The sequence below is a fragment of the Burkholderia stabilis genome (genome assembly GCF_001742165.1).
Taxonomy (GTDB): Bacteria; Pseudomonadota; Gammaproteobacteria; order Burkholderiales; family Burkholderiaceae; genus Burkholderia; species Burkholderia stabilis.
In genome coordinates this window covers 2374620-2430449 of record NZ_CP016442.1, presented here as the reverse complement: position 1 = coordinate 2430449, position 55830 = coordinate 2374620, and the positions used below count along the sequence as shown (strand labels likewise).

The following is a 55830-nucleotide window of genomic DNA, read 5'->3' as shown; positions in this document are numbered from 1 at the left end:
GACGGTCGACCAGGCGAAGGTACTCGGCGTGACACTGCCCGACCCCGACCTGAAATGGAACGAAGCGCGCGGCCATCACGACTACGGCACGATCGACTGGGACGAATTCTGGCGCGTGGTCAACGGCGACGGCCCGTGCAACAAGGAACGTCTCGCGACCCGCGTGAAAGCGCACGCGGATGGCGCCTGGGTGCGCGAAGCCGCGCTCGCGCACGAAGCGAAGCGCCGGGCCCGCGCCGAACAGCACGCCGCCTGAGCGGCAACCCTCGAATTCAGGAATCAGGAGAAAGTGATGAACAAGGAATGGCCGATCTGGGAAGTGTTCGTGCGCAGCAAGCAGGGCCTCGACCACAAGCATTGCGGCAGCCTGCACGCCGCCGACGCGACGATGGCGCTGCGCATGGCGCGCGACGTCTACACGCGCCGCCAGGAAGGCGTGAGCATCTGGGTGGTGCCGTCATCGGCGATCACCGCGTCGGACCCGAACGAGAAGGCCGAGCTGTTCGAACCGGCGGGCGACAAGATCTACCGCCACCCGACGTTCTACACGCTGCCCGACGAAGTCAACCACATGTAACGCCCGCGCCATGACGATCACGCCCGAACACCTCTCCTACGTGCTGCGCCTCGCGGACAACGCGCTGATCCTCGGTCAGCGCAACGCCGAATGGTGCGGCCACGGCCCGATCCTCGAGGAAGACATCGCGCTCACCAACATGAGCCTCGACCTCATCGGCCAGTCGCGCATGCTGTATTCGCACGCGGCCGAACTCGAGCGCCAGCTCACCGGCGCGACGAAGACCGAGGACGACTACGCGTACTTCCGCACCGAGCGCGAGTTCGCGAACTTCACGCTCGCCGAGCTGCCGCACTACGGCCCAATCGCCGGCACCGCGCACGCCGACAAGGACTACGCGGTGACGATCGTGCGCAACTTCCTCTACGCGGCGCTGATGCTGCACGTGTGGAGCGCGCTGGAAACGTCGACCGACCCGCAGCTCGCCGCGATCGCCGCGAAATCGGTGAAGGAAACCCGCTATCACGTGCAGCACGCACGCGAGTGGCTCGTTCGTCTCGGCGACGGCACCGACGAATCGCACCGCCGCGCGCAGGACGCGCTCGACTACCTGACGCCGTACACGAGCGAATTCTTCGCGGCCGATGCGATCGACGACGCGATCGCCGCACCGGGCATCGGCCCGGCGCCCGCCGCGATCGAAGCCGCATGGCGCGCGGACGTGGACGATGCGCTCGCGGAAGCGACGCTCACGCTGCCGGCGCCCGTCCAGCACGTGACGACCGGCAAGCAGGGCGAGCACTCGGAGCACATGGGCTACCTGCTCGCGGAAATGCAGAGCCTCGCGCGCCAGCACCCCGGCGCAAGCTGGTAACCGGCCGACGCCACGGAGCCCGACGATGTCCGTCCAGACCGCCGCCCCCGCCAACTCCGCGCCCGCCGTGCGCCACGACGACCCGCTGCTCGCCCGCGCATGGGACGTGCTCGAAGCCGTGCCCGACCCGGAGATTCCGGTCGTGTCGATCCGCGAGCTCGGCATCCTGCGCGACGTCCGCCGCGCGGACGACGGCCTGCTCGAAGTCGTGATCACGCCGACCTACTCGGGTTGCCCGGCGATGTCGCAGATCGCCGAGGACGTCGCCGCGGCGCTGCAGGCCGCCGGCCTCCCGCCGCATCGGATCGAGACGGTGCTCGCGCCCGCGTGGACGACCAACTGGATCACGCAGGAAGCGCGCGACAAGCTGCGCGCCTACGGCATCGCGCCGCCGGTCGGCCAGTGCGGCAGCGCCGCGCCGCGGGAGAACGTCGTGCGTTTCATGCCCCGGCCGGTTGCAGCACCCGCGTGCCCGCGCTGCGGCTCCGCCCGCACCGAACGTCTCGCGCAATTCGCGTCCACGGCCTGCAAGGCGTTGTATCGCTGCGTCGACTGCCGCGAACCCTTCGACTACTTCAAACCTTACTGATCATGGCGACCCCGCAATTTCATCCGCTGCGTATCCGCGACGTGCGGCCCGAGACCGCCGACGCCGTCACCGTCTCCTTCGACGTGCCGCCCGAGCTGCGCGACGCGTACCGCTTCACGCAGGGCCAGTTCGTCACGCTGAAGACCCACATCGACGGCGAGGAGACGCGCCGCTCGTATTCGATCTGCGTCGGCACGACGGACTACGACCGCGACGGCGAACTGCGCATCGGCATCAAGCGCGTGCGCGGCGGCCGCTTCTCGAACTTCGCGTTCGACTCGCTGAAGCCGGGCCACACGATCGACGTGATGACGCCGGACGGCCGCTTCTTCACGCACCTGAACGCCGATCACGGCAAGCAGTACGTCGCGTTTTCCGGCGGCTCGGGGATCACGCCCGTGCTCGCGATCGTGAAGACGACGCTCGAACTCGAACCGCGCAGCACGTTCACGCTGATCTACGGCAACCGCAGCGTCGACGCGATCATGTTCGCGGAGGAGCTGGAGGACCTGAAGAACCGCTACATGAACCGCTTCGTCCTCTATCACGTGCTGTCGGACGACCTGCAGGACGTCGAGCTGTTCAACGGCGTGCTCGACCAGGAGAAATGCGCGGAATTCCTCGACACGCTGACGCCGGCCGACGCGATCGACGAGGCGTTCATCTGCGGCCCCGCGCCGATGATGGACGCGGCCGAAGCCGCACTGAAAGCGGGCGGCGTGCCGCAGGCGAAGGTGCATGTCGAGCGCTTCGGCACGCCGCTGCCGCAGGCCGGCGCGCCCGTCGTCGAGATCACCGACCAGACGCCGGCCGCCGACCTGGAAATCGTGCTCGACGGCAAGAAGCGCAAGCTGCGCCTGCCGTACGAAGGCGTCAGCCTGCTCGACGTCGGCCTGCGCGCGGGCCTCGCGCTGCCTTACGCATGCAAGGGCGGCGTGTGCTGCACGTGCCGCGCGAAGGTGATCGAGGGTGAAGTGCGGATGGAGAAGAACTACACGCTCGAGGAACACGAAGTGAAGGACGGTTTCGTGCTCACGTGCCAGTGCCACCCGATCAGCGACAAAGTCGTCGTGAGCTTCGACGAACGTTGAGCGGCATCGCGTCGCGGCGCCGGACGGTTTCTCGCCGTCACACATCTCGCTTACACTAGGGGCCGCCGGCCGGCTGGACATCGCAACGTCCGCCCGGCCGGCGGTTTTCTTTTGTTGACGACAGGCCGATGAGTACCATTCATGTGATTCAGGGCGGCACCGCCGCCGCGTCGCTGCGCGAGGCACTCGCGCAAGCCGGGCGCGACGAGCGCGTCGTCGGATTGCTCGACGATCTCGGCGTCGGGCCGCTCAAGGGCGCCGACGAGACGCCCGACACGCGCGCCGCCTTCTGGCAGCGCGTGCTCGGCGACCAGATCCCCGACTGGAACGCGGAAATCGGCGACGAGTTCGCGCGCCTCGACCAGCTCGCGATGGATACCGGCCAGGTGGTCGTGTGGCATGCGCCGAGCGTCGGCGACAAGCTGCTGCTGCGCCGCGTCGCCTACCACCTGCGCAACGTCCCGCAGCGCCTGAACGAGGTGCGGCTGTCGGCCGCCGACCTCGACACCGCGCAGCGGGCGTCGCTGTCGCGCACCGACCAGGCGTGCTCGACCGGGATGTTCTCGCCTGCCGAGCTGGCGCGCAAACGACCGGTAGCCGCGCCGATCTCGGTGCTGCGCATCGGCCGCCTCGCGCTCGAATGGCAGGAGGCGAAGCACCATAACGCCGAACTTCGCTACTGGGTCAGCAACACGATCAAGAGCGGCCACTACGCCGATCTCGACGCGCTGATCGTCTCTCGCGCCGCAACCGACTGGCTGCCTGCACGGCGCCTCGTCGGCAGCATCATGGCCGACGCCGACCGCGGCGGGCTGTTCGTCAGCGACTCGATCGCCTGGTGGCGCTGCCGCGAGCTCGCGGCAGCCGGCCGGCTCGAGGTGCAGGACGACGCGCCCGCCGCCCTCTCTTCCACGCAGGTGCGCGCGGCCCGCACGGCAGCCACGCACCGCTAATCTTCCGCATTCGACCATGGCCCGTACCCGAGCGCCCGACCACGAATCCCAGCGCGAGCAGATCCTCGATCTCGCCGCCGAGAAATTCGCGCAGACGAGCTACCCGAGCACGTCGATGTCCGATCTCGCGACCGCGAGCGGCACGTCGAAGGCACGTCTCTATCACTATTACGAGAGCAAGGAAGCGATCCTGTTCGACCTGCTCGACCGCTACACGAAACGGCTGATGCTGATCATCGCCGAGGTCGAGGGGGCGAGCCAGCGGCGCGGCCTCAGCGAGCGCGACGCGTTTGCCGAACTCGTGCGCGCGTTCCTCGCCGAATACGAGACGTCGCACAGCCGCCACGTCGCGCTGCTCAACGACGTGAAGTATCTCGAGGACGCGCAGCGGGAAATCGTGCTCGACCGCCAGCGGGACATCGTCGCGGCATTCGCGCGGCAGCTGGCGCGCGCGTACCCGGACCGCATCTCGAAGGAAAACCAGACATCGGTGACGATGATGGTGTTCGGGATGATCAACTGGACGTTCACGTGGCTGAAGCCGGGCGGCCGCCTCGGTTACCGCGACTTCGCCGAACAGGTGATCGACCTGATCGAGCGCGGGCTGACGCCGGCCTGATTGCCGCGCAGCAGCAAACGTTGCGCGACGGGCACACTGCGACCGCCTGCCACGCGTTTCATATGATGAATTTTAAATCACTTAAAAATCAAATAGATAGTGTTTTAACTAAGCGGATTTAGAATTCACCCTCAAGATGAGATACGGGTTTTCCCCAATCCGACGGGCCACACTCGGGTAAAATGCTGTTGCGTTGCACAACCCGCTGTACGGTCACATTGAGGAACCCACGATGAACACGCAATTCAACGGCCCTGCCGCAGTCGTCGGCACCGCCGGTAATGCGCCGGTTCTCGTCAGGGAACTGGCTTCCAAAGACCGTGAGCAAATGCTCACCCACTTTCTCTCGCTCGACGAAGAGGACCGCCTGCTGCGCTTCGGCCAGATGGTGCCCGACCACGTGATCGAGAACTATGTCCGCACGATCGACTTCGGTCGCGATACCGTGTTCGGCGTGTTCGACCACGACCTCGAACTGATCGGCGTCGGCCACCTGGCCTACCTGCCGGCCGAGGGCGACAAGCGCACGGCCGAATTCGGCGTGTCGGTGCTCGAAAGCGCGCGCGGCCGCGGCGTCGGCTCGAAGCTGTTCGAGCGCGCGGCGATCCGCAGCCGCAACACGCACGTGACGATGCTGTACATGCATTGCCTGTCGCGCAATGCGACGATGATGCACATCGCGAAGAAGTCCGGCATGCGGATCGAGTATGCGTACGGCGAAGCCGATGCGTACCTGTCGCTGCCGCCGGCCGACCACTCGACGATCATCGCCGAGATGATGCAGGAACAGGCTGCCGTGTTCGACTATGCGATGAAGCGCCAGGCGCGCCGCACGACGAAGTTCATCGAATCGCTGATGCCCGCCGCCCTGACGGCGTAACGTCGGCCAGCCGGGCCGCGCCTGCAGCGCGCCCGGCCTCTCCTCCTCCCCTTCCTTGCCCGGCGCGCTAGCGCACCGAACGAATCGGCAACGCCGTCGTTTCCTTGAAGCATTCGAGCGAAAAGCTCGTCTTCACGTCGATCACCGACGGGTGGTGCAGCAAATGCTCCTGCACGAAGCGGGAAAAATGCGCCATGTCTTCGACCTGCACGCGCAGCAGGTAATCCATGTCTCCCGTCATCGCGTGGCACGCGACCACTTCCGGCCAGGTCTGCACGGCTGCACGAAACAGGTCCGCATGGGTCGCACCCGCGCGCGCGGACCTCTCGTCGGCCCGCACCGGCGCCAGGCCGCCGCGCTTCTCGAGCCGCACGCTCACGTACGCGAGCAGATCGAGCCCGAGCTTCTGCGGATTCAGCAGCGCGACATAGCCGGTGATCACGCCGATCTCCTCGAGCCGACGGATCCGCCGCAGGCACGGGCTCGGCGACAGGTTCACGCGCTCGGCGATCTCCTGGTTCGACAGGCGCCCGTTCTCCTGAAGAATCGCGAGAATCCGCCGGTCGATGGCATCCAGTTCGGCTTGCGCCATTTTCTGCCCTCCATTGATTATTTAAAGACGGGAAATTGCGCCATCGTAGGCACGGGCGATTAATTTCGCAAGTTTACGCTCGCGACTGCCCGCTACACTCTGTCGCACGTACCGATCACGTTGCGCACACCGACACGTGCGCGACCGTCGACATCGAACCAGGCCGGGCATGCGCGCATCGCGCCGGCCGATCGCCCCGCACAGGAGACACGACATGCAGATCCCCAACTGGGACAACCCCGTCGGCACCGACGGCTTCGAATTCATCGAATACACGGCACCGGACCCGAAAGCGCTCGGACAACTGTTCGAACGGATGGGTTTCACCGCGATCGCGCGTCACCGCCACAAGGACGTGACGGTCTACCGTCAGGGCGACATCAACTTCATCATCAACGCCGAACCGGATTCGTTCGCGCAACGCTTCGCGCGCCTGCACGGCCCGTCGATCTGCGCGATCGCGTTCCGCGTGCAGGACGCCGCGAAGGCGTACAAGCACGCGCTCGAGCTCGGCGCCTGGGGCTTCGACAACAAGACGGGCCCGATGGAGCTGAACATCCCGGCGATCAAGGGCATCGGCGATTCGCTGATCTATTTCGTCGACCGCTGGCGCGGCAAGAACGGCGCGCAGCCGGGCTCGATCGGCAACATCAGCATCTACGACGTCGATTTCGAGCCGATCGAAGGCGCGAACCCGAACCCGGCCGGCCACGGCCTCACCTACATCGACCACCTGACGCACAACGTGCATCGCGGCCGCATGCAGGAATGGGCCGAGTTCTACGAACGCCTGTTCAACTTCCGCGAAGTCCGCTACTTCGACATCGAAGGCAAGGTGACGGGCGTGAAGTCGAAGGCGATGACGTCGCCGTGCGGCAAGATCCGAATCCCGATCAACGAGGAAGGCTCGGACACCGCCGGCCAGATCCAGGAATACCTCGACGCGTATCACGGCGAAGGCATCCAGCACATCGCGCTCGGCACGAACGACATCTACGGCGCGGTCGACGGCCTGCGCGGCAAGGAAGTGAAGCTGCTCGACACGATCGACACGTATTACGAACTGGTCGACCGCCGCGTGCCGGACCACGGCGAATCGCTGGACGAACTGAAGAAGCGCAAGATCCTGATCGACGGCGCGCGCGACGACCTGCTGCTGCAGATCTTCACCGAGAACCAGATCGGGCCGATCTTCTTCGAGATCATTCAGCGCAAGGGCAACCAGGGCTTCGGCGAAGGCAACTTCAAGGCGCTGTTCGAGTCGATCGAGCTCGACCAGATCCGCCGCGGCGTCGTGCAGGACAAGGCCTGACGCAGCCGGCGCGGCCGCCCGGGGCAAGCGGGCCGGCCGCATGATCCGGCGGCACAAAGAAAAAGGGCGGGAATCCTTCGATTCCCGCCCTTTTTGCGTTCCGGCGCGGCCCTCCGGCCGCGCGACCGGATCAACGTGCGTTCGCCTTCGACTCGATGGCGCGCTCGGCCGACGGCTGAGCGGCGGCATCCTGCGCCGGCACGATCTGACGCATCTGCGCGCCGGCTGCCGCCAGTGCGCTCGCGCCTTGCGCGCGCACCGGGCCGGTCATCGCGAAAAACGCGGCGGACACGATCAGGAAACTCTGGATATGGCGTGTGTTCATTGCACCTCCTGTAAAACTGCCGGCGCCTCCCCGAACGCGTCGAATCGAACCAACGCGGCCGGGCACCTCCGGCAGGCCGACAAGATTAATGGCATTTGGACGCAGATGGGGCCAGCTTTACATGCTTTTACATGATGTAACGCATCATTCCGCCCTGTTTTTCTGACGCAGCGCCGCAATCCACCCCGTAGCCCAACCGATGGGCGGCGGGTTTGCCCCAGTGCTACCATCACTTAAAACCGGCCAATATGCCGGCCACTGCCGACGCGTCCACAAGACGCCGGAGCAGTCGAGTTTTGGTGATCCCAAACTGGGTGGAGGAGACTGTTAATGAATGCCCCGCTAGACGCAGGCCAACGCGCGTCCCTAGAAGCCGCGCTGAAGTCCGTCACGCTTGATGACAAATACACACTGGAACGCGGTCGCGCGTACATGAGCGGCATTCAGGCCCTCGTGCGCCTGCCGATGCTCCAGCAGGAACGCGACCGCGCCGCCGGTCTCAATACGGCCGGCTTCATCTCCGGCTATCGCGGTTCGCCGCTCGGCGGCCTCGACCTGTCGCTCTGGAAAGCCAAGCAGCATCTGGCGGCCCATCAAATCGTATTCCAGCCCGGCCTCAACGAAGATCTCGCCGCCACCGCCGTGTGGGGCTCGCAGCAGGTGAACCTGTTCCCCGGCGCGAAGCACGACGGCGTGTTCGGCATGTGGTACGGCAAGGGCCCGGGCGTCGACCGCACCGGCGACGTATTCAAGCACGCGAACTCGGCCGGCTCGTCACAGCACGGCGGCGTGCTCGTGCTCGCCGGCGACGATCACGCGGCGAAATCGTCGACGCTCGCGCACCAGTCCGAACACATCTTCAAGGTCTGCGGGCTGCCCGTGCTGTTCCCGTCCAACGTGCAGGAATATCTCGATTTCGGCCTGCACGGCTGGGCGATGAGCCGCTACTCGGGCCTGTGGGTCGCGCTCAAGTGCGTGACGGACGTCGTCGAATCGTCGGCGTCGGTCGACATCGACCCGCATCGCACCGAGATCGTGTTGCCGACCGACTTCATCCTGCCGGACGGTGGCCTGAACATCCGCTGGCCGGATCCGCCGCTCGTCCAGGAAGCGCGGCTGCTCGACTACAAGTGGTACGCGGCGCTCGCATACGTGCGTGCGAACAAGCTCGACCGGATCGAAATCGACTCGCCAAGCGCGCGCTTCGGGATCATGACGGGCGGCAAGGCGTACCTCGACGTGCGCCAGGCGCTGACCGACCTCGGCCTCGACGACGAAACCTGCGCGCAGATCGGCATCCGGCTCTACAAGGTCGGCTGCGTGTGGCCGCTCGAAGCGCAGGGCGCGCAGGCGTTCGCGCGCGGCCTCGACGAAATCCTCGTCGTCGAGGAAAAGCGCCAGATCCTCGAATACGCGATCAAGGAAGAGCTGTACAACTGGCCCGACGCGCAACGGCCGCGCGTGTTCGGCAAGTTCGACGAAAAGGACGGCGCCGGCGGCGAATGGTCGGTGCCGATGGGCAACTGGCTGCTGCCCGCGCACTACGAACTATCGCCCGCGATCATCGCGAAGGCGATCGCGACGCGCCTCGAGAAGTTCGAGCTGCCGTCCGAGGTGCGTGCGCGCATCGCCGCGCGGCTCGCCGTCATCAACGCGAAGGAAATGGCACTCGCGAAGCCGCACGTGCAGACCGAGCGCAAGCCGTGGTTCTGCTCGGGCTGCCCGCACAACACGTCGACCAACGTGCCGGAAGGCTCGCGCGCAATCGCCGGCATCGGCTGCCACTACATGACCGTGTGGATGGACCGCAGCACGAGCACCTTCAGCCAGATGGGCGGCGAAGGCGTGCCGTGGATCGGCCAGGCGCCGTTCACGGACGAGAAGCACGTGTTCGCGAACCTCGGCGACGGCACCTATTTCCACTCGGGCCTGCTGGCCGTGCGCGCGGCGATTTCGTCGAAGGCGAACATCACCTACAAGATCCTCTACAACGACGCCGTTGCGATGACGGGCGGCCAGCCGGTCGACGGCGTGCTGACGGTGCCGCAGATCACGCACCAGCTCGCGTCCGAAGGCGCGAAGAAGATCGTGATCGTCACCGACGAGCCGGAGAAGTACGACGGCCAGAAGACGCTGCTCGCGCCGGGCGTGACGATCCATCACCGCGACCAGCTCGACGACGTGCAGCGCGAGCTGCGCGAGATCGAAGGCACGACGATCCTGATCTACGACCAGACCTGCGCGACCGAGAAGCGCCGCCGCCGCAAGCGCGGCACGTATCCGGACCCGGCCAAGCGCGTCGTGATCAACGAAGCGGTGTGCGAAGGCTGCGGCGACTGCTCGGTGCAGTCGAACTGCCTGTCGGTCGAACCGCTGGAAACGGAGTTCGGCACGAAGCGCCAGATCAACCAGTCGAGCTGCAACAAGGACTTTTCGTGCGTGAAGGGCTTCTGCCCGAGCTTCGTCACGGTCGAAGGCGGCCAGTTGAAGAAGCCGAAGGCGGTGTCGGTCGACGGCAGCGCGCTGCCGCCGATCCCGGAACCGACGCTGCCGGACATCGACCGTGCATACGGCGTACTCGTCACGGGCGTCGGCGGCACGGGCGTCGTGACGATCGGCGCGCTGCTCGGGATGGCCGCGCACCTGGAGAACAAGGGCGTGACCGTGCTCGACGTCACGGGCCTCGCGCAGAAAGGCGGCGCCGTGATGAGCCACGTGCAGATCTCGCACGCGCCGACCGACATCCACGCAACCCGGATCGCAATGGGCGAAGCCGATCTCGTGATCGGCTGCGACGCGATCGTCACGGCCGGCGACGAATGCACGTCGCGGATGCGCCACGACACGACGCGCGTCGTCGTCAACAGCGCGCAGACGCCGACCGCGGAGTTCATCAAGAACCCGAACTGGGCGTTCCCGGGCCTGTCCGCGGAGAACGACATCCGCGCGGCGGCGGGCGAAGCCGTCGATTTCATCGACGCGAACCGCTTCGCGGTCGCGCTGCTCGGCGACGCGATCTACACGAACCCGTTCGTGCTCGGCTACGCGTGGCAGAAAGGCTGGCTGCCGCTCACGCTCGCGTCGCTCGAACGCGCGATCGAGCTGAACGCGGTGTCGGTCGAGAAGAACCGCGCGGCCTTCGACTGGGGCCGCCGCGCCGCGCACGACCTGGCCAGCGTGAAGCAGGCCGCGGCCGGCGATGCACGCGCCACGCAAGGCGCCACGGTGATCGCGCTGCACACGAAGAAGGCGGTCGACGCGCTGATCGCGAAGCGCGTGGAGTTCCTCACCGCGTACCAGAACGCCGCATACGCATCGCGCTACGCCGCATTCGTCGACAAGGTGCGGGCAGCCGAGCGCACGCTGGCTGACGGCGACACGGTGCAGGAGCAGCTGACCGAAGCGGTCGCGCGCAACCTGTTCAAGCTGATGGCGTACAAGGACGAATACGAGGTCGCGCGGCTGCAGTCCGATCCCGCGTTCCTCGCGCGCCTGTCCGCACAGTTCGAAGGCGACTGGAAGCTGAAATTCCACCTCGCGCCGCCGCTGTTCGCGAAGGCGGACGCACACGGCCATCTCGTGAAGAAGGCGTACGGCCCGTGGATGATGTCGGCGTTCCGGTGGCTCGCGAAGGCGAAATTCCTGCGCGGCACGGGGCTCGACCCGTTCGGCCGCACCGAGGAGCGCCGCACCGAGCGCGCGCTGATCGGCGAGTACGAAGCGCTGATCGACGAGGTGACGGCCAAGCTGAACGCGGCCAACCGCCCGCTCGCGCTCGAGCTCGCGGCGCTGCCGGACGGCATTCGCGGCTACGGCCACGTGAAGGAGAACAACCTGCGCGCGGTACGCCAGAAGTGGAGCACGCTGCTTGCGAAGTGGCGTTCGCCGGCAAGCGGCCAGTCGCACCAGCAGGTCGCGTAACGGCACGCGGCGGGCGCCCGCAGTCAGGGCGCCTACCCGCACCGCCGGCGATTCGCGATAAAAAAACGCCACGGAACGCAGGTTCCGTGGCGTTTTTCATTGCGCCGCGCATCACGCGCGGCACACGCGGGCGCGAACTTACTTCGTGTTCACGTTCGCGGCAGCAACGGCCGTCATGTTGATGATCCGGCGCACGGTCGCGGCCGGCGTCAGGATGTGGACCGGCTTCGCCGCGCCAAGCAGGAACGGGCCGACCGTCACGCCTTCGCCGCCGACCATCTTCAGCAGGTTGTACGCGATGTTCGCGGCTTCGACGTTCGGCATGATCAGCAGGTTCGCTTCGCCCGACAGCGTCGTGCCCGGGAACGCGGCCTTGCGGACCACTTCGGACAGCGCGGCGTCGCCGTGCATTTCGCCGTCGACTTCCAGGCCCGGTGCGCGTTCGACGATCAGCTTGCGGGCCTCGGCCATCCGGCGCGACGACGCCGACGGCGCGCTGCCGAAGTTCGAGTTCGACAGCAGCGCGGCCTTCGGCGCGATGCCGAAACGCTCGATCTCGGCCGCGGCCTGGATCGTCATGTCGGCGAGCTGTTCGGCGCTCGGCAGCTCGTTCACGTACGTGTCGCACAGGAACAGGTTGCGGCCCGGCAGCATCAGCAGGTTCATCGCCGCGAAGTGCTCGGCGCCCTTCGCACGGCCCAGCACCTGCTCGATGAACTTCAGGTGGCTGTGGAACGTGTCGATCATCCCGCAGATCATCCCGTCCGCGTCGCCCAGGTGCACGAGCATCGCGCCGATCAGCGTGTTGAACTTGCGCATCGCGGCCTTCGCGACTTCCGGCGTCACGCCGTCGCGCGCGCCGATCTCCTGATACGCCTGCCAGTAGCGGTGGTAGCGCGCATCGTCTTCCGGATCGACGATTTCGAAATCGGTGCCGGCCTTCAGCTTCGAACCGATCTTCTGCAGGCGCATGTCGACGACCGACGGACGGCCGACGATGATCGGCTGCGCGATCTTTTCCTGCAGCACGAACTGCGCGGCACGCAGCACGCGCTCGTCTTCGCCTTCGGCGAACACGATGCGGGCCTGCTTCTTCTTCGCGGTCGCGAACACCGGGCGCATCACCATGCCCGTGCGGTAGACCGTCGCGCCGAGCTGCTCGCGGTACGCGTCCATGTCCTGGATCGGGCGCGTGGCAACGCCCGAATCCATCGCGGCCTGCGCCACGGCCGGCGCGATCTTGATGATCAGGCGCGGGTCGAACGGCTTCGGAATCAGGTAGTCCGGCCCGAATTCGAGCGAGTGGCCTTCATACGCCTTCGCGACTTCCTCGCTCTGGTCGGTTTCCTCGGCCAGCTCGGCGATCGCGCGCACGCAGGCGAGCTTCATTTCTTCCGTGATCGTCGTCGCGCCGACGTCGAGCGCGCCGCGGAAGATGAACGGGAAGCACAGCACGTTGTTGACCTGGTTCGGGTAGTCCGAACGGCCGGTCGCGACGATCGCGTCCGGGCGCACGGCCTTCGCGTCTTCCGGGCGGATTTCCGGTTCCGGGTTCGCGAGCGCCAGGATCAGCGGCTTGTCGCCCATCGTCTTGACCATGTCCTGCTTCAGCACGCCCGCGCTCGAGCAGCCGAGGAACACGTCCGCACCGACGATCGCGTCGGCGAGCGTGCGTGCGTCGGTGGTCGCCGCATAGCGCTGCTTCGACGGATCGAGGTTGCCGCGCCCTTCGTAGATCACGCCCTTCGAATCGGCGACGAGGATGTTCGACTTCGTCAGGCCGAGGTTCACCAGCAGGTCCAGACACGCGATGGCCGCGGCGCCGGCGCCCGAGCAGACGAGCTTCACTTCGGCGAGCTTCTTGCCGACGACCTTCAGGCCGTTCAGGATCGCGGCCGACGCGATGATCGCGGTGCCGTGCTGGTCATCGTGGAAGACCGGAATCTTCATGCGCTCGCGCAGCTTCTGCTCGATGTAGAAGCATTCCGGCGCCTTGATGTCTTCGAGGTTGATGCCGCCGAGCGTCGGCTCGAGCATCGCGATCGCCTCGACGAGCTTGTCGGGGTCGGATTCCGACAGTTCGATGTCGAACACGTCGATGCCCGCGAATTTCTTGAAGAGGCAGCCCTTGCCTTCCATCACCGGCTTCGCGGCGAGCGGGCCGATGTTGCCGAGGCCGAGCACGGCCGTACCGTTCGTGATGACCCCGACCAGGTTGCCGCGCGACGTGTACTTCTGCGCGTCGAGCGGATCGGCGTGGATCGCCTCGCACGCGGCCGCGACGCCCGGCGAATACGCGAGCGACAGATCGAGCTGGTTCGACAGCGGCTTGGTGGGAGTGACCGAAATCTTGCCGGGTTTCGGGTTCTGGTGATAGGCGAGAGCGGCCTGCTTCAGTTGTTCGTCCATGATTGACCTGCGAGAGACATGCGAAATTTTGACGATTTAGTACACAGCACCTTGAGCCGCGTCTGCTTGAATCGAGAGGATGGTCGACTGCGAGACGGCACGCGACGCGCCGGGTCGGCACGCCATCGAACCTTGGCGGGTGGCAAGAGGAAAGTACAAAGTACTGAACGATTTCTAAGGGTCGCCTAGTGTACACCCCGCGCATGCCATGTGTTGGTGCAGCGCCGCATCCCGCGCATCAGCGTCCGGACGGTCGCGCCCCGTTTGTTTCGCCGGTGGTGAGCGGCGCCGCGAACCTGCGCGAATTCCGCCGAAAACCGGCCTGAATCGGGTAAAATAGCGGGCTACGCGCGCAGCGATGCGATTGGCCCTCCGATCGCGCCCCCGCCCCTTGGGCAGGTTCCCCTTGCTGCGCCACCGGGCCCGCGCCCGCTTCTCGCTCAACACCCAAGGAATGCCCATGACAGGCTACGATCGTCAGTCGATCTCGGATACGACCGCCAAAATCCTGCTCGAAGTGCAGGCGGTGCACTTCAACGCCGAAAAACCGTTCATCTTCACGTCCGGCTGGGCAAGCCCCGTCTATATCGACTGCCGCAAGCTGATCTCCTACCCGCGCGTGCGTCGCGCGCTGATGGAAATGGCGGAAACGACGATCATGCGCGACGTCGGGTTCGAGCAGATCGACGCGGTGGCGGGTGGCGAAACGGCCGGTATCCCGTTCGCGGCATGGCTCGCGGATCGCATGATGGTGCCGATGCAGTACGTGCGTAAAAAGCCGAAGGGTTTCGGCCGCAACGCGCAGATCGAAGGCCATCTGGAAGAAGGCTCGCGCGTACTGCTCGTGGAAGACCTGACGACCGACAGCCGCAGCAAGATCAACTTCGTCAACGCGCTGCGCACCGCGGGCGCGACGGTGAACCACTGCTTCGTGCTGTTCCACTACAACATCTTCAAGGAAAGCGTGTCGGTCCTGAAGGACATCGACGTCGACCTGCACGCGCTCGCCACGTGGTGGGACGTGCTGCGCGTCGCGAAGGCGTCGGGCTACTTCGAGACGAAGACGCTCGACGAAGTCGAGAAATTCCTGCACGCACCGGCCGAGTGGTCGGCGGCGCACGGCGGCGCCACAGCCCCCAAGGAGTAACGCCGCGCCGGCCTGTACGGGCCTGCGTCCTGGCCGACAAAGCCGCTCGCTTCACCGCGAGCGGCTTTTTTTCGTCCATCGATCCGCGCAAACATCTGCCGCAATCGTGGGGCGCGACATGCGTCGCTCATCGAACCCTAATGCTAGACTGGATCTGTCGCCGCCATCAGCTGCGCACGCAACGCACAACGCCAACAATGCCGGGAGCATCGACCCGGCCCACGTGACGGGAGAAGCGCCATATGCGTGTGGATCGCCGGATCACTCCGCCTGCGCCATCGGGTCGCCCGTCCCCGTTCATCACCGCCCTTTTCTGCGCCGCCGCCTTCGCGGCGCTGCCCGCTCATGCGGAAGGCCCCTTCACCGTCTCGAGCGACGACCTGACGCCCGGCGGGCGCGTCGGCGCCGCGAACGTGTTCGACCGCGGCGACTGCAAGGGCGGCAACCGCTCGCCGCAGCTCACCTGGCGCAACCCGCCGCCCGGCACGCGCGGCTACGCGGTCACGATCTTCGATCCCGACGCCCCCGGGCACGGCTGGTGGCACTGGGCGGTGGCGGGCATCCCGGCCACGGTCACGAGCCTGCCCGCCGACGCGAGCGCGTCCGGTTTCCTGCGGCGCATCGGCGCGAGCGAAGCGCGCAACGACTTCGGGATCGACGGCTACGGCGGCCCGTGCCCGCCGCCCGGCAAGCCGCACAGCTACGTCATCACCATCTACGCGCTGAAGGGCACCGACCTGCGCGTCGCACAGGGCCGCCCCGCGCCGATGTTCGATCACGAGATCGGCACGCTGGCGATCGGCACCGCGCGACTGGTCGTCACTTACGGGCAGTGACTCGCGCCGCGACGGGCCCGAATCGGCGAAATGCCGCGCGCCGCGCATGCATGCTTTCCGTCATGTCGGCTTGCTAGACTCGTCGCTCCGGTTGCGCACCATCCCGCGCGCCGGTCGCGCCGCCTGACCGCGGCGCGCGACGCGGCGGGCCGCTGCGGCCGCCGTTCCCGTTCCTTTCCGGAGAACGCTTCATGTCGAACATCGTCATCGTCTATCACAGCGGCTACGGTCACACGCAGAAACTGGCCGAGGCCGTTCACGCGGGCGCGCAGGACGCCGGCGCGACCGTGCGCCTGCTCGCCGTCGGCGACATCGACGACGCAAGCTGGGCCGCGCTCGACGCGGCCGACGCGATCGTCTTCGGCGCGCCGACCTACATGGGCGGCCCGTCGGCGCAGTTCAAGCAGTTTGCCGATGCCACGTCGAAAGCATGGTTCACGCAGAAGTGGAAGGACAAGATCGCCGCGGGCTTCACGAACTCCGCGACGATGAACGGCGACAAATTCTCGACGATTCAGTATTTCGTCACGTTGTCGATGCAGCATGGGATGGTGTGGGTCGGCACGAGCCTGATGCCGGCCAACACGAAGGCGGCCACGCGCAACGACATCAACTACCTCGGCGGCTCGACGGGCCTGCTCGCGCAGTCGCCGGCGGATTCGACGCCCGACGAGGGCCCGCTGCCGGGCGACCTCGAGACCGGGAAGGCATTCGGCCGGCGCATCGCCGAAGCGACGGCGCGCTGGACGGCCGGCAAGCGCTGAACGCGCCCCGGCGCCTGCGGGCGGCCGCCGGGCGTCAAAGGGACACAAGACGGCCGCCAGGGCCGTCTTTTTTTCGCCCCGCGCGCTGCAGGCCTGCCGGATGACGTCTTAAAATGGCGGCTTCCGGGCGCGGGCCCCCGTTTCATTCAGTGAGAGCGAAATGAGCACCAAAGTTTTTGTCGACGGCCAGGAAGGCACGACCGGCCTCAAGATCTTCGAATACCTGTCGGCGCGCAACGACATCGAGATCCTGCGCATCGAAGAAGCGAAGCGCAAGGACGTCGACGAGCGCCGCCGCCTGATCAACGCGTCGGACGTCACGTTCCTGTGCCTGCCGGACGTCGCGTCGCGCGAATCGGCGTCGCTCGTCGAGAACCCGAACACGACGCTGATCGACGCAAGCACCGCGTTCCGCACCAGCGCCGACTGGGCGTACGGCCTGCCGGAGCTGACTCCCGCGCAGCGCGAGAAGATTCGCACGTCGAAGCGCATCGCGGTGCCGGGCTGCCACGCATCGGCCTTCGTGCTCGCCATGCGTCCGCTCGTCGATGCGGGCATCGTCGCGCCGACGTTCGCCGCGCACAGCTACTCGATCACCGGCTACAGCGGCGGCGGCAAATCGATGATCGCCGACTACGAGAGCGCCGCGCCGGGCGGCAAGCTCGCGAGCCCGCGCCCGTACGCGCTCGGCCTCGCGCACAAGCACCTGCCGGAAATGGCCGCGCACACCGGCCTCGCGAACCCGCCGATCTTCACGCCGATCGTCGGCCCGTTCCTGAAGGGTCTCGCGGTGACGACCTACTTCACGCCCGACCAGCTCGCGAAACGCGCGACGCCGCAGGACGTGCAGCGCGTGTTCGCCGAGTACTACGCGAACGAAGCGTTCGTGCGCGTCGCGCCGTTCGATGCGGACGCGAACCTCGACAGCGGCTTCTTCGACGTGCAGGCGAACAACGACACGAACCGCGTCGACCTGTTCGTGTTCGGCAACGAAGAGCGCTTCGTCACCGTCGCGCGCCTCGACAACCTCGGCAAGGGCGCGTCGGGCGCCGCGATCCAGTGCATGAACCTGAACATCGGTGCGGCCGAAGACGCCGGCCTCAAGCGCTGATCATCGTCTCATGCGATGCAAAGCCGGCCACTGGCCGGCTTTTTATTTACCCGTATCAGGCAATATATAAAATCCGGTTCGCGTATTTACAAATATTTACAAGCTTTCCATTGCGCGATTACCAGTGAATTAATCCCGCCCCTTCTTTATCCAGTCAATCCCGAATAGGGATAAACCGGATACCGTCGCTTTAAACGCTGCCGTTATACGCAGGAAGGCTCCTCGACAGCCTGCCGGGCGTGGCACATCCCCACTCCGGCAGCTTTCGGCAGCCCCTCGCCCGTTTTAATTCTTACCGATTGCCATGTCGGACAAGGATTCAAAGTGCGATATACGTTTCAATCGCCTTTTTTAGACGGGTTCATCAATTGACAGCAAAAATCAAGGCGGCGACATTAGCTCGCACAATTAAACGATTGGAGACAGCGGCATGTCGCACGCCTTATCGAAGGGGGTGGCAACGGCCTTTGCCATTGCCCCTTTCCTGGTTGCTTGTGGTGGAGGGGATTCCGGCGGCGCACCCGCGCCGATCAATGCGCCCCAATGTTCCGGTTCGAGCTGCGGCACGCAAGGGCCGCCGCCGTCACAGCCCATCAACGGCTCGCTGTGCCCGGCCGACGCCGACATCGTGAAGAGCACGTATCTCGGCGGCGCAGGTAGCGGCGAGATCGTCAGCGTCAACATCGACGCGGTCGCGATGACCTACACGCTGAAGTGGCTCGAATCGCCGATTCCGCTCGTGACCGGCACCGTCACGCCGAGCCGCGTCGGTACGTCGATCACCGGCAAGGTCATCCATCCGCCAACCGGCACGCTGCCGACGGCCGAGCAGACCCGCTGCGCATTCGTCCTCACGCCGGGCTCGGGCACCGCGCCGAACGGCACGACGTACTCCACGGCCGCCGACTTCAACCCCGCGAACCCGCCGATGCTGCTGGTCGGCATGGGCGTCGCGGGCGGCGGCATTCCGGGTGCGACGGTGCAGTTCGACGGGCTGACGATCAGCCTCGCCGGCATCCCGCTCTACCAGAACGTCGGCCAGGTGCCGAACCGTCACTTCGACTTCTATCCGTTCCTCGGTTTCGCGAGCACGACGACCGATCTCACGAAGCTGCCGGGCACGTACAACGCGCTGATCTACCACCTCGCGCCGTCGGGCAACTACGTGACGCAGGGCACGAACTCGAGCGAAACGTTCGATGCGAACGGCGCATGCACGTCGACGGCCTCGGGCGGCTGCCTGACGACCGGCAATCCGTGGACCGCGAACACCGCGAACGGCGGCTACTTCGACAGCACGAAGGCGCCGCAGATCGTGCCGCAGACGAAGCTGCCGATCATCGGCGCGACCGGCAAGTCGGCGACCGCGCACATGGTGATCGGCCAGCTCAACGGCGCGACGGTCCCGGTGATCGTGCGCACCGGCAACGTGGTCCTCGGCACGCCGCCGCTGCACACCGACGCGCAGGTCGACGACGAATCGGGCATCGCGGTGCTCGGCGCGGCGACGGCGATCACGTCGGGCGCGGTCGATGGCGGCTACGCGGGCGCGGATTCGAACTTCAAGTACACGGCGGCCCTGATTCGCGGCAGCAACGCGTCGTTCATCAATCCGACCACGCAGGCCGAGGAAGACGGCTTCACGCTCGACTACGGCCAGACGACGCCGGGCCTGCTGAACGCGACGACGATCCCGAAGAGCGGCACGGCCGCATCGGGCGTGGTGATCGCGACCGGCGGGCTGTACGCGGCGCTGATCCAGGGCACGGTGAACGGCGGCGTCACGTCGACGTCGGCGAACTCGAGCACGTCGTCGACACCGTACTTCGGCGTGGGCGCGCAGATCAGCAAGTAGCGACCGGGGACGCGGCGGCGAGCCCGCCGCCGCGTGACGCATGAACGCGCGCGGCACCGCGCAGGCAGGACGAGCACAAGTAACAGAAGCGGCCGACAGGGAGCTGGCCGCCGCACAAGACAAATCTGGAGGAGCAACATGAAGCGCAACCTCATTCTGGCGGCGACGCTGGCCGCCCCCTTCTTTCCGCCTGCGGCGGCGGCGACGACAATCCGCCTCCGCTCGTCGAAGACCGGCTCTGCCCCGCATCGCTCGACTACAGCACCGTGTTTACGGGCGGCGCGGGCAGCGGCGAACTCGCCAAGGTCCAGCTCGACACGACCAAGATGACCTGGCAGGTGACGTATGTCGAATCGGCCGTCCCGCGCACGACCGGCACCGTCACGCCGACCCGCGCAGGCACCGTCGACAGCGGCACGCTCACGCAGGAAACGATGTTGCCGACCAACAAGCTGAACCAGTGCGCATTTCGCCTGAACGGCGCGAGCCTCGACGCGTCGCGCCCGGCGCGGATCTTCGTCGGCTTCGGCGTCGCGGGCGGCACGATCCCCGGCAAGGAAATCCAGTTCAACGGCGTGCTCGGCCAGGCTGCGGTGCCCGACACGACATTCCCGTACTACCCGTTCATCGGCTTCTCGTCGATCGAGACCGACATCACGAAGGTCGCCGGCACGTACAGCCATGTCGGCTTCGGCGAAGTGCCGTCGCAGAAGTTCGCGCCCGCGTCGATCGACGCGAAGGTGACGATCAACGCGGACGGCTCGTGGACCAAGTGCGACTCGACCGGCCAGTTCGCCGGCGGCGCATGCACGCAACAGGGCTCGAACTTCGCGCAGTCCGCCGATGGCAGCGGCGCGTTCCAGTCGAACAACTACCAGAGCCAGCTGAAGCCGACGCTGTCGACCACGCCGCAGGGCAAGGGCTTCATGATCGTCGGCAAGCTGCGCAACCAGCTCGTGCCGATCCTCGTGCGCACGGGCGTCGCAAACCCGAACCCGACGCCCGACAGCAACGGCGTGCCCGGCCTCACCGCCGACGACGAATCGAGCATCTCGATCCTCGCGCCGCAGACGGCGATCTCGGCCGGTTCGCAGAACGGCGAGTACATCGGCGTCGACAGCGAGTTCAACTACCGGACCACCGCGCTGATCAACACCCAGGCGACGCTGCTCGATCCGTTCCAGCCGTCCCAGGCGTCGCTCACGAGAGTGCTCGACCTCGACTACACGCAGAAGGTGCCGGGCACGGTCACGACGATCCATACGGGCGCAAGCAGCACGTCGCCGACCGGCAAGTTCATCTTCTCGGGTGGCGTGTTCGGTTTCCTCGACAACGCGGGATCGACGCCGTATTTCACGATCGGCGCGTTCGTCCAGTAAGCGAGGGAAAACCGTGATGAAGAAAACCCTTCTCTGCGCGGCGGCCGGCGCCGCCGCACTGGCGCCGCTCGCGGCGCACGCGCAGAGCGCCGGCAGCAACGTCGTCACGCTGGGCTGGTTCCACGTGATGCCGCAGCAGAGCAGCACGCCGATGACGACCAACGTCGCGCCGACGCCGATCAACACGCCGCTGCGGCTGCCGCCGTCGTTCACGTCGCCCGGCACGGGGCTGCGCACGAGCGGCGCCGACACCGTCGGCCTGACGGTCAGCCACTTCCTGACCGACCATATTGCAGTGACGTCGGTGGCCGGCGTGCCGCCGGTGTTCAAGGTGTCGGGCCAGGGCACGATCAAGCCGCCGGGCCCGGCGGGCGCGCTCGGCACGCAGAACATCGGGCTCGCGTCGGTCAACCCGATCGTGAAGAGCGTGCGGCAATGGAGCCCGGCGGTGCTGCTGCAGTACTACTTCGGGCAGGCGACCGCGAAGTTCCGTCCGTTCCTCGGCCTCGGCGTGTCGTACAACTGGTTCAGCGACCTGCAGCTCAACACGAACTTCATCAAGCAGACGCAGGACAACCTCGGCGCGATCCTCGCGGCGGGCGCGGGCAAGCCGGGTACGACATCGGTGGAGGCAAAGGCGTCGTCGTCATGGCAGCCGGTGTTCAACGCCGGTATCCAGTACAACATGACCGAGCATTTCGGGCTGATCGCGTCGGTGACGTACATCCCGCTGAAGACGACGTCGACGGTGACGATCAAGGCGGCCGACGGCTCGGTGCTCGCCGAGTCGAAATCGGACCTGAAGGCCGACCCGATCATCAGTTACGTCGGGATGACGTACAAGTTCTGAGGCCGGCGACGGACGACGAATGGAGCGCTGCGACAAAATCGCAGGCAAAAAAAAGCCCGCCTAAGAGGCGGGCTGAATCCATATCAGAGGAGACATGGAGGAGACAGGTGCAACTATAGCGAATCGGTTTCCGCATTGCAACATTTCCGTAGAGAAAATAAGGATTTTCCCTCGAATGCCGGCTCTAAATCGCTTCGCTCGCTTCTGACCCCTTCCCGGTCTCCCCGTCCAGCACCTCGGCCAGCGCGTCGCGCAGCAGCGCGACGGGCCGTACCAGGCGGCCCGGCAGCGCGCCGTGCACGATCCACACGTTGATCCGCGTCTCCAGCCCCGCCGTTTCCACCACCCTCAGCGCATCGCGATGCGCGCTGCGCGCCAGTGCGTTCGGCGGCGCGATCCCGATCCCCGCGCCGCGCGCGACGAGCGACAGTTGCAGCTCGGAGCCGAATGCCTCGACCGCGACGTCGAACGGCAACCCGGCCGCACCGAGCGCACGGCTCAGCGCCGAACGCATCCCGCAGCCGTCCTGGCTCAGCACCCACGGAAAACCCGACAGCGTGTCGAGCGACAGCGGCCCGTCCGGCAGCGGAAAGTCGCGCGCGGCGACGAGCACCGTCGGCTGCGTGGCGAGCAGCGTCGCGGTGAACGCGTCGGGCAGCACCGTGCTCGCCGGCACCATCACGGCCGCGACGTCGAGCGTGCCGCGCTCGATACCCTGCATCAGCGCCGGCGACCAGCCGGCCGTCACGCGCAGCGTGAGGCGCGGGAACGCGTCGCGCAGCCGGTCGATCGGCCGCTCGAGCGCCAGCTCGGACAGGAACGGCGGCACGCCGATGCGCAGCTCGCCGGACGGTTCGCTGTCGGGCGCGCCCGCCGCCATCAGCTCGTCGACCGCGCCCAGCACGTTGCGCGCGAGCGCGTAGACGTCGCGCCCGGCGGCGGTCGGCTTCAGCGGTTTGCTCTGCCGTTCGAGCAACGGCATGCCGAGCAGCGTTTCGAGGTTCTGCACGCGCCGCGTCAGGCCCGGCTGCGTCAGGTGGAGCTTCGCGGCCGCGGCGACCATCGACCCGCTGTCGACCACCGCGACGAACGCCAGGAGATCACGCGTATTCAAAACAAACTCGCATAATCATGTTAGACATATTTCAATTGTCGCATAAACATTGGGCACCTACGATGGGGATTCATTCGACAACCACCCCAGGCTTCCGATGAACTGCCCCGCCCCTTCCTGCCCGGCCGCCGCCGGCGCCGGTGCACCGCCCGCGCTGAGCGCGGGCATGACGCTGTTCTTCGCCGCGACGGTCGGCGTGATCGTGATGGACCTGTTCGCCGCGCAACCGCTGACGGGCCCGATCAGCGCCGACCTCCATCTGCCGCCCGGCCTTGCCGGCCTCGTCGCGATGCTGCCGCAGCTCGGCTACGCGGCCGGGCTCGTCCTGCTCGTGCCGCTCGTCGACCTGCTCGAGAACCGCCGCCTGATCGTCGCCACGCTCGCCGTGTGCGCGGTCGCGCTCGCGCTGCCCGCGTTCACGCGCTCGGGCGCCGTGTTCCTGCTGGCGACGCTCGTTGCCGGCGCGGCGTCGAGCGTGATCCAGATGCTCGTGCCGATGGCCGCGTCGATGGCGCCCGAAGCGCAGCGCGGCCGCGCGGTCGGCAACGTGATGAGCGGGCTGATGCTCGGCATCCTGTTGTCGCGGCCGCTCGCGAGCCTGATCGCGGGCTCGGCAGGCTGGCGCGCGTTCTACGCGCTGGCCGCGCTCGCGAACGCCGCGATCGCCGTCGTGCTCGCGCTGCGCCTGCCGTCGCGCACGCCGGCGATCACGGCCGGCTACCGCGTGCTGCTCGCATCGATGGGGCGCCTGCTCGCCGACGAACCGGTGCTGCGCCGGCACGCGCTGTCGGCCGCGCTCGCGATGGCCGCATTCAGCGCGTTCTGGACCGCCATCGGGCTGCGGCTTGCGCAGCCGCCGTTCGGTCTCGACCTGCACGGCATCGCGCTGTTCGCATTCGCCGGCGCGAGCGGCGCGATCGTCACGCCGCTCGCCGGCCGCGCGGGTGACCGCGGCCACGGCCCGGCCGCGCAGCGGATCGCGCACGGCACGATGCTCGCGGCGCTCGTCGTGCTCGGGATCGCAGGCGCCGGCTGGTTCGGCTTCGACGCGCACGCGCATCGCGGCCTCGCGCTGGCGCTGCTCGCCGGCGGCGCCGCGCTGCTCGACGCGGGCGTCATCGTCGACCAGACGATCGGCCGCCGCGAGATCAACCTGCTGAACCCGGCCGCGCGCGGACGCCTGAACGGGTTGTTCGTCGGGCTGTTCTTCGTCGGTGGCGCGCTCGGCGCGGCGCTCGCGGGCAGCGCATGGGCATGGGGCGGGTGGAGCGCCGTGTGCGGTGTCGGGTTCGCGTTCGCCGGCGCGGCCGCCGCATTCGGCGTCACGGCCGGGCGCCGGGCCGGTGCCGCGGCATTGACACGCCCGCGCACGTGACGCCGCCCCGAAAAGACGAACGCCCCGCCCTCTCGCGAGGGACGAGGCGCTCGGTACGCCGGCGTCAGTTCGAAATCAGTGACGGACCAGCGCCATCATCGCGCCGAAGCCCACGAACAATCCGCCCGTCAGCCGGTTGAAGATCTTCGCGACGCTCTGGCTCTTCAGCGTTGCGCCGATGCGCGTGCCGAACGATGCATAGACGAGATACCAGCTCACCTCGATCACCGCGAACGTGACGACGAGGATGCCGAACTGCGGCAGCGTCGGCGCGGACGCGTTGATGAACTGCGGCAGCAGCGCGGCCGCGAACAGGATCGCCTTCGGGTTGCTGCCCGCGACCAGGAAACCGTTGCGGAACAGCACCCAGCGCGACGCCTGCGCAGCCTGGCGCGATTCGGTTTCGACATCGGCGGCGGCCGGCGCGTCTTCGTCGACGCGCGCGCGCCACGCCTTCACGCCGAGGTAGACCAGATAGGCCGCGCCCGCGAAGCGCAGCGTGTTGAACATCGCCGGCCACGCCTCGAGCACCGCGCCGAGGCCCGCCGCCGACACCGACAGCATCAGCACCAGCGCACTCAGGCAGCCGGCCATCGTCGCCGACGAGCGCCGCAACCCGTGCCGTGCGCCGTGCGTCATCACGAGCAGCATGTTCGGGCCCGGAATCGCCGACACGACGAACACCGTCGCCACGAAAAGCCACCACGTATGCAAGTTCATGCCTGCCTCTGCCTGAATGGTCTGAAAACGAAACGTCGATTATGCCGCGCGCGCGGCGCTTCTGTCGCGCCGCGTCAGCGGCCGGCGCGGCGCAGCGCGACTTCGCCGAGCACCGCGAAATCCTGGTCGCCGCCGCCGTGCGCGAGCGCGTCGAGCAGGTTGTCGCGCACGACGCTCGCCACCGGCAGCGGCACCGACACGGCGTCGCCGGCTTCCAGCGCCAGCCGGACATCCTTCAGCCCGAGGCGCGCCTTGAAGCGCGCGGGCTCGTACTGCCGCTCGGCGATCATCCCGCCGTAGCCTGCATAAACGGGCCCCGGAAACACGCTGTTTGTGATCACGTCGAGGAAGTCGCGCATCGCGACGCCGTGCGCGCCCAGCAGTGCGGACGCCTCGCCGAGCGTCTCGATCGCCGACGCGAGCGTGAAGTTCGCGGCGATCTTCGCGACGTTCGCGTGCTGCGGCAGCGAGCCGAAGCGCCAGGTCTTCTGGCCGATCGCGTCGAACAGCGGCTGCACGCGGTCGATCGCCTCGGCCGGGCCGGCCGCCATGATCGTCAGGCGCGCGGCGGCGGCGACGTCGGGTCGCCCCATCACCGGCGCGGCGACATAGTCGATGCCGCGCGACGCATGCGCGTGCGCGAGCGATTCGGCGAGCGCGACCGACACCGTCGCCATGTTCACGTGGATCAGGCCGCGCGGCGCCTGCGCGAGCAGCGCGTCGTCGAACACGGCGTACGCGGCCGCATCGTCGGCCAGCATCGAGAACACCGCGTCGCCGCGAAACGCGTCGGCCGGCGTATCGACGATCTGCGCGCCGAGTGCCGCGAGCGGCTCGGCACGCTCGCGCGACCGGTTCCAGACCCGCACCGTGTGGCCCGCCTTCAGCAGGTTCGTCGCGATCGCCTGCCCCATTTCGCCCAGCCCGATAAACCCGAGATCCATTGCCCGCTCCTTCGCTCCATGAAGCCGCGAGTTAAACACAGAAGCGGGCGGTCTGCAGCGCCCGCGGCCGGCTGCGCGCGGTGCGATACTGGACGGATGGCGACCGCAACCTTCCGTTTCCACGGCGAACTGAACGCCTTCCTTCCGCGCGCGCAGCGCGAGCGCGCGTTCGGTCACGCGTGCGCCCGCGATGCGACGGTGAAGCACGCGATCGAGGCACTCGGCATTCCTCATACGGAAATCGGCCGGCTCCGCGTGAACGATGCGCCGGCCGCGCTCGACCGTCCGCTCGACGACGGCGATCGCGTCGAAGCCTTTCCGGAACGCGCGCAGCCGGCGGCGAACGGTTCACCCGCGCCGCCGCCGGAACAATGGCGCTTCGTCGCCGACGCGCACCTCGGCGGCCTCGCACAACTGTTGCGCCTCGCGGGCTTCGACACCTGCTACGACAATCACTACGCCGACGACGAGATCGCGGCGCTCGCCGGGCGAGAAGGCCGCGTCGTGCTGACCCGCGACCGCGAGCTGCTCAAGCGGCGCGCGGTCGCGCGCGGCTGCTACCTGCACGCGCTGCAACCGGCCGACCAGCTTCGCGAACTGTTCGAGCGGCTCGATCTCGCGCCGCACATGCGGCCGTTCCGGCTGTGCCTGCGCTGCAATGCGCCGCTGCACGCGCTCGACGCGGCGGCCGCCGCGCCGCACGTGCCGGACGGCGTCCGGCAGCGGCACCGGCGTTTCGCCGCGTGCGACGTGTGCCGCCGCGTGTTCTGGGAAGGCTCGCACTGGCGGCGCATGCGCTCGGTCGTCGACGCGATGCGCGCGCCGCCGCCCGGCGAACGCGACGCCTGAAAAAACAAAACCCCGCATGCCGAGACATGCGGGGTTTCGCGACTGGTGGCCGGCAGTGCCGGCCCCGGGCGAAGCGCTTAGTTTGCTGCGCCTGCGTCGTTCGTGCCGGCTGCCGAAGCGGCGGCGGCCTTCGCCTTGCCCTTTGCCGAACCATGGTGCTTCAGCGCGTGCTTCGGCTTGCTGTGATCCTTCTTTGCCGGTGCCGGAGCGGCGGCCGACGTGTCGGCTGCCGGCGCGGACGCCTGTGCGAATGCCGAAACCGATGCGAGAGCGAATGCTGCGGCGATGATCGAAGCGAGCGTCTTCTTCATTGTTCTTCCTTTAGCGGAGAAAAAATCAAACGTACCGGTACGTAAAAGATGCGAGGCATTCGCATCGGAGCGCCAGGCCGGGGGCCGGCTTTCGCCGCTCCGCCACGATAAAACCTGACGCACTGGTTCCATAACGCACCGCCTTCGCGGCGAGTTGACACGTTGCTTGCATCCCTCGGGTTTCCCCGGAGGCAGACGTTTTTTCGCGGTCTGCCCCGCCGCCGCTCCGGCCCCACAAACCCGCTCGCGCGCCATCGGGGCGACGCTTATACTGGCGTCCATCCGTCCCCTTCCCGGGGAAGCGGATCGCGGCGGCCGCCAGGCTGCCGCCGTCTCGAGGCGCTCAAATTGCCCGATCACAATCTGGACAAACTGAAAATCGACCGGCGTCCGATTGCGCCGGCGCCGCGTCGGCGCCGGTGGGTCCGCTATGCGGTCGCCGCCGTCATCGCCATCGTCGCGCTCGCCGCCGGCTTCGCGCTCACCGGCCGGCCGACGGTCGAAACGACCTCCGTCACGTCCGCCTACCCGTACCAGAACGACACGCAGCTCAATGCGACCGGCTACGTGGTGCCGCAACGCAAGGCCGCGGTCGCGTCGAAAGGCCAGGGGCGCGTCGAATGGCTCGGCGTGCTCGAAGGCACGCGCGTGAAGAAGGACCAGATCATCGCGCGCCTCGAAAGCAACGACGTCGAGGCCTCGCGCGCCCAGGCGCAGGCCCAGGCGAAGGTCGCCCGCGCGAACCTCGGCGTGCAGCAGGCCGAGCTGAAGGACGCCGAAATCGCGTTGCGCCGCACCGCGGCGCTCGCGCCGAAAGGCGCCGTGCCGGCCGCACAGCTCGACATCGACACGGCCCGCGTGAACAAGGCGCGCGCGTCGCTCAGCAGCGGCCAGGCCGCGATCGCGTCCGCCGACGCCAACGCGCAGGCCGCACAGGTCGCGGTCGACCAGACGGTGATCCGCGCGCCGTTCGACGGCATCGTGCTCGCGAAGCACGCGAACGTCGGCGACAACATCACGCCGTTCTCGTCCGCGTCGGACAGCAAGGGCGCGGTCGTGACGATCGCCGACATGGACACGCTCGAAGTCGAGGCCGACGTCGCCGAATCGAACATCGCGAAGATCCGCGCCGAGCAGCCGTGCGAGATCCAGCTCGACGCGCTGCCCGACATGCGTTTCGCCGGCCGCGTGTCGCGCATCGTGCCGACCGTCGACCGCTCGAAGGCCACCGTGCTCGTGAAGGTGCGCTTCGTCGACCGCGACGACCGCGTGTTGCCCGACATGAGCGCGAAGATCGCGTTCCTGTCGAAACCCGTGTCGGCGCAGGACCGGCAGCCCGTGACGGCCGTGCAGGCGAGCGCGGTCGTCGAGCGCGACGGCCGGCCGGTCGTGTTCGTCGTGAAGGACGACGCCGTGCGCGCGGCGGCCGTGACGACGGGCATGCGGATCGGCGAGCTCGTCGCGGTCCGCGGCGTGAAACCCGGCGACACGGTCGTGCTCGCGCCGGGCGCGAAGCTGAAGGACGGCGCGAAAGTGACCGTCGCGAAGAAGTAGCGCGAGCGTGAACGACGCACCGCCGCCCCTCGTCGAGATCAGCCACGTCGCGAAGTCGTACCGGCGCGGCAACCAGATCGTGCCCGTGCTGACCGACATCACGCTCGACATCGGCGAAGGCGACTTCGTCGCGCTGATGGGGCCGTCCGGCTCCGGCAAGAGCACGCTGCTGAACCTCGTCGCCGGCATCGACCGGCCCGACAGCGGCGAGCTGCGCGTGGGCGGCCTCGACATCTCGCAGCTCGCCGAGGCGCAACTGGCCGATTGGCGCGCGGCCAACGTCGGCTTCATCTTCCAGTTCTACAACCTGATGCCGGTGCTCACCGCGTTCGAGAACGTCGAGCTGCCGCTGATGCTCACGCACCTGTCGCGCCGCGAGCGGCGCGAGCGCGTCGAGCTCGTGCTCGACATGGTGAACCTCGGCGACCGCACGAGCCATTACCCGTCCGAGCTGTCGGGCGGCCAGCAGCAGCGCGTCGCGATCGCGCGCGCGCTGATCACCGATCCCGTGCTGATCGTCGCCGACGAGCCGACCGGCGACCTCGACCGCGCGTCGGCCACCGACGTGCTCGCGATGCTGCAGCGGATGAACGCCGAGCTCGGCAAGACCATCATCATGGTGACCCACGACGCGCACGCGGCCGGCGCCGCGCAGTCGCTCGTGCATCTGGAAAAAGGGGAGCTGATCGATGGGCACGCCGGCTGACCGGCTGCGGGAGCGCGCGCGATGTACGTGCTGAAGCTGATCGCGCGCAACGCGCTGCGGCACCGGCTGCGCACGCTGCTGACCGTGCTCGGGCTGACCATCGCGGTGCTCGCGTTCGGGCTGCTGCACACGGTCGTCGACGCGTGGTACGCCGGCGCGGCCGCCGCGTCCAGCGGCCGGCTCGTCACGCGCAACGCGATCTCGCTGGTGTTTCCGCTGCCCGTGAGCTACGAGAACCGGATACGCGGCGTCGACGGCGTGACGGCCGTGGTCCGCTCGAACTGGTTCGGCGGTATCTACCGCGACCCGAAGAACTTCTTCGCGAGCTTCGCGGTGTCGGACAACTATCTCGACCTGTACCCGGAATTCATCGTGCCCGCGCAGCAGCGCGCCGACTACAACCGCGACCGCCGCGGCTGCCTGGTCGGGCGCCAGCTCGCGACGCAGTTCGGCTTCAAGGTCGGCGACGTGATTCCGCTGAAGGGCACGATCTACCCGGGCACCTGGGATTTCGTCGTGCGCGGGATTCTCGACGGCCGCGACGATTCGACGATCACGCGCCAGATGGTGTTCCACTGGGACTACCTGAACGAGACGGTGCGCCAGCGCACGCCGAAACAGGCCGACCAGGTCGGCGTGTTCGTACTCGGCGTCGCGAACCCCGACGACGGCGCGGCGATCGCGCGCAACGTCGACGCCGTGTTCAAGAACTCGCTCGCCGAGACGCTCACCGAAACCGAACAGGCGTTCCAGCTCGGCTTCGTCGCGATGTCGAACCAGATCATCGCGGCGATCCGCGTCGTGTCGTACGTGGTGATCCTGATCATCATGGCCGTGATGGCCAACGCGATGGCGATGAGCGCACGCGAACGCACGGCCGAATACGCGACGCTGAAGGCGCTCGGCTTCGGCCCCGGCTTCCTCGCGCTGATCGTGTTCGGCGAATCGGTCGTGATCGCGGTGGCCGGCGGCGGCCTCGGGATACTCGCGACGCCGCCTGCCGCGAGCCTGTTCAAGCAGGCGGCGGGCGGCATCTTCCCGGTGTTCAGCGTGTCGACCGAGACGGTCGTGCTGCAGGCCGCATGCTCGATCGCGGTCGGCATCGCGGCCGCGCTGGTGCCGGCGTGGCAAGCGGCGCACGTGCGCGTCGTCGAAGGCTTGCGGGCGATCGGGTAAGCGCATGGCGATTCCGCTCACCTACATCGCGCGCAACCTGTGGACCCGGCGGCTCACCACCGCGCTCACCGCCGGCGGGATGGCGCTCGTGATCTTCGTGTTCGCCACGGTGCAGATGCTCGACGCGGGGCTCACGCAGACGCTCGTGTCGACCGGCGAACCCGACAACGCCGTGGTGATCCGCAAGGGCGCGGAAACCGAGATCCAGAGCGCGATCGACCACCAGCAGGCCAACGCGCTCGAAATGCACCCGGCCGTCGCGCTCGGCCCCGACGGCCGCCCGCTCGTGTCGAAGGAAGCCGTCGTGCTGATCTCGCTCGTGAAGACGTCGACCGGCAAGCCGTCGAACGTCGTGATCCGCGGCGTGTCGCCGGCCGGCCTCGCGCTGCGCCCGCGCGTGAAGCTCACGGCCGGCCGCACGTTCACGCCCGGCTCGTCGGAAATCATCGTCGGCAGCGCGATCGCGAAAGGCTTCAGCGGCACGCAGCTCGGCGACAGCCTGCATTTCGCACAGCGCGACTGGACCGTCGTCGGCATTTTCGACGCGGGCGGCAGCGGCTTCGATTCGGAGATCTGGGGCGACGTCGATCAGCTGATGCAGTCGTTTCGCCGCACCAGCTATTCGTCGATGGTGCTGCGCATCCCGAACGCCGACGGCTTCGCGCGCTTCAAGGCCGACATCGACGTCGACCCGCGGCTGACCGACGAGGCGAAACGCGAGCAGACTTTCTATGGCGACCAGTCGAAGGCGCTGTCGACGTTCATCAACATCCTCGGCATCACGCTGTCGACGATCTTCTCGATCGCCGCGATGATCGGCGCGATGATCACGATGTATGCGTCGGTCGCGAACCGCGTCGCCGAGATCGGCACGCTGCGCGCGCTCGGCTTCAAGCGCCTGAACGTGCTCGCCGCGTTCCTGCTCGAAGCGCTGCTGCTCGGCTTCGTCGGCGGCGTCGCGGGGCTCGCATGCGCGTCGCTGATGCAGTTCGCGTCGTTTTCGACGACCAACTTCCAGACCTTCTCCGACCTGTCGTTCCGCTTCGTGCTGACGCCCGCGATCGTCGTGAAGACGCTGCTGTTCTCGCTCGTGATGGGGCTCGTCGGCGGGTTCCTGCCAGCGATGCGCGCCGCGCGGCTGAAGATCGTCGACGCGCTGCGCGCGCAATAGCGCGCCCGGCCGTTCAGCGCTCGCGCGGCACCCACGCGCCGTGGAACCCGGCCGGCACGCGGCGCGGCAGGTGCACGGTCGCGACCGGCCCCGCATCGATCGCACGCGCATCGAGGATCACGACGTCGCTCGACTCCGTCGCCGCGCGGTAGACCATCACCAGCAGCCAGCCGTCGTCCTCGTCCGTGCCACCCGGGCGCGGTACGAACACGGGCTCGCTGTTCTGGTCGCCGGCCGGCACCGCGTAGCGCGTCGTCGTGCCGCGCGCGTGGTCGAAGCGCATCACGCCGCGCATTTCCGCGTTGTTCGGCTGTTCGACCGCATACAGATATCGGTAGCGGCGCCCCGTCCGGCTTTCGTTGATGCGCGGCAGCTCGATGCCGCCGTCGGCGAGCGGCCCTTCGTCGATCAGCCCGTTCGCCGTATCGATCACGTAGCGCCACAGCTCGCCGACCGGGTTGTCGTCGAACCGGCCCGTGCGCGTCGAGCCGCAGAAACCACGGATAACGCACCACGTCGAGCACGATGCACGACGCGTCGCAGTCGTACGCGTTCACGACGTGCTGGACGAAGCACGGCTCGATGCCGAACCAGCGCACGTCGCCGCCGTGGCGCGGGATCACGCCGATCCGCGCGGGCCGGTCGTCGTGCCAGCGCAGCGGCATCCGGTGTCCGTGCTTCAGCATCGAGAAGTCGTAGCCGACGTTCAGGTCGAGCAGCAGGCTGCGGGTTTCGGTGATCGCGAGGTCGTGCATCATCGACGGTGCGGGCAGGTCGACGGCGATGTCCACGCGCTGCACGCCGTGTGCGTCGACGACACCGTAGCGTAGCCACGGCGCGCGCCAGTCCGCGCGAAACGTCATCAGCTCGCCCGTGACCGGATCGACCTTCGGATGCGCGGTCATGCCGCCATCGAAGCCCGCATGCCGGCGCGACACGCCGAGCGAATCGAGCCCGGCCGTGATCGCCAACGGCGCGCCACCCTCCGCCATCGCGAGCAGTTCGCCCGCATGCTGCAGCACGTTCACGTTCGGATTGGTGTCGGGCAGGTGCGGCGCCTGCTCGGGCGCATGGACGGCGGCCCAGCGCTGCGTGCGCGCCCAGCGATTCCGGTAGCCGGTCGCGCGGCCGCCTTCGAAGGCGATCGCGTGCAGCATCGCGGCCTCCGGCCACCACGACAGCATGTCGTGTCCTTCGAAACGGCCGCCCGGCGGATTCGGGCCGTTGCGCAGCAGCGCGCCGTCGAGTTCGCGCGGAATGCTGCCGGTCACGCGCAGGTCGACGAGATCGACCTCGTCGGCGACCGGCGCGATCGCGCCGCTATTCAGATCGAATACGGTCATGGTGTCTGCCGCTCCGTCAGCAGTCTTCGGCGGACGGCGGCAGGTCGCCGCGCGCCAGTGCGAGCGCGTGGTCGCGCACGTCGTCGGGCCAGCCACTGACCAGCTCGGCCAGCCGCGCCGGATCGTTCGCATACAACGCGCGCGCGGCCTCCTCGAAACCGGGCAGGTCGCCCGCCATCGCCGACATGAAGTGGTACGCGCGGGTTTGCGCATCGCGGTGCCGGTCGGCCGCCGCATGCGTGCGCCGCGCATCCTCGACGAGCTTGCGCAGCGCGACGGACGCGCCGCCCGACGGCGGCGCGAAACGCGCGCGGATGTCGTCCGCCGTGCCGCGCAGGTCGAGGTCGATCGCGCGGCCCGTCGCATCGTCGAAGATCAGGATCGTGCCGGCCATCGCGTCGCCGGCCGCCTGCCGGACCGCGAGCGCGACCGTCGCGAGCGGGCCCGACGCAAGCCGCCGGTGGCCGTCGAAGGCCGTGTAGGAAGGAAGAAGCGTGGAACTTGTCATCGTGGTCGCCCTCGGGCTGGAATCGGAATGACGCTATTTTTATCCGGGTATTAATTGGATGTCAATATTATCCGGGTAAAAATGTCATTCGCGCCACGGATTCCGTCCTGTCGGGCGACCATGACGCCGGTCAAAGCGCCCGGGCCGGAACCGCGAGGTCGCGCGCACTTGCCAGCACGTCGTCGAGCGACACATGCCCTTCGAACGCCAGCGATGCCGGCAGCGGCAGGTTTTCCTCGATCGCGTGCGCGAACTGCACGCCCGCATCGTCGGCGAGCCGTGCGCGCAGCGCGGCGATGCGCGGGAACGCGTCGCGCTCGAACACCGCGTGATAGTCGGCCCAGCGGGCAATCCCGGCGAAATAAGCGTCGGCCAGCGTGCGCCGCGCGCCCAGCAGCCACGGGCCTTCGCCGCGCTCGAGCAGCGCCTCGAGCTGCCGGTGCGCCTTCAGCACCTTGCCGCGGCCGTACGCCTGCAACGCCGCTTTCTCGGCGCTCTCGGTGTCGTGTTCGTACACGTACCAGAGCGCACCGAACGCGTTGAAGAACGTCGTGTTCAACCACGCCAGCATCCGGTTCAGCCGGTCGAAATCCGCGCTGCCCTGGCGAAACGCGAGGCCGCTGTCGAGCGTCTGCGCGCCGATGTGGCCGAGGATCGCGAGGCTTTCGGTCAGCACGTCGCCGTTCGCGGTGATGAATGCCGGCGTTTCGGCGACCGGGTTCAGCGCGAGGTACGCGTCGCTCGTCGCGACGCTCGGCATCGCGATGCGCGACAGCCGGTACGGGCGGCCGGCCCATTCGAGCGCGACGATCGAGCCGAACGAGCAGCCGGCGGGAATACCGTAGAGAAGGATCGGGGACATCGGAGGATTCCGCGGAAGTTGAACGAGCGATCATGCTCCCACGGCGAACGATGATGCAGTAGCCGCTAAAATCGAAACCCGTCGTTTCTTCTGGTGGACGCTGACAGTGAATCTGAACGATCTCTACTTGTTCGTGCAGGCGGTCGATGCGGGCAGCATGTCGGCGGCCGCGCGCCGGCTCGACCTGCCTAAATCGACGGTCAGCAAGCGCGTGGCCGAGCTCGAGCGCACGCTCGGCGCGCGGCTCGTGCATCGCACGTCGCGCAGCTTCCGGCTGACGCCGGTGGGCGCCGAATTCTTCGAGCACGCGCGCGCGGCCGTGATCGAGGCCGAGAGCGCGCGCGACGCGGTGCTGCGGCAGGCCGCCGAGCCCGCCGGCATCGTGCGGATCACGAGCTCGGTGCCGGTTGCGCAGCACATCCTCGCACCCTGCCTGCCGGCGCTGGCCATCGCACACCCGAAGCTGCTGCTGCAGATTCATGCGAGCGACCGCCTCGTCGACATCGCGCAGGAAGGCTTCGACATCGCGGTGCGCAGCCATTTCGCCCCGCTGCCCGATTCCGCGCTCGTGCAGCGGCCGCTCGCGACGTCGCCGATCGTCGTCGTTGCGTCGCCCGGTTATCTCGCGCGCGCCGGCGCACCGCACGAGCCGGCCGACCTCGCGCGGCACGACGGGCTCCACCCGGGCCAGCAGCCGTGGCGTCTGCAACGCGGTGGCGACACCGTCGACGTGACGCCGCGCATCCGCCTCCAGGCCGACGAATCGACGCTGCTGCTGCAGGCGGCGATGGCCGGCCTCGGCCTGGCCTGCCTGCCCGACTGGATCGCAAGCGACGCGCTGGCGTCCGGCGCGCTCGTGCGCGTGCTGCCCGGCTGGCGGGCCGGCGCCGTCACGACGACGCTGCTGATGCCGCACCGGCGCGGCCAGTTGCCCGGCGTGCGCGCGGCCGTCGAGTTTCTCGTGCGGCACGTGGCGCGCCATCATGGCGACGGTGTCGACGAGGCGGACGAGGCGGACGACGCGCGCCCGGGCGAGCGACTGACTTGATCGATTCAAATGCTGAATCGATCAAGTCAGCAATTGGCATGAAAGCGCAAATTTCGACATGACAGAATGGCCCGGACGCCCTGCTTTACGGCATCGGCGTCCGGCGCCCGGCCTCCGGTCGGCGGCACCGGCACACACAATGCGCGCACCCGACGCGCCTGCCGCACGACGGCACCTTCCGCCATTCGGAGGAGACAGTCATGAATCCGCTTCACGCGCTGCCGGCGTCCGCGTCGGCAACGGCCCGGCGCACGCGCGTGCGCTGGCTCGTGCTGGCCGTCCTGTTCGCGGTCACGACGATCAACTATGCGGATCGCGCGGCGATCGCGATCGCGGGCCCGAGCCTCGCCCGCGCGCTGCACCTGAGCCACGTGCAGATCGGCTTCATCTTCTCCGCGTTCGGCTGGTCGTACGTGATCGCGCAACTGCCGGGCGGCTGGCTGCTCGACCGCTACGGGTCGCGTGTCGTCTATGCGTTCAGCATCTTCTTCTGGTCCCTGTTCACGCTGATGCAGGGTGCGATCGGCTTCTTCGGCGGCGCGGCCGCGTTCGCGCTGCTGTTCGGGCTGCGCTTCCTGGTCGGCGCGGCCGAGGCGCCGTCGTTCCCCGCCAACAGCCGGATCGTGTCCGCGTGGTTCCCGGCCGCCGAGCGCGGCACCGCGTCGGCGATCTTCAACGCCGCGCAGTACGCGGCGACCGTCGTGTTCGCGCCGCTGATGGGCTGGCTCGTGCACGCGTTCGGCTGGCAATCGGTGTTCGCGGTGATGGGCGTGCTCGGCTTCGCGTTCGTCGCGGTGTGGAACCGCACGATGTACGACCCGAAGGACCACCCGAACATCAACCGCGCGGAACTCGACTACCTCGCCGAAGGCGGCGCGCTCGTCAACATCGACCAGGCGACGGGCGCGCACGGCGGCGGCCCGTCGATGCGTCACGTGAAGGCGCTGCTGAAGAGCCGGATGCTGGTCGGCGTGTACGTCGCGCAGTACTGCATCAACGCGCTCACCTATTTCTTCATCACGTGGTTTCCCGTCTATCTCGTGCAGGCGCGCGGGATGTCGATCCTCAACGCGGGGCTCGTCGCGTCGATCCCGGCCGTGTGCGGGTTCCTCGGCGGGATTCTCGGCGGCATCGTGTCCGATGCACTGCTCAAGCAGGGCCGGTCGCTGTCGGTCGCGCGCAAGGTGCCGATCGTGATCGGCATGCTGCTGTCGATGTCGATGATCGTCTGCAACTACACCGATTCGCACGTGCTCGTCGTGCTGTTCATGGCGCTGTCGTTCTTCGGCAAGGGGCTCGGCGCGCTCGGCTGGGCCGTCAACGCCGACACCGCGCCGCGCCAGATCGCCGGGTTGAGCGGCGCGCTGCTCAACACCTGCGGCAACCTCTCGAGCATCACGACCCCGATCGCGATCGGCTACATCGTCGACCGCAGCGGCTCGTTCAACGGCGCGCTCGTCTACGTCGTCGCGCACGCGCTCGTCGCGGTGATCTGCTACGTGTTCGTCGTCGGCGAGATCCGCCGCGTCGAGCTTCATTGAACCGCACGGGCCGCGCCGGCTCATCCGGCGGCCCGCGCGCCACCGGAACCAGGAGCGAACCGATGTCCGAAGCCAGCCGTGCCGGCACCCCGCGCGTCACGCGCATGCAGGTGATTCCCGTCGCCGGCCGCGACAGCATGCTGCTCAACCTGTGCGGCGCGCACGCGCCGTACTTCACGCGCAACCTCGTGATCCTCGACGACAGCAGCGGACGCACGGGCGTCGGCGAAGTGCCCGGCGGCGAAGGCATCCGCCACGCGCTCGAACGGATGACGGATCTCGTCGTCGGCCAGTCGATCGGACGCTATCAGGCGACGCTCAACGCGGTGCGCGCGGCACTCGCCGGTTCGGGTGCGGGCGCGGGCCGCACGATCCGGCACGAGGTGACGTCGGCCGGCGAGGCGGCCGTGCTGCGCCAGCCGCACGAGATCAACCTGCGGCTCGACAACGTGATCACCGCGATCGAGGCCGCGTTGCTCGACCTGCTCGGCCAGCATCTCGACGTGCCGGTCGCCGCGCTGCTCGGCGAAGGACAGCAGCGCGACGCGGTGCCGATGCTCGCGTACCTGTTCTATATCGGCGACCGGCGCCGCACCGATCTGCCGTATCGCGACGAGACGCATGCGGCGGACCCGTGGTTCCGGCTGCGCAACGAAGCGGCGCTGACGCCGGCCGCGATCGCGCGGCAGGCCGAGGCCGCGGTCGAGCGCTACGGCTTCGCGGATTTCAAGCTGAAGGGCGGCGTGATGACCGGCGCCGACGAGATGGAAGCGATCGCGGCGATCAAGGCGCGTTTCCCCGACGCACGCGCGACGCTCGACCCGAACGGCGCGTGGTCGCTCGACGAGGCCATCGCACTGTGCCGCGGGCAGGGCCACCTGCTCGCCTACGCGGAAGATCCGTGCGGACCGGAAAACGGCTATTCGGGCCGCGAGGTGATGGCCGAATTCCGCCGCGCGACGGGGATTCCGACCGCGACCAACATGATCGCGACCGACTGGCGGCAGATGGATCACGCGGTGCGGCTGCAGGCCGTCGACATCCCGCTCGCCGACCCGCATTTCTGGACGATGCAGGGCTCGGTGCGGCTCGCGCAGCTGTGCCGCGACTGGGGGCTCACGTGGGGGTCGCACTCGAACAACCACTTCGACGTGTCGCTCGCGATGTTCACGCATGCGGCGGCCGCCGCGCCCGGCACGATCACCGCGATCGACACGCACTGGATCTGGCAGGAAGGCGACGCGCGGCTCACGCACGAGCCGCTCGCGATCGTCGGCGGCAAGGTGGCCGTGCCGGAGCGGCCGGGGCTCGGGATCGAACTCGACATGGCGCAAGTCGAGGCCGCGCATGCGCTGTACAACGAGGTGGGCAGCACCGCGCGCGACGATGCGGTCGCGATGCGCTATCTCGTGCCGGGGTGGACGTACGACCCGAAGCGGCCGAGTTTCGGGCGGGGGTGAGGGGCGGCGGGCGGGCGGCAGGAAAACCGGTCGATCCTGCGTGACCGCCAGCCTGGCCGGCGGTCGTTGCGCCGCTATCGTGCGTTACGCGTTCCGCGTTATGCGGTTTCGGGGCCGCCCTCGCGCGCAGCGGCGGCGGCCGGTGCGGGGTGCGTCACCGGTACGGCGTGCGACACCGGAGCGGCGTGTGCCACCGGTGCGGGACCCACCGCCGGCTTGACCGAATGGACCCCCGGCACCATTCCTTGCAGCGATCCGCCGGACAGGCCGATTTCACCGAGCAGCGAATCGATCAGCGGCGCATGCGCGCGATAGGACAACGCCGCGGACATCGCCTGCTCGGCCAGATTGCCGCCTGCCGCGGCCGACGCACCGCCGTCCGCCGCGCCGTTGCGATTGAGCCCGTCGACCTGGATGATCTTGATGCCGTCGATCGACTTCATCGGCTCGACGGTCTGCTGAATCACGCCCGGCAACGCCTGCAGCAGCGCGAGCTTGAACTTGAGGCTGGTCTGGTCCGACGACAGCGCGTTGATCGCGTCGTTCAGCGCACGCTGCGCCTCAGCTTCCGCGAGCCCCTTCTTGCGCGCCGCCTCGGCCAGCTCGACCATCGCGGCCGCCTGCATCTGGGCCGCGTCCCGCTCCGCCCGGGCCTGCGTCGTGATGTGGACCGCCTGCGTTTCCGCCTCCTGGGACGCTTCGATCAGCGCGACCTGCTTCGCGCGATCCGCCTCGGCAGTCTTGCGCGTCGTCTCGACCAGTTGCTCGGCGCGCACCGCGTCCGCAAGCGATGCGCTCGCGCGAGCCTGCGCCTGCGATTGCGCCTCCGACTTCTCCGCGATCACGATCTCCTTTTCCTGCTGCGCGATTTCGGTCACCTTCGCCTGCTCGATCGCCGCCATCTGCGTGACGCGCGTCTGTTCGATCTCCTTCACGCGCACTTCGCGCTCCGCTTCCACCTTGCGGGTGCGCAGCGCCTGCTCACGCTGGATCTCGGATTCCTGAACCTGCCGCTCGGCAACGATCCGGCTCTGTTCCGCCTCCTGATGACGCTCGGCCTCGAACGCGGCAATGCGGGCGTTCTGCTCGGCCGAACGCGTCTTGACCTGCTGCTCCTGCTCGAGCTTCATGAACGCTTCCTGCTGCTCAATCTCGAGCTTGCGAGACAGTGCGTCGCGGTTCTTTTCACGCACGGCCACCTCGGTGTCCTGCTCGACCTCGTTGCGCTCCTTGCGGCGCCGCTCGGTTTCCTGCGTGAGCTTCGTCAGGCCTTCGGCGTCGAACGCGTTGTTCGGATCGAAGTATTCCTTCGACGTCTGGTTGAAATTGGTCAGCGACACGCTTTCCAGCTCCAGCCCGTTCTTCGTCAGATCTTCCGCGACCGTGTTCTGCACGCCCTGCACGAATTTCTCGCGGGCGTCCTGCAGATCCTGCATCGTCATCTGCGCGGCGGTCGAGCGCAGCGCATCGACGAACTTGTCGTCGACGAGCGCGCGCAGGTTTTCCGGCGCGAGCGTGCGCTGGCCGAGCGTCTGCGCGGCGGTCGACACGCCTTCCTCGGTCGGTGCGACCCGCACGAAGAAGGCGACGACCACGTCGACGCGCATCCGGTCCTTCGTGATGAGGCTGTCGCGCGTCGCGCGGCTCACTTCGAGCTTCAGCGTGTTCATGTTGATCGGGATGACCTCGTGAAACACCGGCAGCACCACCGCGCCGCCGCTCATGATCACTTTCTGCCCGCCGAGCCCCGTGCGGACGAAGGCGCGCTCCGCGGACGCGCGCACGTAAAGTCGCGCGAAAATCATGCCGATCACGCAGATACCCACCACCACTGCCAATGCGACAGCGCCCCAGAATGAGAGTGCATTCATCATGATGTTTGTTCGACTCCTGTGTACGGATGGTGACAGCAAGGTGCGCCAGCCCGCGCCGCCCGGAGCGGCGGCCGCCTGGCTAAACGGGATTCAGAGCAGTTCGGGCCGGGGATTTTCGATTGCGTGATAACGCGAACCCGAAATGCGCGACACGAGCAGAACCGTCGTGCCTTTCGCGAAAGTCCGGCCGGCCTCGTCGGGCTCCACCCGGACGTAGTGCTGCTGGCCGTGTTCGTCGACGAGCCGCGCTTCGGCGGGATTGCCGAGCGACGCTTCGCCGGTGACGATTCGCGCGGTGCGGCCGATGAAATCGGCCTCGGAGACCGCCGTGGTTTCGGTTTGCGGGAGAAAGCGCGCGATGAACTTCCCGGTGTGACGCACGAACGGCAGCGCCGCGACCGCCGCCAGCCCGACGGCCAGCGCGTCGGGTAGCATGAAACCGGCGACGGCCTGCAGCGATGTCTGCAAGGCGAGCCCGAGAACCGAAAAGCCGAGCAGGAACAGGATCAGCAGGATCAGCAGCGGCACCCGGCCGACATGCAGCCAACCGAGAAACTGGCCGACGACGCCGACGTCGGGGCCGCTATCGGCATGATCGAGACCGAAATGCATGACGAGCAGGTTGCCCGCATGCTCGGTCAGACTCAGCCCCAGCAGCATCGACACGCACTCCAGCGCCCCGATGACGATCATCAGCGCGATCGCGACGACGAACGGAGCGTTGCCCGGCAGCATCAGTGAAGAAGTCATTATCGTTTTGCTCTCAGGTTCGGAAACGATGCATCAGGACATGTCGTCCGCCGGCTTTCCGGATTGCGACTTCAGGCGGGCGACGCGTTCCTCGATCCGTTGTTCCTTGTGCAGCGTTTCAAGACGATACAACAGCGACGGGTCGGCCGACGAGGGGCTGGTGCCCAACCCCGTCGCCCCGGTCGCACCGGCCATCGTCCGGTTGAAACCCCGTTCGAGCTGCTCCGCCCTCGGATCGCCGCCGGCCGCGGCTTCCGTGCGGCGTTCGCCGTCGGCGGGCGCGGCCGCGCGCGCCGCGATCAGTTCGCTCAGCCCCGCCTCCATCTCCGCCCGCTTCGCGCGCAGGCCCAGCAGATCGCCCTCGGCGACCTGCGCGTGCTCGCTCGCCTCGTGAAGCGACTGCTGCAGCACGCCAAGCTGGTCCTCCAGCTCGATTTGCCGTTCCGCGCCGGCACGCACGGCCGCATCGTCGTTGCGGGCGAGCGCGGTACCGATCAGGTCGTTCAGCCGCTCGATCTCGTTGTTGATGCGCGCGATCGCCTTGGCGGCCTGGTAGCGCGCGGCCTCGTGCCGCCCCAGCACCACGCGCGCCTGCGCGATCACCTCGTCGAATTCACGCAGGTACTGCTCGAGGATCGCTTGCGGCATACGGCTTTCCAGCGAACCGATCAGCGCGTGTACGTTCGCGGTCAACAGCCTTTTGACTCGGATACCGAAATGTTCTGTCGTCACGACTTGTCACTCCTTCAGGAATTCAGACGGACCACGCCGGCCCGACCGTCAAACGCGGGCTTCGCAGGCCGCTCACGGTTTTGCCTGAGCCGGCTGGACGAGGCTCGCCAGTTCCTTCACCTCGTGCACGTATGAATCGAGCACGGCAGGATGGTAGGCGGGTGGATTGCCGGTCACGGCAAGGCGCAGCAGGCCGAGCAGCAGGCGCATGCTCTTCGCGGTCAGCCGCGCTTCAAGTTCGCCGGCGGCCTCGCCGATCGGCTTGCCGGGCGGCGCCGCCGTCACGAGGCTGGCCATCAGTTCCGGGAGTTGCGACGCGAGCAGCGTCACGATTTCGGAGCGCTGGTGCGTGGCGTGCTCGTACGCGTCGATCGCGTCGAGCACCGGCCGCACCTGCTCCCTGAACAGTGCCGCGCAACGCACGAAGTCGTGCGCTCCCTTGACCCGGCGGCGCGCATCGGCAATCAGCGCGCGAATCTTGTCGCTCGGACTCGCCGCATCCGGCAATTGCAGCTCGACCAGCCACGCGAGATCGTCCTCTGGAATTCGTACCGATACGGTTTGCATGACGTTCAGCCCCTTCGAGTCGATTGCTCAAAGCATAGTGCGTTCGTATGCAAATGTATACGTTTGTATTTCGGGATGAATTCGGGGTGCTGGTGTCGCCTGAAACAAGGAGGGCCCGATCTTTCCATCGAGTCCTTCGAAATACAAAATGGCGGAGTTTCGAGCGTGGATGACGGACGGCGGCGATGGACGGCTGTTGCCAAACACCGGAAACGCCCGCATCCTGCCGGCTGCCTGACCGGCCCGCGCCGCGTGTCGACTCAGCGCCTCCATCCACCCGAATAGAATCGCCCGCCATGACGTCTCCCGACCCGACACCGCGGCAGATCATCGTCTTCATTCTGTATTCGGTGCTGTGCCTGCCTGCGAGCATGACCCTCGCCGGCTATGGCGCGACCTGGATGACGCGGAACGTATCGAATTTCGAAGGCGGCGCAGGTTACGCGGCGCTCTGGTGGGTGGTTCTGCTGACCGGCGCGTTCTACGTGCTGTCGATTGGCATCTGCGTGCTGCTGCGGAACAGAACGGCGATTCTCGCAGCCATTACGGTGGCGTTCGCCGTGCTGTCGGTGCCGACACTCAGGCTCGCGCACGAACTGCTGACCTAACCGCCACGCCACGCCACGCCACGCCGAAAGCAGCGCAGACGCAGCCCGCCAGTCGCCGCAGAAAACAAAAAGGCCCGATCTCACGATCAGGCCTTTCGAATTCCGTTGGTGGAGCGGAGGAGGATCGAACTCCCGACCTTCGCATTGCGAACGCGACGCTCTCCCAGCTGAGCTACCGCCCCAACAGTCAACCATCATACACACGCATTTTGACGCTTGGCAATAGGGGTTACATCAACCCGAACGCGTCACTTCGACGGCGCGCCAGCCAGCACCCATTCGACCACCGAACGGACGTCGGCGTCGCTCATGCGCGGATGCGCGGGCATCGGAATCGCGCCCCAGACGCCGGAGCCGCCCTCTTTCACCTTCTTCGACAGCTTCGCCACGGCCTGCGGATCGGACTTGTAGCGGGCCGCAATATCCTTGAACGACGGGCCGACGAGCTTGCGGTCGACCGCGTGGCAGCCCATGCATGCATTGCCGCGCGCGACCTTCAGGCCGTCGCCGACATCCGCGTGCGCGGCGCCCAGCGTGCCGGCCACGAGCGCCATCGCAGCGCCGCCCTGCGCCATCCACCGTTTCATCTGCTTCATCTGCGTGATCTTCATTGCGACGGCGCCTTCGGGTTGCCCGGGTGCACGCTCGACGAATTCGAGATCGGCGCGGGCGGCTGCAACGGCGTGGCCTGCACCGACGCGTCGGGCACGGCGCCGACCGTCGCGGTGTCCGCCGGCGCCGCGGCAGCCTGCGCGCCGGACGCGCCGCTTGCGGGCGACGCGGCCTGCAGCGCCTGCGCGTCCTGCGGCTTCACGTACTGGAACACCTTCACGACCTTCTCGACGCCCGGCACCTGGCTCGCGGCTTCCGCGCCGCGATTGCCTTCGTCGACCGTCACGAGGCCCATCAGGTAAAGGTTGCCGCGCTCGCTGACGACCTTGTAGTAGTTCGCCGAAATGCCCTTCGTCGCGATCAGCTCGGACTTCACGCGCCCTTCGAGATACGAGTCGTTCGCGCGCGACGACAACGACGCCGCCGGTTCGACCGACAGCTCGTTGACGATGCCGTTCACGTTGTTGATGCTGCGCACGATTTCCTCGGCGCGCTGCTTCGACGCATCGTTCGGCACTTCGCCCGTCAGCAGCACGCGGCGGTTGAACACGGTCACGTTCACGTGCGACTGGTCGGGCAGCCCGCTGTTGATTTGCGACAGCGCCTTGACCTGGATCTCGCGATCTTCCGTCTGCGCGCCGAGCGTACGGCGATCGGTCGCGATCAGCGCGCCGCCGCCGGCCGCTGCACCCACGACCCCGAGCACGCAACCCTGCAGCGACACGGCGAGGCCCGCCGTCAGCGCGGCGAGCAGCGTGGTTCTGACGAGCGTCTGTTTGACGCGGCTTTGATTCATCGACGGCTCTCCTTCGTTCAATCCTCACCCAGCAGCATCGCGTCGATGCCGTCGCACAGGCACTGGATGGTCAGCAGATGGACTTCGTGGATGCGCGCCGCGCGAACGGCGGGCACGCTGATCGGAATATCGGTGTCGGACAGTGCGGCCGCGACCGTGTGGCCGTTGCCGCCCGTCAGCGCGACGACGGTCATCTCGCGCTCGTGCGCCTCGTCGATCGCCGCGAGCACGCGCGGCGATGCGCCGCTCGGATCGAGCACCAGCAGGATGTCGCCGGTCTGGCCGAGCACGCGCACCTGCTGCGCGAACAGTTGCTCGGCGGCCGCGGCGCCCGCGAGGCCGGCCTGCGATGCGTCGGTGGCCAGCGCGATCGCGGGCAGGCCCGGACGCTCGCGCTCGAAGCCGCCGACGAGCGACACGGCGAGGTAATGCGCGGCGGCGGCCGACGGGCCGTCACCGCAGGCGACGATCTTGTTGCCGTTCGCCAACGCGGCGAACATCGCGTCGACCGCAGCGGCGATCGGCAGCGACAGCGCATCGGCCGCTTCGGCGTGAAGCGCGGCACTGTCGCGGAAATGTTGCTGAATACGTTCGACTGACATCGATTCCTGGTGAACTGGGCGCGTGACACGCATCGCGCGACATCGTGGGTGCGGCGAGTTTACCGTACTCCGGCACGCTCTCCGGGGGTCCGGCATGAACTCTTTACATCTCGTCACAGCTCGCGGCTACGCATCGTCGGTACGAAATGCGTCGCGCAGCCACACGAGCCGCCCGGCCTCGAACGCGACGACGTCGAAACGGCACGCGGCACCGGCGCCGTGCCGCGCCCAGAACTGAAGCGCGGCCGCGACCAGACGCCGCCGCTTGCGCCAGCCGACGCTCGCGGCCGCGCCGCCATGCCGGGCGCTGCGCCGCGCGCGCACTTCGACGAACACCAGCATGCCGTCGGGCTCGTGCATCACGAGATCGAGCTCACCGCCGCGCATCGTCACGTTCGCGGCGACGAACACGAGGCCGCGGCGCTCGAGAAACTGCCGCGCACGCTGTTCGAACGCCGCGCCGACCGGCTTGGATCGCGCCGCGCCGGAAAAGTTGTCGCCCGCACGCGGCAAACCGCGCCCGCCGTCCGGCCGCGCCGGCGCCGCGTGGCACAATGCCGTCCTTGTTCCGCTTGCGCCGCGATTGCGTGCATTGCCTGCCATGACTGCCCTCCTCGAACTCGCGCATACGCAGCACTACCCGGACGCCGCGCTCTACGTGGTCGCCACGCCGATCGGCAATACCGCCGACATCACGCTGCGCGCGCTGCACGTGCTCGGCCTCGTCGACCGCATCGCGGCCGAAGACACCCGCAACACCGGCCAGCTGCTCGCCCGCTACGGGATCTCGAAGCCGCTGGTTGCCGTGCACGAGCACAACGAACGCGAAGCCGCGCAACGCGTGATCGACCTGCTGCGCGGCGGCGAACGCGTGGCCTACGTATCGGACGCCGGCACGCCCGGCATCTCGGACCCCGGCGCGCGGCTCGTCGACGCGGTGCGCGCCGCCGGCTTCGCGGTGATCCCGCTACCGGGCGCGAGCGCGGCCGTGACCGCGCTGAGCGTGGCCGGAGGCTGGGCCGGCGCGTTCACGTTCGCGGGTTTCCTGCCGCCGAAGGCCAAGCAGCGCGCGAGTGCGTTGCAGGCGCTGGTGTCGCATCCGTATGCGCTGGTGTTCTACGAAGCGCCGCACCGGATCGCCGAAACCGTCGCCGCACTCGCCGACGCATTCGGCCCCGCGCGCCGGCTGCTGATCGCGCGCGAACTCACCAAGCTACACGAGCAGTTGTTCCAGGGCACCCTGGCCGAAGGACAGACCTGGCTCGCCGGTGACGCGAACCGTCAGCGCGGCGAGTTCGTGCTGGTCGTCGAAGGCGCGCCGGCGACGAGCGGCGAAGCCGACGACACCGCGCATGACGCGCTGCTCAGGCTGCTGCTGGAAGAAGTGCCGGTAAAGAGTGCGGCGAAGCTCGCGGCCGCGCTGACGGGCGCGTCGCGCAACACGCTGTATGCGCGCGCGCTCGCGCTGAAGGAAGGCTGACGCGCGACGGCGCCGCGCGGAAACGACAAAGGGCTGCCGGAAGGCAGCCCTTTGTGCATGAGCGGACGAACCGCCGCGTTATTTCGCCGAGTTCGACGCGACCATTTCGTCGCGTGCCTCGCGCGCTTCCTGCGGCGACAGCCCTTCGATCTTCACGCGGCCCGTGCCGGCGTGCACGAGGCCGATCACCTTGGCCGCCGCATACGACAGGTCGAGCACGCGGCCGCGCTTGAACGGCCCGCGATCGTTGACCTTCACGACGACCCACTTGCCGGTCGATGCGTTCGTCACCTTGATGTACGACGACAGCGGCAGCGTGCGGTGCGCGGCGGTGAGCGCGTTCATGTTGAAGCGCTCGCCGTTCGCGGTGCGGCGGCCGTGGAAATCCTTCCCGTACCACGACGCCCGGCCGGTCTGACGGAAGTCGGACACGTCCTTGCCGTCGATCGGCTCGGCCTCCGCCAGCGACGACTTCTTCGCGTCCTTGCTGTCGGCAGCCGGCATCGATGCCAGCGCGGAATCGAAGTTCAGTTGCTTGTCGTTGTCCGCCTTCGCGGCAGCGGCCGTCTTGTCGACCGCGTTCTTCTGGTTCGCGCTTCCGGTGGTCTGGCTGGGTGGCACCGCACAGCCCGTCAACGCAAAAAATAATGCAATAGTCCCGAATCGGCTCGGAAATCGTACGTTCATCGACGTGTCGCCTTCTGGTTCGGGCCGCACCTTCAACACGCTGCTTCACAACGCAGGCATGCGGCCCGGACGGCAAATGCGTGCACGCCCCGCTCGAATGCGAGCAGGCGGCTAGCATGGGCGCGGCTTTCGTCTATGCCGCAACCGTCCTGATTAGCTTTCACGTCTGGCGCAACCTGTCCCCACAGCCTGACCAGACCCCACATGCCGCCATCGAACATGGCTTTCACGTTCGCGCGCGTCGAAACGACCAACGCACAGGAACGGCGGCACAGGCCTCATCCGGCGGCGCGGCAGCAGGGCCGCAGGCGGGCGCGCAGCACCCGGCCGGACAAGACGTGAGCACCGAATGTTCGGTGCTGGATACACCGCCGGACTTCCCGGCGGCTGATGCTTGACGGTGATTCAGACGCCTCTTTTAACGGGGCCGAAACACCAGCGAATTGCGTGAAATTCACGCGCAATGGGGCGCATTATACATAAATCAAAAGGTCCACCCGAAAAGCACCCCGCCCGCACCATTGATTCTCACTATGGCTGTAACAATCGGGATGCTCCGGGAATGCCCGAACCTGCGCGTCCCGACGTGCGCCGCGCGGGCGGCAGGCAGCGCGCGCGACCGGTACAATCGCTCCTTTTAGCCGCCGGTGCCTCCATGAAAGTCACGCTCATTCCGGTCACGCCGTTCCAGCAGAACTGCTCGCTGCTCGTCTGCGAGAAGACGGGCCGCGCCGCCGTCGTCGATCCGGGCGGCGATCTCGACCGGATCGAACAGGAAGTCGCGCGACAGAACGTGCAGGTCGAGAAGGTGCTGCTCACGCACGGGCACATCGATCACTGCGCGGGCGCGAAGACGCTCGCGACGCACTACGGCGTGCCCATCGAGGGGCCGCAGGAAGAAGAACGTTTCTGGATCGAGAAGCTGCCGATGCAGAGCGAGCGCTTCGGCTTTCCGGCCGCCGACATCTTCGAGCCCGACCACTGGCTGAACGACGGCGACACCGTGCGGTTCGGCGACGAGACGCTCGAGGTCTATCACTGCCCCGGCCACACGCCCGGCCACGTCGTGTTCTTCAGCCGCGCGCATCGCGTCGCGATCGTCGGCGACGTGCTGTTCGCCGGCTCGATCGGCCGCACCGATTTCCCGCGCGGCAATCACGCGGACCTCGTCCGTTCGATCAAGGAGAAACTGTGGCCGCTCGGCGACGACGTCACGTTCGTGCCGGGCCACGGCCCGGTGTCGACGTTCGGCGACGAGCGCCGCACGAACCCGTTCGTGTCCGACAAGGTGTTCGGATGAACCAGACCGCCATCCAGGAAATCTACGTCAGCACCGACGTCGAGGCCGACGGCCCGATTCCCGGCCCGCACTCGATGCTGAGCTTCGCGTCGGCCGCCTATACCGAGGACAAGCAGCTGATCGCGACGTTCTCGGCGAACCTCGAGACGCTGCCCGGCGCGCAGGCGCACCCGGTGCAGGAAGCATGGTGGAAGACGGAGCCCGAAGCCTGGGCCGCCTGCCGGCGCGACCTGCAGGCGCCCGAGGCGGCGCTGGTCGCGTACGTCGACTGGGTCGAGGCGCTGCCCGGCAAGCCCGTGTTCGTCGCGATGCCGGCCGGCTTCGACTTCACGTTCATGTTCTGGTACATGATGCGCTTCGCGGGACGCTGCCCGTTCTCGTGGTCGGCGCTCGACATCAAGACGCTCGCGTTCGCCATCACGGGGCTGCCGTACCGCAAGGCGATCAAGCCGCGCTTTCCGAAACACTGGTTCGACGACCATCCGCACACGCACGTCGCGCTCGACGACGCGATCGAGCAAGGCGCGCTGTTCTGCAACATGCTCGCCGACCTGCGCCGGCAGCAAGCCGCGCTCGCGGGCCTCGCCGTGTCCGACACCGATCGGCCGGAGAACGCGGGGGCGGGGCAAATCCCAACGGATCCACGGGCAAATTAGCGAATCTTGCTCAGCAGCGCCGCATCAGATTGCCTTTCCTTTCCCGGCCCTCTAACATTCAGCGTGTTGTAGCTGCCGCATGGAGGCGCAGGTGACGCTCGATTCCTTTTCGCAAAAAATCCTTCGCCTGTTGCAGCTCGACGCGCGCCGTTCCGTTCAGGAAATCTCCGACCAGGTCGGCCTGTCGAGCACGCCATGCTGGCGCCGCATCAAGGACATGGAACAGTCGGGCGTGATCCAGCGCTACACGGCGCTGCTCGATCGCGAGAAGCTCGGCCTGCACGTCTGCGCGCTCGCGCACGTCCACCTGACCCGCCACAACGAAGGCGGCGTCGAACAGTTCGAGCGCGAGATCGCGACCTGCCCGGAAGTCACGGAGTGCTACAGCACGACCGGCGAAGCCGATTACATCCTCAAGATCGTCGCGCCCGACATCAAGGCCTACGACGTGTTCCTGCACGAACGCATCTTCAAGATCCCGGCCGTGTCGCAGGTGCGCACGAGCGTCGTGCTGCGCGAAATCAAGTTCGATACGCAACTGCCGCTGTAACCGCGAAGCGCCCGCTTTCGCGGACGCCTCCCCTCGTCACGCCTGTGACGGCAACGCGCGCGTGAAGCCGATCCGGCGCGCGCCGAACTCGCGCTTCAGCGCGTCGACGTCGAGCCGGCCGGCCAGCACCGCATCGGTATCGTGCGGATCGCCGGCGAGCGTCACGTCGATCTCGAGCCCCGTGCTCAGGTAATGCAGGTTGATCGCCACCGTGCGCAGCCCGCGCTGCTCAAGCGCGGCCTCGAGCCGCGCCGCGATCTCGCCGCGCGGCGGCAGCGCGAGCGCCGGACGGCGCGCCGCATCGTTCTCCGGGTCGACATGGATCAGCGCGTCGAGCACGCGCGGGTCGGACAGCACGCGTGCGCGCGCGGTCTCGGCGATGTAATGCCCTTCGGAGACGGAGATCTTCGGATCGACGAGGATGTGGGCGTCGACGAGCGCGGCATCGCCCATCTTGCGCGTGCGCAGGTCGTGCACGTCGCGCACGCCGGGTGTCGCCGCGAGCAGCGCACGAATCTCGGCCGTGTCGGCCGTGTCGAGCGCGCGGTCGGAAAGATCCTGCAACGCGTCATAGCCGAACGTCCAGCCCATGCGCGCCACCATGAAGCCGACGATCGCCGCCGCAATCGGATCGAGCAGCCGCACGCCCGCCAGGCTGCCGACGATGCCGATCGCGACGACGAGCGACGACGCGGCGTCCGAACGCGCATGCCATGCGTTCGCAACGAGCATCGCCGAACGCACGCGCCGCGCCTCGCGCAGCATGTACCGGAACAACGCCTCTTTCGACACGAGCACCGTCAGCGCAACGATCAGTGCGGAAAAATGCACGGCCGGGATGTTTTCGAGATTAACGAGCCGGTCGCCGGCCCGCCAGAGCATGCCGATGCCGACCGCGATCAGGATCGCGCCGAGAAACAGCGACGCGACCGTCTCGTAGCGGCTGTGTCCGTAATTGTGGTCGGCATCCGGCGATGCGCCGCTATGCCGATTCGCAACCAGCACGACAAAATCCGAGATCAAATCGGAAATCGAATGCACGCCGTCGGCAATCAATGCCTGCGAATGCGCAATCGCGCCAACGGCGATCTGAAATGTCGCAAGCACGACATTCAGCACAATACTGACGAGCGTGCTCTTGCGCGCAACTGCGTGCTTATCTGCGCTTTGTACGTCGCCGGAAAACGTGGACATGAAATATGAGATATCGGTATGCGATACGCAATTCTATCAAAGGCGCTCCGCAAACCCTTCCAATACCCACAAATTCTCCATTTAAATCAACCGCTTATGCGAACGTGTCGTATTTTCATTCACACAGGATTCTTACATTTTCGTGACAACGCTTGTGTACCGGCCAGCGTCCGAAAACAAAAAAGCCGCGCTCCTGAACGGATACGCGGCTCTTTCGAGCAGACAACTTAAACAAACGTTTAAATTGCAAACTGTTCGCGGTTCTTGCCTGCGATCCAGCGCGGCGGCTTGCCGCGGCCCGACCACGTCGCGCCCGTTTCCGGATCGCGGTATTTCGCAGCCACGCCTGCGCGCGGACGGCCAACCTTGCCTGCCTTCGCGCGGCTGAGACCGAGTTCGGCGAGCGAAAAGCCGTAGTCGGCGATTTTCTGCTTCACGTCATTCAGCACTTCAGCGTATTCACGCGACTTCGCTTCTTCGATTTGCTTCTCCAGCTTCTCCCGCTGGGCCAGCAGGTCCTTGTAAGAAGACATAGTTTTCCTTTCTATCTGACCAATGGCGCCGGTCTGCAGCCAGCTCACCATTCATGAAATATATGTGCCTCGGATTTTCGAAGGCAGAGATTAGCACAAAAAAGAATTGATAGAAGCGGGATTCATGAAAATCCCGAGATCAATTGTAATTCGCGCATGTCATTTTGACCGGCCGCGGCCTTTTCTCAAATTTTTACGTTGCTACACAGAGATTAGGACATTAGCGATCGGCCATTAGGTCTATCAACATACGCAATTACCCTGCATATGGAAAATCAAAGCTTTCATCAGACGACAGCTTTGCGAAAATCAGATCGAGCGTATTGCTAAACGGACAAACCGGTACCCGCGACGTCACGTCACATCCCGCGCACACGCAATCAGCCGGTCGTGCAGCGCGCCGGCGTCGGCCTGCGGCGCATCGAACGGCGTGCGCACGCGGCGGCCGTCGCGGCACCAGTCGGCGCCGTGGCGATCGACACCGAGCAATTCGAGCCCGTCGCGACGCGCATCGCCGGCGTCGTATGCGTCCCACAGCGCCGCTTCCTCGTCGAAGGCGAGCGGCGGCAGCGCATCGAGCGTCGTGCCGTCCACCCAGCCCATCCGCCCGAAGCCGCCGATATACCGCAGCCGCTCGACATCGAGCGCCCAGAACGTGAAATCGCCGAGCGCGAGATAGCGCGCGGCGTCAGGCTCGTAGCGCCGGTAGCGCGCGGTGACATGCGGATCGTCGCCAAGCGGCACGAACCGGCCGAGCAGCGTCGCGCGCTCGGCGTTCAGCACGTCGCCGCCGGGCGCGTCGACGACGAGGAAACCCGCGCGCGGATCGGCGGCGAGATTGCGCGTGTGTTCGGCGAGGCCGCTCACGAGGATCACCGGCCGATGGTTTGCATCGGGTGCAAACGGGACGACCGTCGGATACGGGAAACCCTCCGGATCGCGCGCATGGGTGGCGAGCGTGCCGAGCGCGCAGCGGTGCAGCAGATGCAGGGCGAAGGCGGGATCGATGTTCAAGAAGACTCCTGCGGTCGAAGGGCGGCGCGTCGGACACGCCGCATGCGCTTCGATGTTACCCGCGGGCGCGCCCCACCGCGTATCGGCCGGACGGCCGATGCTGTGCCGGATGGCCTCGACCCGGCCGGGATGCGGCCCGGACACGGCCGGACGCGCTGGATCATCGGCCGAACGGCCAGGGCCCGGCAGAATCGTAAGCGGTTCGATAGAATCGAGCGGTTCCGACGGGCGCCGCGTGCGTCCGCACATTCCTTGACGAGCCTTCCGTGTCCGAATCCTCCTCCCCCGAATCGTCGTCCCCGTTCGCCGCCCCGCCCGACGCGCACCGCGTGCTGCCGCTCCCGGCCCGCCAGCGCGCACGCACCGCGTCGATGGCGCTGTTCTTCGTCGCCGGCATGATGTACGCGTCATGGGGCGTGCACGTGCCGACCGTGCGCGACAAGTTCGCGCTGAGCCCGGGGCTGCTGTCGATCGCGCTGTTCGCGGTCGCCGCCGGGTCGATCGCCGCGATGCTGACCATCGCGCGCTGGATCACGCGCGTCGGCTCGCGCACCGCGTGCCTCGCGGGCGGGCTCGTGATGTCCGCGTGCGCGGCGCTGATCCTCGTCGTACCCGACTACTGGATGCTGCTCGCCGTGCTCGCGCTGTTCGGCTTCTCGATGGCGACGCTCGACGTCGCGATGAACGCGGAGGCCAGCGCGGTCGAGATCGCGCTCGGCAAGCCGATCATGTCGTCGCTGCACGGGATGTTCAGCATCGGCGGGATGTCGGGCGCGGCGGCCGGCGGCGCGCTGCTGTCGGCCGGCATGGCGCCGGCCGTGCATCTCGCGCTCGCGGCGGCGGTGAGCGCCGCGGTGCTCGTGGCCGCGAGCCCGGCCGTGCTGCCGCACGTCCCGCATCACGAACACGCGCACGGCGGCGGCAACCGCTGGCGCTCGCCCGCGTTGTGGATGCTCGGCGGCATCGCGCTTGTCGCGCTGATCGCCGAAGGCGCGATGTACGACTGGGCGACGGTCTACATGCGCGACGTCGTTGCGGCGAGCCCCGCGCTCGCAAGCGCCGCGTACGCGGCGTTCTCGGGCGGGATGGCCATCGCGCGCTTCGCGGGCGACGCCGTGCGCGCCCGCTTCGGCGCGCCGCAGCTCGTATTCGCGAGCGCATCGCTCGCGTGCGCGGGGATGATCGGCGCGCTGTTGCTGCCGTATCCGGCCGCCGTGCTGACCGGCTTCACGCTGATGGGCCTCGGCCTCGCGAACATGATGCCGGTGCTGTTCGCTGCCGCCGCGCGCGTGAAAGGCATCCACGCGGCCGAAGGGCTCGCGCACGTGGCCGGGCTCGCGTATTTCGGACTGCTGTTCGGTCCGGTCGTGATCGGCGCGGTCGCGCAGGCCGCGAACCTGACGATCGGCCTGTCGGTCGTCGCGCTGTGCGCGGCGCTCGTCGCGGCCATCGCGCCGAAGGTGCTCTCGCACCTGAAGATCTGACGGCAGTGCGGTCGGGAGTCGCCAAAAAGAAAGCGCGCATGCGTTGCCGCATGCGCGCTTTCGCCCCTTCTGTTGACCGCTTTTTACGTTACATCTTCACTTCGTCGAGCAGCGACTTCTTGCCGCTCTTGTAGTTGTACAGCGAGATCACGCCGTGTTGCAGGTCGCCCTTCGAATCGAAGGTCGTCTTGCCGATCACGCCCGTGTAGTTCGTCGCCGGCATGGCCGCGAGGATCTTCGCCGGGTCCGTCGAGTTCGCGCGCTTCATCGCGTCGACGATGATGTACACGGCGTCATACGTGAACGGTGCGTAGATCTGGATCGGCTGGCCGAAACGCTTCTCGTACTTCGCCTTGAACGCGCCGCCGCCCGGCATCTTCTCGAGCGAGGCACCGGCTTCCGAGCACACGATGTTGTCGGTCGCGTCGCCAGCCAGGTCGGCCAGCTTCTCCGTGCACACGCCGTCGCCCGCGTAGATCTTCGCGCGCAGGCCGAGCTGCTTCGCCTGCTTCGCGAACGGGCCGCCGGTGGCATCCATGCCGCCGTACATGATCGCGTCCGGATTCTCGCCCTTGATCTTCGTGAGAATCGCGCGGAAGTCGACCGCCTTGTCGTTGGTCGCGTCATGCGACATCACGTTCAGGCCGAGCGCCTTGGCCTTCTTCTCGAACTCGTTCGCGAGGCCCTGGCCGTACGCGGTCGAATCGTCGACCACGGCGACACTCTTGATGCCCTTCGACTTCGCATAGTTCGCGAGCGCCGGGCCCTGCTGAGCGTCGGTCGCGACGACACGGTAGGTCGTCTTGAAGCCTTGCTGCGTGTAGGCAGGGTTGGTCGCCGACGGCGAGATCTGCACGATGCCCGCATCGCTGTAGATCTTCGAGGCCGGGATCGACGTGCCCGAGTTCAGGTGGCCGACCACCGCGACGACTTTGTCGTCGACCAGCTTCTGTGCGACCTGAGTCGCCTGGCGCGGGTCGGCTGCGTCATCCTGCGGATCCAGCTGCAGCGTGATTTTCTGGCCGTCGACCGTGAGACCCTTGGCGTTGATCTCCTCGACTGCGAGACGCGCGCCGTTTTCGTTGTCCTTGCCCAGGTGTGCAATGCCGCCCGTCAAGGGCGCGACGTGGCCGATCTTGACGACTTGATCGGCGGCCGCGTTGCTTGCAGCTGCAACGCACAGCATCGCCGCGGCGGTGATCGGCAACAGCTTTTGCATCTTGATATTCATGTAAGTCTCCAGTTTCGGTCCCAATAAACGCCATCGCCCGGTGCCCCGCTGCCATCCCTGTGTTTGCAATCACTGGACGATTCGCCGGTTGCATCGTTCATGCACTTGGCCTCAAGCACGTGTAAACAGCCGCTTTTAGCAGCCACCCGCCCGTACTTGCGCGCAAGTGTAGGTGATCAAATTAATTTGTGGGACTTTTTTGGGGTAGTGGTAACACTACTGATATGCGCACTTTGGAATGACTACTCGAATATCGCCGCAAGCCCCGCCGGATAAGGGTTTCCGCTAATTCATGGCGACCTTTTGAAAGGCCGTTTTAAAGCATTCCCGTGTCATTTCGATTCGGTATTTTGTGCCCGGGATCATTGAATGAAACGCGCGTGACAACACGCGCGTTTCGTCGTTCGATACGAACCGTTCAGGCGGCCGATGCGCGCCATTCGGCATCGAGCGC

Annotated in this window: 55 protein-coding genes, 1 tRNA gene and 2 pseudogenes (2 of these 58 running past the window's edge); 33 read left to right on the top strand and 25 right to left on the bottom strand. The window is 67.3% G+C overall.

Features of this window, described 5'->3' with window-relative positions:
* From paaA to BBJ41_RS11280, 8 genes are all read left to right on the top strand, one after another.
* Positions 1–256, top strand: partial view of a 1,2-phenylacetyl-CoA epoxidase subunit PaaA gene (gene paaA, locus BBJ41_RS11315; protein WP_069746509.1) — the 3' end only. 743 nt of this gene lie to the left of the window's left edge; only the last 256 of its 999 coding nucleotides appear in the window; its start codon lies beyond the left edge, outside the window; it ends in the stop codon at positions 254–256.
* Between the two features lie 36 nt (positions 257–292).
* Positions 293–577 (top strand): 1,2-phenylacetyl-CoA epoxidase subunit PaaB, encoded by a 285-nt coding sequence (gene paaB, locus BBJ41_RS40340; RefSeq protein WP_034188015.1) that lies wholly within the window; start codon positions 293–295, stop codon positions 575–577.
* 10 nt (positions 578–587) lie between these two features.
* Complete coding sequence (gene paaC / locus BBJ41_RS11305; protein WP_069746508.1) at positions 588–1391, top strand: 1,2-phenylacetyl-CoA epoxidase subunit PaaC; 804 nt, start codon at positions 588–590, stop codon at positions 1389–1391.
* 25 nt (positions 1392–1416) lie between these two features.
* Positions 1417–1980 (top strand): 1,2-phenylacetyl-CoA epoxidase subunit PaaD, encoded by a 564-nt coding sequence (gene paaD / locus BBJ41_RS11300; RefSeq protein WP_069746507.1) that lies wholly within the window; start codon positions 1417–1419, stop codon positions 1978–1980.
* A 2-nt stretch (positions 1981–1982) separates the two neighbouring features.
* Positions 1983–3071, top strand: a complete 1089-nt coding sequence (gene paaE / locus BBJ41_RS11295) for a 1,2-phenylacetyl-CoA epoxidase subunit PaaE (RefSeq protein WP_069746506.1) — start codon at positions 1983–1985, stop codon at positions 3069–3071.
* A 128-nt stretch (positions 3072–3199) separates the two neighbouring features.
* Entirely contained in the window at positions 3200–4024 is an 825-nt protein-coding gene (locus tag BBJ41_RS11290) for a DUF1835 domain-containing protein (protein ID WP_069746505.1), read from the top strand.
* Between the two features lie 16 nt (positions 4025–4040).
* The gene (locus BBJ41_RS11285) at positions 4041–4643 is read left to right on the top strand and encodes a TetR/AcrR family transcriptional regulator (protein WP_069746504.1); all 603 of its coding nucleotides are present in this window, start codon (positions 4041–4043) and stop codon (positions 4641–4643) included.
* Between the two features lie 232 nt (positions 4644–4875).
* Positions 4876–5523, top strand: coding sequence for a GNAT family N-acetyltransferase (locus tag BBJ41_RS11280; RefSeq protein WP_069746503.1), 648 nt, complete (start codon positions 4876–4878; stop codon positions 5521–5523).
* Between the two features lie 67 nt (positions 5524–5590).
* Here the strand turns inward: BBJ41_RS11280 and BBJ41_RS11275 are convergent, their stop codons facing one another.
* Positions 5591–6115, bottom strand: a complete 525-nt coding sequence (locus BBJ41_RS11275) for an Lrp/AsnC family transcriptional regulator (protein ID WP_069746502.1) — start codon at positions 6113–6115, stop codon at positions 5591–5593.
* Between the two features lie 214 nt (positions 6116–6329).
* On the opposite strand from BBJ41_RS11275, the gene hppD reads away from it, so the two are divergent.
* Positions 6330–7427, top strand: coding sequence for a 4-hydroxyphenylpyruvate dioxygenase (hppD, locus tag BBJ41_RS11270; RefSeq protein ID WP_069746501.1), 1098 nt, complete (start codon positions 6330–6332; stop codon positions 7425–7427).
* 130 nt (positions 7428–7557) lie between these two features.
* Here the strand turns inward: hppD and BBJ41_RS11265 are convergent, their stop codons facing one another.
* Positions 7558–7752 carry a hypothetical protein gene (locus BBJ41_RS11265; RefSeq protein ID WP_069746500.1) on the bottom strand — a complete coding sequence of 65 codons (195 nt, stop codon included), beginning with the start codon at positions 7750–7752 and terminating at the stop codon, positions 7558–7560.
* 330 nt (positions 7753–8082) lie between these two features.
* Between BBJ41_RS11265 and BBJ41_RS11260 the strand changes: the two genes are divergently transcribed.
* Positions 8083–11673: an indolepyruvate ferredoxin oxidoreductase family protein gene (locus BBJ41_RS11260; protein ID WP_069746499.1), complete on the top strand. Its 3591-nt coding sequence runs from the start codon at positions 8083–8085 to the stop codon at positions 11671–11673.
* A gap of 138 nt (positions 11674–11811) precedes the next feature.
* Here the strand turns inward: BBJ41_RS11260 and BBJ41_RS11255 are convergent, their stop codons facing one another.
* The gene (locus tag BBJ41_RS11255) at positions 11812–14082 is read right to left on the bottom strand and encodes an NADP-dependent malic enzyme (RefSeq protein WP_069746498.1); all 2271 of its coding nucleotides are present in this window, start codon (positions 14080–14082) and stop codon (positions 11812–11814) included.
* 460 nt (positions 14083–14542) lie between these two features.
* Here BBJ41_RS11255 and BBJ41_RS11250 point away from each other — a divergent pair, with 460 nt between their 5' ends.
* From BBJ41_RS11250 to BBJ41_RS11220, 7 genes and pseudogenes are all read left to right on the top strand, one after another.
* Positions 14543–15229, top strand: coding sequence for an orotate phosphoribosyltransferase (locus tag BBJ41_RS11250; protein WP_069746497.1), 687 nt, complete (start codon positions 14543–14545; stop codon positions 15227–15229).
* A 242-nt stretch (positions 15230–15471) separates the two neighbouring features.
* On the top strand, positions 15472–16065 hold the full coding sequence (locus BBJ41_RS11245) for a YbhB/YbcL family Raf kinase inhibitor-like protein (RefSeq protein ID WP_069746496.1): 594 nt from the start codon (positions 15472–15474) through the stop codon (positions 16063–16065).
* Positions 16066–16256: 191 nt separating this feature from the next.
* Positions 16257–16829: a flavodoxin family protein gene (locus BBJ41_RS11240; RefSeq protein ID WP_069746495.1), complete on the top strand. Its 573-nt coding sequence runs from the start codon at positions 16257–16259 to the stop codon at positions 16827–16829.
* Positions 16830–16989: 160 nt separating this feature from the next.
* Positions 16990–17940 (top strand): N-acetyl-gamma-glutamyl-phosphate reductase, encoded by a 951-nt coding sequence (argC, locus tag BBJ41_RS11235; protein ID WP_069746494.1) that lies wholly within the window; start codon positions 16990–16992, stop codon positions 17938–17940.
* Between the two features lie 430 nt (positions 17941–18370).
* Positions 18371–19795 (top strand): DUF2957 domain-containing protein, encoded by a 1425-nt coding sequence (locus BBJ41_RS11230; protein WP_069746493.1) that lies wholly within the window; start codon positions 18371–18373, stop codon positions 19793–19795.
* A gap of 138 nt (positions 19796–19933) precedes the next feature.
* Positions 19934–21174: pseudogene (locus BBJ41_RS11225) on the top strand (DUF2957 domain-containing protein).
* A 16-nt stretch (positions 21175–21190) separates the two neighbouring features.
* A complete protein-coding gene (locus tag BBJ41_RS11220; RefSeq protein ID WP_069746492.1) occupies positions 21191–22024 on the top strand; it encodes an OmpW/AlkL family protein in 834 nt (277 codons plus the stop codon).
* 184 nt (positions 22025–22208) lie between these two features.
* Here the strand turns inward: BBJ41_RS11220 and BBJ41_RS11215 are convergent, their stop codons facing one another.
* Positions 22209–23138, bottom strand: a complete 930-nt coding sequence (locus BBJ41_RS11215) for a LysR family transcriptional regulator (protein WP_069746491.1) — start codon at positions 23136–23138, stop codon at positions 22209–22211.
* Between the two features lie 97 nt (positions 23139–23235).
* Here BBJ41_RS11215 and BBJ41_RS11210 point away from each other — a divergent pair, with 97 nt between their 5' ends.
* Positions 23236–24513, top strand: coding sequence for an MFS transporter (locus tag BBJ41_RS11210; RefSeq protein ID WP_069746490.1), 1278 nt, complete (start codon positions 23236–23238; stop codon positions 24511–24513).
* A 75-nt stretch (positions 24514–24588) separates the two neighbouring features.
* On the opposite strand, the gene BBJ41_RS11205 is transcribed toward BBJ41_RS11210, so the two are convergent.
* Positions 24589–25233 carry a LysE family translocator gene (locus BBJ41_RS11205; protein WP_069746489.1) on the bottom strand — a complete coding sequence of 215 codons (645 nt, stop codon included), beginning with the start codon at positions 25231–25233 and terminating at the stop codon, positions 24589–24591.
* A 74-nt stretch (positions 25234–25307) separates the two neighbouring features.
* Entirely contained in the window at positions 25308–26216 is a 909-nt protein-coding gene (locus tag BBJ41_RS11200; protein ID WP_257786438.1) for an NAD(P)-dependent oxidoreductase, read from the bottom strand.
* A 57-nt stretch (positions 26217–26273) separates the two neighbouring features.
* Here BBJ41_RS11200 and BBJ41_RS11195 point away from each other — a divergent pair, with 57 nt between their 5' ends.
* Positions 26274–27026, top strand: a complete 753-nt coding sequence (locus tag BBJ41_RS11195; protein ID WP_069746487.1) for a Mut7-C RNAse domain-containing protein — start codon at positions 26274–26276, stop codon at positions 27024–27026.
* Positions 27027–27103: 77 nt separating this feature from the next.
* Here BBJ41_RS11195 and BBJ41_RS11190 read toward each other — a convergent pair whose 3' ends face one another.
* Entirely contained in the window at positions 27104–27337 is a 234-nt protein-coding gene (locus BBJ41_RS11190; protein ID WP_041492720.1) for a hypothetical protein, read from the bottom strand.
* A 348-nt stretch (positions 27338–27685) separates the two neighbouring features.
* Here BBJ41_RS11190 and BBJ41_RS11185 point away from each other — a divergent pair, with 348 nt between their 5' ends.
* Genes BBJ41_RS11185 through BBJ41_RS11170 form a run of 4 tightly spaced genes read left to right on the top strand, consistent with a single transcriptional unit; the run spans position 27686 to position 31944 of the window.
* The gene (locus BBJ41_RS11185; RefSeq protein ID WP_069746486.1) at positions 27686–28891 is read left to right on the top strand and encodes an efflux RND transporter periplasmic adaptor subunit; all 1206 of its coding nucleotides are present in this window, start codon (positions 27686–27688) and stop codon (positions 28889–28891) included.
* Positions 28892–28898: 7 nt separating this feature from the next.
* Positions 28899–29597, top strand: a complete 699-nt coding sequence (locus BBJ41_RS11180) for an ABC transporter ATP-binding protein (RefSeq protein WP_069746485.1) — start codon at positions 28899–28901, stop codon at positions 29595–29597.
* A gap of 21 nt (positions 29598–29618) precedes the next feature.
* Positions 29619–30773, top strand: a complete 1155-nt coding sequence (locus tag BBJ41_RS11175) for an ABC transporter permease (RefSeq protein WP_069746484.1) — start codon at positions 29619–29621, stop codon at positions 30771–30773.
* A gap of 4 nt (positions 30774–30777) precedes the next feature.
* On the top strand, positions 30778–31944 hold the full coding sequence (locus tag BBJ41_RS11170; protein WP_069746483.1) for an ABC transporter permease: 1167 nt from the start codon (positions 30778–30780) through the stop codon (positions 31942–31944).
* A 13-nt stretch (positions 31945–31957) separates the two neighbouring features.
* On the opposite strand, the pseudogene BBJ41_RS11165 reads toward BBJ41_RS11170, so the two are convergent.
* The 3 genes and pseudogenes from BBJ41_RS11165 to BBJ41_RS11155 form a co-directional block, all read right to left on the bottom strand.
* A pseudogene (locus tag BBJ41_RS11165) lies at positions 31958–33287 on the bottom strand (carotenoid oxygenase family protein).
* Positions 33288–33303: 16 nt separating this feature from the next.
* Positions 33304–33795: a DUF2239 family protein gene (locus BBJ41_RS11160; protein ID WP_069746482.1), complete on the bottom strand. Its 492-nt coding sequence runs from the start codon at positions 33793–33795 to the stop codon at positions 33304–33306.
* Positions 33796–33925: 130 nt separating this feature from the next.
* Entirely contained in the window at positions 33926–34657 is a 732-nt protein-coding gene (locus tag BBJ41_RS11155) for a glutathione S-transferase family protein (protein ID WP_069746481.1), read from the bottom strand.
* Positions 34658–34763: 106 nt separating this feature from the next.
* Between BBJ41_RS11155 and BBJ41_RS11150 the strand changes: the two genes are divergently transcribed.
* From BBJ41_RS11150 to BBJ41_RS11140, 3 genes are all read left to right on the top strand, one after another.
* On the top strand, positions 34764–35705 hold the full coding sequence (locus tag BBJ41_RS11150; protein WP_236872018.1) for a LysR family transcriptional regulator: 942 nt from the start codon (positions 34764–34766) through the stop codon (positions 35703–35705).
* A gap of 200 nt (positions 35706–35905) precedes the next feature.
* The gene (locus tag BBJ41_RS11145) at positions 35906–37246 is read left to right on the top strand and encodes an MFS transporter (protein WP_069746479.1); all 1341 of its coding nucleotides are present in this window, start codon (positions 35906–35908) and stop codon (positions 37244–37246) included.
* 62 nt (positions 37247–37308) lie between these two features.
* Positions 37309–38706 carry an enolase C-terminal domain-like protein gene (locus BBJ41_RS11140; RefSeq protein WP_069747667.1) on the top strand — a complete coding sequence of 466 codons (1398 nt, stop codon included), beginning with the start codon at positions 37309–37311 and terminating at the stop codon, positions 38704–38706.
* Positions 38707–38804: 98 nt separating this feature from the next.
* Here BBJ41_RS11140 and BBJ41_RS11135 read toward each other — a convergent pair whose 3' ends face one another.
* The 4 genes from BBJ41_RS11135 to BBJ41_RS11120 form a co-directional block, all read right to left on the bottom strand.
* Positions 38805–40580 (bottom strand): flotillin family protein, encoded by a 1776-nt coding sequence (locus tag BBJ41_RS11135; protein WP_232036101.1) that lies wholly within the window; start codon positions 40578–40580, stop codon positions 38805–38807.
* A 90-nt stretch (positions 40581–40670) separates the two neighbouring features.
* Positions 40671–41330, bottom strand: a complete 660-nt coding sequence (locus tag BBJ41_RS11130) for a YqiJ family protein (protein WP_069746478.1) — start codon at positions 41328–41330, stop codon at positions 40671–40673.
* Between the two features lie 33 nt (positions 41331–41363).
* On the bottom strand, positions 41364–42062 hold the full coding sequence (locus BBJ41_RS11125) for a PspA/IM30 family protein (protein WP_069746477.1): 699 nt from the start codon (positions 42060–42062) through the stop codon (positions 41364–41366).
* A 72-nt stretch (positions 42063–42134) separates the two neighbouring features.
* A complete protein-coding gene (locus BBJ41_RS11120) occupies positions 42135–42629 on the bottom strand; it encodes a hypothetical protein (protein WP_069746476.1) in 495 nt (164 codons plus the stop codon).
* A gap of 296 nt (positions 42630–42925) precedes the next feature.
* On the opposite strand from BBJ41_RS11120, the gene BBJ41_RS11115 reads away from it, so the two are divergent.
* Entirely contained in the window at positions 42926–43237 is a 312-nt protein-coding gene (locus BBJ41_RS11115) for a hypothetical protein (protein WP_069746475.1), read from the top strand.
* 106 nt (positions 43238–43343) lie between these two features.
* Here the strand turns inward: BBJ41_RS11115 and BBJ41_RS11110 are convergent.
* The 5 genes from BBJ41_RS11110 to BBJ41_RS11090 all read right to left on the bottom strand — a co-directional run bounded on the left by BBJ41_RS11110 (position 43344) and on the right by BBJ41_RS11090 (position 45802).
* Positions 43344–43419: transfer RNA gene (locus BBJ41_RS11110), tRNA-Ala, on the bottom strand.
* A 66-nt stretch (positions 43420–43485) separates the two neighbouring features.
* A complete protein-coding gene (locus BBJ41_RS11105) occupies positions 43486–43848 on the bottom strand; it encodes a c-type cytochrome (protein ID WP_069746474.1) in 363 nt (120 codons plus the stop codon).
* Entirely contained in the window at positions 43845–44645 is an 801-nt protein-coding gene (locus tag BBJ41_RS11100) for a BON domain-containing protein (RefSeq protein WP_069746473.1), read from the bottom strand. Before BBJ41_RS11100 ends, BBJ41_RS11105 begins: the two co-directional genes overlap by 4 nt.
* Positions 44646–44662: 17 nt before the next feature.
* Positions 44663–45247 (bottom strand): SIS domain-containing protein, encoded by a 585-nt coding sequence (locus BBJ41_RS11095; RefSeq protein WP_069746472.1) that lies wholly within the window; start codon positions 45245–45247, stop codon positions 44663–44665.
* A gap of 126 nt (positions 45248–45373) precedes the next feature.
* Positions 45374–45802: a YraN family protein gene (locus tag BBJ41_RS11090; RefSeq protein WP_175972735.1), complete on the bottom strand. Its 429-nt coding sequence runs from the start codon at positions 45800–45802 to the stop codon at positions 45374–45376.
* Positions 45803–45848: 46 nt separating this feature from the next.
* Here BBJ41_RS11090 and rsmI point away from each other — a divergent pair, with 46 nt between their 5' ends.
* Positions 45849–46727, top strand: a complete 879-nt coding sequence (gene rsmI / locus BBJ41_RS11085) for a 16S rRNA (cytidine(1402)-2'-O)-methyltransferase (RefSeq protein WP_069746470.1) — start codon at positions 45849–45851, stop codon at positions 46725–46727.
* A 78-nt stretch (positions 46728–46805) separates the two neighbouring features.
* Here the strand turns inward: rsmI and BBJ41_RS11080 are convergent, their stop codons facing one another.
* The gene (locus BBJ41_RS11080; protein WP_069747666.1) at positions 46806–47414 is read right to left on the bottom strand and encodes a septal ring lytic transglycosylase RlpA family protein; all 609 of its coding nucleotides are present in this window, start codon (positions 47412–47414) and stop codon (positions 46806–46808) included.
* 116 nt (positions 47415–47530) lie between these two features.
* Between BBJ41_RS11080 and BBJ41_RS40335 the strand changes: the two genes are divergently transcribed.
* The 4 genes from BBJ41_RS40335 (at position 47531) to BBJ41_RS11065 (ending at position 49920) form a co-directional block, all read left to right on the top strand.
* Positions 47531–47812, top strand: coding sequence for a hypothetical protein (locus BBJ41_RS40335; protein ID WP_156814769.1), 282 nt, complete (start codon positions 47531–47533; stop codon positions 47810–47812).
* Between the two features lie 257 nt (positions 47813–48069).
* Entirely contained in the window at positions 48070–48714 is a 645-nt protein-coding gene (locus tag BBJ41_RS11075; RefSeq protein WP_069746469.1) for an MBL fold metallo-hydrolase, read from the top strand.
* A complete protein-coding gene (locus tag BBJ41_RS11070) occupies positions 48711–49370 on the top strand; it encodes a 3'-5' exonuclease family protein (protein ID WP_069746468.1) in 660 nt (219 codons plus the stop codon). The genes BBJ41_RS11075 and BBJ41_RS11070 overlap by 4 nt, the downstream gene beginning before the upstream one ends.
* A 79-nt stretch (positions 49371–49449) precedes the next feature.
* A complete protein-coding gene (locus tag BBJ41_RS11065) occupies positions 49450–49920 on the top strand; it encodes an Lrp/AsnC family transcriptional regulator (protein ID WP_006477376.1) in 471 nt (156 codons plus the stop codon).
* Positions 49921–49956: 36 nt separating this feature from the next.
* Here BBJ41_RS11065 and BBJ41_RS11060 read toward each other — a convergent pair whose 3' ends face one another.
* From BBJ41_RS11060 to BBJ41_RS11050, 3 genes are all read right to left on the bottom strand, one after another.
* The gene (locus BBJ41_RS11060; protein ID WP_069746467.1) at positions 49957–51114 is read right to left on the bottom strand and encodes a cation diffusion facilitator family transporter; all 1158 of its coding nucleotides are present in this window, start codon (positions 51112–51114) and stop codon (positions 49957–49959) included.
* 239 nt (positions 51115–51353) lie between these two features.
* The gene (locus tag BBJ41_RS11055) at positions 51354–51647 is read right to left on the bottom strand and encodes an H-NS histone family protein (RefSeq protein WP_006491875.1); all 294 of its coding nucleotides are present in this window, start codon (positions 51645–51647) and stop codon (positions 51354–51356) included.
* Positions 51648–52001: 354 nt separating this feature from the next.
* Entirely contained in the window at positions 52002–52661 is a 660-nt protein-coding gene (locus tag BBJ41_RS11050) for a HugZ family pyridoxamine 5'-phosphate oxidase (RefSeq protein ID WP_069747665.1), read from the bottom strand.
* Positions 52662–52927: 266 nt separating this feature from the next.
* On the opposite strand from BBJ41_RS11050, the gene BBJ41_RS11045 reads away from it, so the two are divergent.
* Positions 52928–54145 carry an MFS transporter gene (locus BBJ41_RS11045; RefSeq protein WP_069746466.1) on the top strand — a complete coding sequence of 406 codons (1218 nt, stop codon included), beginning with the start codon at positions 52928–52930 and terminating at the stop codon, positions 54143–54145.
* An 88-nt stretch (positions 54146–54233) separates the two neighbouring features.
* Here the strand turns inward: BBJ41_RS11045 and BBJ41_RS11040 are convergent, their stop codons facing one another.
* Together BBJ41_RS11040 and BBJ41_RS11035 are read right to left on the bottom strand one after the other, a co-directional pair.
* Entirely contained in the window at positions 54234–55376 is a 1143-nt protein-coding gene (locus BBJ41_RS11040; protein ID WP_069746465.1) for a branched-chain amino acid ABC transporter substrate-binding protein, read from the bottom strand.
* A gap of 418 nt (positions 55377–55794) precedes the next feature.
* Positions 55795–55830: the final stretch of an NAD(P)H-dependent flavin oxidoreductase gene (locus BBJ41_RS11035; protein ID WP_069746464.1), read on the bottom strand. The gene runs 1044 nt beyond the window's last position; the window shows 36 of its 1080 coding nt (coding positions 1045–1080); its start codon lies off the right edge, out of view; it ends in the stop codon at positions 55795–55797.

Excerpts from the sequence above, each read along its gene's own strand:
- BBJ41_RS11130 (WP_069746478.1), bottom strand. The coding sequence starts at position 41,330 with ATGACTTCTTCACTGATGCTGCCGGGCAACGCTCCGTTCGTCGTCGCG.
- BBJ41_RS40335 (WP_156814769.1), top strand. The coding sequence starts at position 47,531 with ATGGGCGCGGCTTTCGTCTATGCCGCAACCGTCCTGATTAGCTTTCAC.
- BBJ41_RS11065 (WP_006477376.1), top strand. The coding sequence starts at position 49,450 with ATGGAGGCGCAGGTGACGCTCGATTCCTTTTCGCAAAAAATCCTTCGC.
- BBJ41_RS11280 (WP_069746503.1), top strand. The coding sequence starts at position 4,876 with ATGAACACGCAATTCAACGGCCCTGCCGCAGTCGTCGGCACCGCCGGT.
- BBJ41_RS11210 (WP_069746490.1), top strand. The coding sequence starts at position 23,236 with ATGAACTGCCCCGCCCCTTCCTGCCCGGCCGCCGCCGGCGCCGGTGCA.
- BBJ41_RS11160 (WP_069746482.1), bottom strand. The coding sequence starts at position 33,795 with ATGACAAGTTCCACGCTTCTTCCTTCCTACACGGCCTTCGACGGCCAC.
- BBJ41_RS11140 (WP_069747667.1), top strand. The coding sequence starts at position 37,309 with ATGTCCGAAGCCAGCCGTGCCGGCACCCCGCGCGTCACGCGCATGCAG.
- BBJ41_RS11075 (WP_069746469.1), top strand. The coding sequence starts at position 48,070 with ATGAAAGTCACGCTCATTCCGGTCACGCCGTTCCAGCAGAACTGCTCG.
- BBJ41_RS11290 (WP_069746505.1), top strand. The coding sequence starts at position 3,200 with ATGAGTACCATTCATGTGATTCAGGGCGGCACCGCCGCCGCGTCGCTG.
- paaD (WP_069746507.1), top strand. The coding sequence starts at position 1,417 with ATGTCCGTCCAGACCGCCGCCCCCGCCAACTCCGCGCCCGCCGTGCGC.
- BBJ41_RS11080 (WP_069747666.1), bottom strand. The coding sequence starts at position 47,414 with ATGAACGTACGATTTCCGAGCCGATTCGGGACTATTGCATTATTTTTT.
- BBJ41_RS11055 (WP_006491875.1), bottom strand. The coding sequence starts at position 51,647 with ATGTCTTCTTACAAGGACCTGCTGGCCCAGCGGGAGAAGCTGGAGAAG.
- BBJ41_RS11115 (WP_069746475.1), top strand. The coding sequence starts at position 42,926 with ATGACGTCTCCCGACCCGACACCGCGGCAGATCATCGTCTTCATTCTG.
- BBJ41_RS11190 (WP_041492720.1), bottom strand. The coding sequence starts at position 27,337 with ATGAAGAAGACGCTCGCTTCGATCATCGCCGCAGCATTCGCTCTCGCA.
- BBJ41_RS11175 (WP_069746484.1), top strand. The coding sequence starts at position 29,619 with ATGTACGTGCTGAAGCTGATCGCGCGCAACGCGCTGCGGCACCGGCTG.
- BBJ41_RS11070 (WP_069746468.1), top strand. The coding sequence starts at position 48,711 with ATGAACCAGACCGCCATCCAGGAAATCTACGTCAGCACCGACGTCGAG.
- BBJ41_RS11275 (WP_069746502.1), bottom strand. The coding sequence starts at position 6,115 with ATGGCGCAAGCCGAACTGGATGCCATCGACCGGCGGATTCTCGCGATT.
- paaE (WP_069746506.1), top strand. The coding sequence starts at position 1,983 with ATGGCGACCCCGCAATTTCATCCGCTGCGTATCCGCGACGTGCGGCCC.
- BBJ41_RS11230 (WP_069746493.1), top strand. The coding sequence starts at position 18,371 with ATGTCGCACGCCTTATCGAAGGGGGTGGCAACGGCCTTTGCCATTGCC.
- argC (WP_069746494.1), top strand. The coding sequence starts at position 16,990 with ATGAGCACCAAAGTTTTTGTCGACGGCCAGGAAGGCACGACCGGCCTC.
- BBJ41_RS11060 (WP_069746467.1), bottom strand. The coding sequence starts at position 51,114 with ATGTCCACGTTTTCCGGCGACGTACAAAGCGCAGATAAGCACGCAGTT.
- BBJ41_RS11265 (WP_069746500.1), bottom strand. The coding sequence starts at position 7,752 with ATGAACACACGCCATATCCAGAGTTTCCTGATCGTGTCCGCCGCGTTT.
- BBJ41_RS11255 (WP_069746498.1), bottom strand. The coding sequence starts at position 14,082 with ATGGACGAACAACTGAAGCAGGCCGCTCTCGCCTATCACCAGAACCCG.
- BBJ41_RS11145 (WP_069746479.1), top strand. The coding sequence starts at position 35,906 with ATGAATCCGCTTCACGCGCTGCCGGCGTCCGCGTCGGCAACGGCCCGG.
- BBJ41_RS11285 (WP_069746504.1), top strand. The coding sequence starts at position 4,041 with ATGGCCCGTACCCGAGCGCCCGACCACGAATCCCAGCGCGAGCAGATC.
- BBJ41_RS11245 (WP_069746496.1), top strand. The coding sequence starts at position 15,472 with ATGCGTGTGGATCGCCGGATCACTCCGCCTGCGCCATCGGGTCGCCCG.
- BBJ41_RS11170 (WP_069746483.1), top strand. The coding sequence starts at position 30,778 with ATGGCGATTCCGCTCACCTACATCGCGCGCAACCTGTGGACCCGGCGG.
- BBJ41_RS11250 (WP_069746497.1), top strand. The coding sequence starts at position 14,543 with ATGACAGGCTACGATCGTCAGTCGATCTCGGATACGACCGCCAAAATC.
- paaC (WP_069746508.1), top strand. The coding sequence starts at position 588 with ATGACGATCACGCCCGAACACCTCTCCTACGTGCTGCGCCTCGCGGAC.
- BBJ41_RS11155 (WP_069746481.1), bottom strand. The coding sequence starts at position 34,657 with ATGTCCCCGATCCTTCTCTACGGTATTCCCGCCGGCTGCTCGTTCGGC.
- BBJ41_RS11135 (WP_232036101.1), bottom strand. The coding sequence starts at position 40,580 with ATGATGAATGCACTCTCATTCTGGGGCGCTGTCGCATTGGCAGTGGTG.
- BBJ41_RS11240 (WP_069746495.1), top strand. The coding sequence starts at position 16,257 with ATGTCGAACATCGTCATCGTCTATCACAGCGGCTACGGTCACACGCAG.
- BBJ41_RS11220 (WP_069746492.1), top strand. The coding sequence starts at position 21,191 with ATGAAGAAAACCCTTCTCTGCGCGGCGGCCGGCGCCGCCGCACTGGCG.
- BBJ41_RS11040 (WP_069746465.1), bottom strand. The coding sequence starts at position 55,376 with ATGAATATCAAGATGCAAAAGCTGTTGCCGATCACCGCCGCGGCGATG.
- BBJ41_RS11205 (WP_069746489.1), bottom strand. The coding sequence starts at position 25,233 with ATGAACTTGCATACGTGGTGGCTTTTCGTGGCGACGGTGTTCGTCGTG.
- BBJ41_RS11260 (WP_069746499.1), top strand. The coding sequence starts at position 8,083 with ATGAATGCCCCGCTAGACGCAGGCCAACGCGCGTCCCTAGAAGCCGCG.
- hppD (WP_069746501.1), top strand. The coding sequence starts at position 6,330 with ATGCAGATCCCCAACTGGGACAACCCCGTCGGCACCGACGGCTTCGAA.
- BBJ41_RS11105 (WP_069746474.1), bottom strand. The coding sequence starts at position 43,848 with ATGAAGATCACGCAGATGAAGCAGATGAAACGGTGGATGGCGCAGGGC.
- BBJ41_RS11095 (WP_069746472.1), bottom strand. The coding sequence starts at position 45,247 with ATGTCAGTCGAACGTATTCAGCAACATTTCCGCGACAGTGCCGCGCTT.
- paaB (WP_034188015.1), top strand. The coding sequence starts at position 293 with ATGAACAAGGAATGGCCGATCTGGGAAGTGTTCGTGCGCAGCAAGCAG.
- BBJ41_RS11100 (WP_069746473.1), bottom strand. The coding sequence starts at position 44,645 with ATGAATCAAAGCCGCGTCAAACAGACGCTCGTCAGAACCACGCTGCTC.
- BBJ41_RS11120 (WP_069746476.1), bottom strand. The coding sequence starts at position 42,629 with ATGCAAACCGTATCGGTACGAATTCCAGAGGACGATCTCGCGTGGCTG.
- rsmI (WP_069746470.1), top strand. The coding sequence starts at position 45,849 with ATGACTGCCCTCCTCGAACTCGCGCATACGCAGCACTACCCGGACGCC.
- BBJ41_RS11195 (WP_069746487.1), top strand. The coding sequence starts at position 26,274 with ATGGCGACCGCAACCTTCCGTTTCCACGGCGAACTGAACGCCTTCCTT.